At 62.1% G+C, this 57,671-nt stretch carries 51 protein-coding genes and 1 tRNA gene (2 of these 52 only partly in view); 32 read left to right on the forward strand and 20 right to left on the reverse strand.

What is annotated here, in order from left to right; all coding sequences use genetic code 11:
- Positions 1 to 235, reverse strand: the 5' portion of a protein-coding gene (locus tag MRK42_RS20500) for a protein adenylyltransferase SelO (protein WP_354688619.1). Its footprint begins 1,193 nt before the window's first position; the window shows 235 of its 1,428 coding nt (coding positions 1-235); it begins with the start codon at positions 233 to 235; its stop codon lies beyond the left edge, outside the window.
- A 103-nt stretch (positions 236 to 338) separates the two neighbouring features.
- Here MRK42_RS20500 and MRK42_RS20505 point away from each other — a divergent pair, with 103 nt between their 5' ends.
- Positions 339 to 641, forward strand: coding sequence for a c-type cytochrome (locus MRK42_RS20505; RefSeq protein ID WP_026456858.1), 303 nt, complete (start codon positions 339 to 341; stop codon positions 639 to 641).
- Between the two features lie 91 nt (positions 642 to 732).
- On the opposite strand, the gene recQ is transcribed toward MRK42_RS20505, so the two are convergent.
- On the reverse strand, positions 733 to 2,568 hold the full coding sequence (gene recQ / locus MRK42_RS20510; protein ID WP_201982617.1) for an ATP-dependent DNA helicase RecQ: 1,836 nt from the start codon (positions 2,566 to 2,568) through the stop codon (positions 733 to 735).
- Between the two features lie 132 nt (positions 2,569 to 2,700).
- Between recQ and MRK42_RS20515 the strand changes: the two genes are divergently transcribed.
- Entirely contained in the window at positions 2,701 to 3,165 is a 465-nt protein-coding gene (locus tag MRK42_RS20515; RefSeq protein ID WP_354688620.1) for a thioesterase family protein, read from the forward strand.
- A 124-nt stretch (positions 3,166 to 3,289) separates the two neighbouring features.
- Positions 3,290 to 3,817 (forward strand): hypothetical protein, encoded by a 528-nt coding sequence (locus MRK42_RS20520; RefSeq protein ID WP_026457638.1) that lies wholly within the window; start codon positions 3,290 to 3,292, stop codon positions 3,815 to 3,817.
- A 358-nt stretch (positions 3,818 to 4,175) separates the two neighbouring features.
- Here the strand turns inward: MRK42_RS20520 and MRK42_RS20525 are convergent.
- The 9 genes from MRK42_RS20525 to MRK42_RS20565 all read right to left on the reverse strand — a co-directional run bounded on the left by MRK42_RS20525 (position 4,176) and on the right by MRK42_RS20565 (position 13,318).
- Positions 4,176 to 4,252, reverse strand: a tRNA-Pro gene (locus MRK42_RS20525).
- Positions 4,253 to 4,406: 154 nt separating this feature from the next.
- Positions 4,407 to 5,111: an MOSC domain-containing protein gene (locus MRK42_RS20530; RefSeq protein ID WP_354688621.1), complete on the reverse strand. Its 705-nt coding sequence runs from the start codon at positions 5,109 to 5,111 to the stop codon at positions 4,407 to 4,409.
- A gap of 45 nt (positions 5,112 to 5,156) precedes the next feature.
- Positions 5,157 to 5,999 (reverse strand): ABC transporter permease subunit, encoded by an 843-nt coding sequence (locus tag MRK42_RS20535; RefSeq protein WP_026457636.1) that lies wholly within the window; start codon positions 5,997 to 5,999, stop codon positions 5,157 to 5,159.
- On the reverse strand, positions 5,996 to 6,901 hold the full coding sequence (locus MRK42_RS20540) for an ABC transporter permease subunit (RefSeq protein WP_042027291.1): 906 nt from the start codon (positions 6,899 to 6,901) through the stop codon (positions 5,996 to 5,998). Before MRK42_RS20540 ends, MRK42_RS20535 begins: the two co-directional genes overlap by 4 nt.
- Positions 6,898 to 8,052 (reverse strand): polyamine ABC transporter ATP-binding protein, encoded by a 1,155-nt coding sequence (gene potA, locus MRK42_RS20545; RefSeq protein ID WP_354688622.1) that lies wholly within the window; start codon positions 8,050 to 8,052, stop codon positions 6,898 to 6,900. Before potA ends, MRK42_RS20540 begins: the two co-directional genes overlap by 4 nt.
- A gap of 78 nt (positions 8,053 to 8,130) precedes the next feature.
- Positions 8,131 to 9,216 (reverse strand): polyamine ABC transporter substrate-binding protein, encoded by a 1,086-nt coding sequence (locus MRK42_RS20550; protein WP_026457328.1) that lies wholly within the window; start codon positions 9,214 to 9,216, stop codon positions 8,131 to 8,133.
- A 119-nt stretch (positions 9,217 to 9,335) separates the two neighbouring features.
- Complete coding sequence (locus MRK42_RS20555; protein ID WP_082043388.1) at positions 9,336 to 10,433, reverse strand: polyamine ABC transporter substrate-binding protein; 1,098 nt, start codon at positions 10,431 to 10,433, stop codon at positions 9,336 to 9,338.
- A 53-nt stretch (positions 10,434 to 10,486) separates the two neighbouring features.
- Positions 10,487 to 11,848, reverse strand: coding sequence for an aspartate aminotransferase family protein (locus tag MRK42_RS20560; protein WP_061477058.1), 1,362 nt, complete (start codon positions 11,846 to 11,848; stop codon positions 10,487 to 10,489).
- Positions 11,849 to 11,986: 138 nt separating this feature from the next.
- Positions 11,987 to 13,318, reverse strand: coding sequence for a glutamine synthetase family protein (locus MRK42_RS20565; protein WP_042027284.1), 1,332 nt, complete (start codon positions 13,316 to 13,318; stop codon positions 11,987 to 11,989).
- A 465-nt stretch (positions 13,319 to 13,783) separates the two neighbouring features.
- Here MRK42_RS20565 and MRK42_RS20570 point away from each other — a divergent pair, with 465 nt between their 5' ends.
- From MRK42_RS20570 to yegD, 6 genes are all read left to right on the forward strand, one after another.
- Entirely contained in the window at positions 13,784 to 14,170 is a 387-nt protein-coding gene (locus MRK42_RS20570; RefSeq protein ID WP_026457164.1) for a TraR/DksA C4-type zinc finger protein, read from the forward strand.
- 182 nt (positions 14,171 to 14,352) lie between these two features.
- On the forward strand, positions 14,353 to 15,207 hold the full coding sequence (locus MRK42_RS20575) for a hypothetical protein (RefSeq protein ID WP_354688623.1): 855 nt from the start codon (positions 14,353 to 14,355) through the stop codon (positions 15,205 to 15,207).
- A gap of 69 nt (positions 15,208 to 15,276) precedes the next feature.
- Entirely contained in the window at positions 15,277 to 15,744 is a 468-nt protein-coding gene (locus MRK42_RS20580; RefSeq protein ID WP_026457162.1) for a CreA family protein, read from the forward strand.
- A 19-nt stretch (positions 15,745 to 15,763) separates the two neighbouring features.
- Positions 15,764 to 16,444 carry an SDR family oxidoreductase gene (locus MRK42_RS20585; protein WP_354688624.1) on the forward strand — a complete coding sequence of 227 codons (681 nt, stop codon included), beginning with the start codon at positions 15,764 to 15,766 and terminating at the stop codon, positions 16,442 to 16,444.
- 76 nt (positions 16,445 to 16,520) lie between these two features.
- Positions 16,521 to 17,510 (forward strand): 2-hydroxyacid dehydrogenase, encoded by a 990-nt coding sequence (locus MRK42_RS20590; protein WP_124239655.1) that lies wholly within the window; start codon positions 16,521 to 16,523, stop codon positions 17,508 to 17,510.
- Between the two features lie 94 nt (positions 17,511 to 17,604).
- The gene (gene yegD, locus MRK42_RS20595; protein WP_354688625.1) at positions 17,605 to 18,981 is read left to right on the forward strand and encodes a molecular chaperone; all 1,377 of its coding nucleotides are present in this window, start codon (positions 17,605 to 17,607) and stop codon (positions 18,979 to 18,981) included.
- A 72-nt stretch (positions 18,982 to 19,053) separates the two neighbouring features.
- Here the strand turns inward: yegD and MRK42_RS20600 are convergent, their stop codons facing one another.
- Together MRK42_RS20600 and MRK42_RS20605 are read right to left on the reverse strand one after the other, a co-directional pair.
- Entirely contained in the window at positions 19,054 to 19,875 is an 822-nt protein-coding gene (locus MRK42_RS20600; RefSeq protein WP_354688626.1) for a formyl transferase, read from the reverse strand.
- An 11-nt stretch (positions 19,876 to 19,886) separates the two neighbouring features.
- Positions 19,887 to 21,215, reverse strand: coding sequence for a DUF4910 domain-containing protein (locus MRK42_RS20605; RefSeq protein ID WP_354688627.1), 1,329 nt, complete (start codon positions 21,213 to 21,215; stop codon positions 19,887 to 19,889).
- A gap of 326 nt (positions 21,216 to 21,541) precedes the next feature.
- Between MRK42_RS20605 and MRK42_RS20610 the strand changes: the two genes are divergently transcribed.
- From MRK42_RS20610 to malZ, 3 genes are all read left to right on the forward strand, one after another.
- Complete coding sequence (locus tag MRK42_RS20610) at positions 21,542 to 21,958, forward strand: META domain-containing protein (protein WP_354688628.1); 417 nt, start codon at positions 21,542 to 21,544, stop codon at positions 21,956 to 21,958.
- 69 nt (positions 21,959 to 22,027) lie between these two features.
- Complete coding sequence (locus tag MRK42_RS20615) at positions 22,028 to 22,876, forward strand: HDOD domain-containing protein (protein ID WP_042027271.1); 849 nt, start codon at positions 22,028 to 22,030, stop codon at positions 22,874 to 22,876.
- A 6-nt stretch (positions 22,877 to 22,882) separates the two neighbouring features.
- Positions 22,883 to 24,712, forward strand: coding sequence for a maltodextrin glucosidase (gene malZ / locus MRK42_RS20620; RefSeq protein WP_354688629.1), 1,830 nt, complete (start codon positions 22,883 to 22,885; stop codon positions 24,710 to 24,712).
- A 126-nt stretch (positions 24,713 to 24,838) separates the two neighbouring features.
- On the opposite strand, the gene MRK42_RS20625 is transcribed toward malZ, so the two are convergent.
- Positions 24,839 to 25,372, reverse strand: a complete 534-nt coding sequence (locus MRK42_RS20625) for an ATP--cob(I)alamin adenosyltransferase (RefSeq protein WP_042027269.1) — start codon at positions 25,370 to 25,372, stop codon at positions 24,839 to 24,841.
- Between the two features lie 86 nt (positions 25,373 to 25,458).
- The gene (locus MRK42_RS20630; protein WP_354689069.1) at positions 25,459 to 26,601 is read right to left on the reverse strand and encodes a DUF5610 domain-containing protein; all 1,143 of its coding nucleotides are present in this window, start codon (positions 26,599 to 26,601) and stop codon (positions 25,459 to 25,461) included.
- A gap of 170 nt (positions 26,602 to 26,771) precedes the next feature.
- Between MRK42_RS20630 and trmA the strand changes: the two genes are divergently transcribed.
- A complete protein-coding gene (gene trmA, locus MRK42_RS20635) occupies positions 26,772 to 27,905 on the forward strand; it encodes a tRNA (uridine(54)-C5)-methyltransferase TrmA (protein ID WP_224210630.1) in 1,134 nt (377 codons plus the stop codon).
- Between the two features lie 77 nt (positions 27,906 to 27,982).
- Here trmA and mglC read toward each other — a convergent pair whose 3' ends face one another.
- The 5 genes from mglC to MRK42_RS20660 all read right to left on the reverse strand — a co-directional run bounded on the left by mglC (position 27,983) and on the right by MRK42_RS20660 (position 36,073).
- On the reverse strand, positions 27,983 to 28,993 hold the full coding sequence (mglC, locus tag MRK42_RS20640; RefSeq protein ID WP_026456961.1) for a galactose/methyl galactoside ABC transporter permease MglC: 1,011 nt from the start codon (positions 28,991 to 28,993) through the stop codon (positions 27,983 to 27,985).
- 16 nt (positions 28,994 to 29,009) lie between these two features.
- Positions 29,010 to 30,530 carry a galactose/methyl galactoside ABC transporter ATP-binding protein MglA gene (mglA, locus tag MRK42_RS20645; protein WP_201942424.1) on the reverse strand — a complete coding sequence of 507 codons (1,521 nt, stop codon included), beginning with the start codon at positions 30,528 to 30,530 and terminating at the stop codon, positions 29,010 to 29,012.
- Between the two features lie 54 nt (positions 30,531 to 30,584).
- Positions 30,585 to 31,571 carry a galactose/glucose ABC transporter substrate-binding protein MglB gene (gene mglB, locus MRK42_RS20650; protein ID WP_042070620.1) on the reverse strand — a complete coding sequence of 329 codons (987 nt, stop codon included), beginning with the start codon at positions 31,569 to 31,571 and terminating at the stop codon, positions 30,585 to 30,587.
- 244 nt (positions 31,572 to 31,815) lie between these two features.
- Positions 31,816 to 34,875 (reverse strand): beta-galactosidase, encoded by a 3,060-nt coding sequence (locus tag MRK42_RS20655; RefSeq protein ID WP_354688630.1) that lies wholly within the window; start codon positions 34,873 to 34,875, stop codon positions 31,816 to 31,818.
- A gap of 190 nt (positions 34,876 to 35,065) precedes the next feature.
- Positions 35,066 to 36,073, reverse strand: coding sequence for a substrate-binding domain-containing protein (locus tag MRK42_RS20660; protein ID WP_223379526.1), 1,008 nt, complete (start codon positions 36,071 to 36,073; stop codon positions 35,066 to 35,068).
- A gap of 202 nt (positions 36,074 to 36,275) precedes the next feature.
- Between MRK42_RS20660 and galE the strand changes: the two genes are divergently transcribed.
- The 19 genes from galE to cysG all read left to right on the forward strand — a co-directional run.
- A complete protein-coding gene (gene galE / locus MRK42_RS20665) occupies positions 36,276 to 37,289 on the forward strand; it encodes a UDP-glucose 4-epimerase GalE (RefSeq protein WP_354688631.1) in 1,014 nt (337 codons plus the stop codon).
- Positions 37,290 to 37,346: 57 nt separating this feature from the next.
- Positions 37,347 to 38,405: a UDP-glucose--hexose-1-phosphate uridylyltransferase gene (locus MRK42_RS20670; protein WP_354688632.1), complete on the forward strand. Its 1,059-nt coding sequence runs from the start codon at positions 37,347 to 37,349 to the stop codon at positions 38,403 to 38,405.
- A complete protein-coding gene (gene galK, locus MRK42_RS20675) occupies positions 38,402 to 39,550 on the forward strand; it encodes a galactokinase (RefSeq protein WP_342013736.1) in 1,149 nt (382 codons plus the stop codon). Before MRK42_RS20670 ends, galK begins: the two co-directional genes overlap by 4 nt.
- Positions 39,547 to 40,527, forward strand: a complete 981-nt coding sequence (gene galM, locus MRK42_RS20680) for a galactose-1-epimerase (protein ID WP_061477042.1) — start codon at positions 39,547 to 39,549, stop codon at positions 40,525 to 40,527. Before galK ends, galM begins: the two co-directional genes overlap by 4 nt.
- Before the next feature lie 132 nt (positions 40,528 to 40,659).
- Positions 40,660 to 41,475, forward strand: a complete 816-nt coding sequence (gene bacA, locus MRK42_RS20685) for an undecaprenyl-diphosphate phosphatase (RefSeq protein WP_026457483.1) — start codon at positions 40,660 to 40,662, stop codon at positions 41,473 to 41,475.
- A gap of 417 nt (positions 41,476 to 41,892) precedes the next feature.
- The gene (gene argS / locus MRK42_RS20690) at positions 41,893 to 43,638 is read left to right on the forward strand and encodes an arginine--tRNA ligase (protein WP_026457482.1); all 1,746 of its coding nucleotides are present in this window, start codon (positions 41,893 to 41,895) and stop codon (positions 43,636 to 43,638) included.
- A 3-nt stretch (positions 43,639 to 43,641) separates the two neighbouring features.
- Complete coding sequence (locus tag MRK42_RS20695; RefSeq protein ID WP_042027257.1) at positions 43,642 to 44,454, forward strand: SPOR domain-containing protein; 813 nt, start codon at positions 43,642 to 43,644, stop codon at positions 44,452 to 44,454.
- Positions 44,455 to 44,630: 176 nt separating this feature from the next.
- The gene (gene hslV, locus MRK42_RS20700) at positions 44,631 to 45,164 is read left to right on the forward strand and encodes an ATP-dependent protease subunit HslV (protein WP_026458393.1); all 534 of its coding nucleotides are present in this window, start codon (positions 44,631 to 44,633) and stop codon (positions 45,162 to 45,164) included.
- A gap of 60 nt (positions 45,165 to 45,224) precedes the next feature.
- A complete protein-coding gene (hslU, locus tag MRK42_RS20705; RefSeq protein ID WP_042070635.1) occupies positions 45,225 to 46,553 on the forward strand; it encodes an HslU--HslV peptidase ATPase subunit in 1,329 nt (442 codons plus the stop codon).
- Positions 46,554 to 46,699: 146 nt separating this feature from the next.
- Positions 46,700 to 47,044 (forward strand): hypothetical protein, encoded by a 345-nt coding sequence (locus tag MRK42_RS20710; RefSeq protein ID WP_342013734.1) that lies wholly within the window; start codon positions 46,700 to 46,702, stop codon positions 47,042 to 47,044.
- A 151-nt stretch (positions 47,045 to 47,195) separates the two neighbouring features.
- Positions 47,196 to 47,828, forward strand: coding sequence for a TetR/AcrR family transcriptional regulator (locus MRK42_RS20715; RefSeq protein WP_342013733.1), 633 nt, complete (start codon positions 47,196 to 47,198; stop codon positions 47,826 to 47,828).
- On the forward strand, positions 47,825 to 48,793 hold the full coding sequence (hlyD, locus tag MRK42_RS20720; protein ID WP_354688633.1) for a secretion protein HlyD: 969 nt from the start codon (positions 47,825 to 47,827) through the stop codon (positions 48,791 to 48,793). The genes MRK42_RS20715 and hlyD overlap by 4 nt, the downstream gene beginning before the upstream one ends.
- Positions 48,790 to 50,562, forward strand: coding sequence for an ATP-binding cassette domain-containing protein (locus tag MRK42_RS20725; protein WP_342013731.1), 1,773 nt, complete (start codon positions 48,790 to 48,792; stop codon positions 50,560 to 50,562). Before hlyD ends, MRK42_RS20725 begins: the two co-directional genes overlap by 4 nt.
- Entirely contained in the window at positions 50,559 to 51,674 is a 1,116-nt protein-coding gene (locus tag MRK42_RS20730; RefSeq protein ID WP_342013730.1) for an ABC transporter permease, read from the forward strand. Before MRK42_RS20725 ends, MRK42_RS20730 begins: the two co-directional genes overlap by 4 nt.
- 2 nt (positions 51,675 to 51,676) lie before the next feature.
- Positions 51,677 to 52,765 carry an ABC transporter permease gene (locus MRK42_RS20735; protein ID WP_354688634.1) on the forward strand — a complete coding sequence of 363 codons (1,089 nt, stop codon included), beginning with the start codon at positions 51,677 to 51,679 and terminating at the stop codon, positions 52,763 to 52,765.
- A gap of 301 nt (positions 52,766 to 53,066) precedes the next feature.
- Entirely contained in the window at positions 53,067 to 55,613 is a 2,547-nt protein-coding gene (gene nirB / locus MRK42_RS20740) for a nitrite reductase large subunit NirB (RefSeq protein WP_354688635.1), read from the forward strand.
- A gap of 100 nt (positions 55,614 to 55,713) precedes the next feature.
- Positions 55,714 to 56,031 (forward strand): nitrite reductase small subunit NirD, encoded by a 318-nt coding sequence (gene nirD / locus MRK42_RS20745; protein ID WP_042070672.1) that lies wholly within the window; start codon positions 55,714 to 55,716, stop codon positions 56,029 to 56,031.
- A 57-nt stretch (positions 56,032 to 56,088) separates the two neighbouring features.
- Positions 56,089 to 56,901: a nitrite transporter NirC gene (gene nirC, locus MRK42_RS20750; RefSeq protein ID WP_354688636.1), complete on the forward strand. Its 813-nt coding sequence runs from the start codon at positions 56,089 to 56,091 to the stop codon at positions 56,899 to 56,901.
- 12 nt (positions 56,902 to 56,913) lie between these two features.
- Positions 56,914 to 57,671 carry the 5' portion of a siroheme synthase CysG gene (gene cysG, locus MRK42_RS20755; protein ID WP_354688637.1) on the forward strand. Its footprint extends 649 nt past the window's final position, so only the first 758 of its 1,407 coding nucleotides appear in the window; the start codon lies at positions 56,914 to 56,916; its stop codon lies off the right edge, out of view.

Below are 57,671 nucleotides of genomic sequence, written 5' to 3' on the forward strand. Positions count from 1 at the left end.
GGCTGTAACCGCCGAACTGGTGGCCGGCATAGACCTGGGCGACCGGCTGCATACCGGGCTGGGGCTGACCCAGGCCGCAGCAAGCCAGCCAGTCTGCCTCGCTCACCTCGTCCAGTCCCAGTTCACCAAGCAGCGAACGGTTGAGGTGCAGCAGTCTTGCATCCTGCAGTGGCTGGGGCGCCACGGGCTCGCAGGCCCAGGGCAGTTCGGTGGCAAAAGTGTTGATCAACTTCATGGTGATGCGGGTCGTCCCTGCGTATGCTCGTGTCACTCTTTATACCGCCCCCGGCCATTTCCGGCTAACAGGCGATCGCGTATTTCATATCAAGGAGAAGAAGATGCAGAAATGGGTGTATGCCCTGCCTTTGCTGGCTCTGGCCTGGGGACACAACGCCAGGGCGGCGGATATCGAGGCTGGCAAGGCCAAGGCTGCGGTGTGCGCCGCCTGCCACGGCGTCGCAGGCAAGGCGAGCGTGCCGGTTTATCCTCACCTGGCGGGCCAACAGGAGGCCTATCTGTTGAAACAGCTGAAAGCCTTCAAGGATGGCAGTCGCAAGGAGCCACTGATGGTTCCCTTCATGGCCCCGCTCAGCGAGGCGGACATGGAAAACCTGGCGGCCTATTACGCCAGCCTGAAATAATTCACGGCGTCCGGATAATGGGCGCCTTCCCCCTGATGTGCCCCCTCCCGGCCTGAGTCTGCCGCAGTCGATGATGCTTCGCTAATCAACCCTAGCGCCGGCAGTAGTCGATTATCAGGTCCATAAAGGCTTCACCGAAGCGCTCCAGCTTACGATGGCCGACGCCGTTGATCGCCAGCATTTCGTCTTCCGTCATCGGCATGAGCTGTGCCATCTCCACCAGGGTCGCATCGTTGAACACCACGTAGGGCGGCACCTCTTCATCCTCGGCGATCTGTTTGCGCAGGGCGCGCAGCTCCTTGAACAGCCGCTTGTCGTAGTTGGCGTTGTCGAGCAGGCCGTTGCGCTTCTCCTTGCGACTGGAGATGGGCTGCAGGCGGGGTACCGCCAGTTCCAGCTTCACCTCGCCGCGCAGCACGGGGCGGGCCGCCTCGGTCAGCTGCAACACCAGGTTGCGGGTGATGTTCTGGGTCAGCAGGCCTTTGTGGATCAGCTGGCGGATCACGCTCATCCAGTACTCGTGGCTCTGATCCTTGCCGATGCCGTAGGTCGAGAGCTTGTCGTGGCCGTGATCCTTGATGCGCTGATTGAGCGAGCCGCGAAGCACCTCCACCACATAGCCTACCCCGAAGTTCTGGCCCACCCGCCAGACGCAGGAGAGTGCCTTCTGGGCGTCTTCGGTGCCGTCATAGCTCTTGGGCGGATCGAGGCAGATGTCGCAGTTGCCGCACGGCTTGTCGTTGTACTCACCGAAGTAGTTGAGCAGCACCTGGCGCCGGCAGGTCTGCGCCTCGGCAAAGGCCGCCATCACGTTGAGCTTGTACTGCTCCACCTGCAGCTGCTGGGGGTTTTCGATGTTGTCGAGCAGGCGGCGCACCCGGCCGATGTCGGCGGGATCGTAGAGCAGCAGCGCCTCGGCGGGGGTGCCATCGCGGCCGGCACGGCCGGTCTCCTGATAGTAGGATTCGATGTTCTTGGGGATGTCGTAGTGCACCACGAAGCGCACGTTTGGCTTGTCAATGCCCATGCCGAACGCCACTGTCGCCACCACTATCTCGATGTCATCCTTGAGGAAGGCCTCCTGGGTCTGCTGGCGCAGCTCGAGTGGCAGGCCGGCATGATAGGGAGCTGCCTTGCAGCCGTGACGGGAGAGCCGCTCGGCCACCTCCTCCACCCGGTTGCGGCTGGAGCAGTAGACTATGCCGCAGTTGCCCTTCTGGCTCTGCACGTAGCGCAGCAGCTGCTCGGCCGCCTTGAACTTCTCCACCAGACTGTAGCGGATGTTGGGCCGGTCGAAGCTGGCGGTGTGGATAAAGGGATCGTTGAGCTCCAGCCGGTGCAACATGTCGCTACGGGTCGCCTCGTCGGCAGTGGCGGTCAGCGCCACCACGGGCACCTGGGGAAACCACTGCTTGAGCCGCCCGAGCGCCGCATATTCCGGCCGAAAATCGTGCCCCCACTGGGAGACGCAATGGGCCTCGTCGATGGCGAACAGACCGAGCGGCAGTTCGGCCAGCCGGTCCATGAACTCGTGCTGCAGCAAGCGCTCTGGGGAAACATAAACCAGTTTGATCTCGCCGCGGCGCATGGCGGCAAAGTTCTGGATCATCTCCTCCCGGCTCAGGGCCGAGTTGATGTAGGCCGCCGCCACGCCGTTGGCACGCAGGGTGTCGACCTGATCCTTCATCAACGAGATGAGGGGTGAGACCACCACCCCGAGCCCCGGTCGCAGCAGCGCCGGGATCTGGTAGCAGAGCGATTTGCCGCCGCCGGTGGGCTTGAGCACCAGGGCATCGCGCCCCGCCACTATCTGCTCGATGATCTCGAGCTGGCCCGGCCGAAATTGCTGATAGCCGAAGACCGCTTGCAGCAGGGCTAGCGGTGTCTCTGGCTGAGGGTCAGGCAGGGTTTCGGCAATCGCGGTCATGGGCTCTCCTTTGGGGTCGCCATTCTAAAGCAGCCGCCGCCCACAATAAACCTGCCATTGCGACTGTTAAGGAAGTGTTGCAGACTGGCTGGAGTTTTTACTCGGCTTTGCTGACAGGGATCGGGATCAAGGATGAAACAGATGCTCAAGAAGATGGCGCTCAGTGGCATTGCCAACCTGTTTGCCGAGAAGATGCCGTTCAACAAGCTGATCGGCATGCAGGTGACCCACTACGACTTCAACAAGGTGGAGCTGCGCATCAAGATGGAGGAGAAGCTCATCGGCAACCCCTTCCACAACATCCTGCACGGCGGCGTCACCGCCAGCCTGCTCGACGTGGCCGGCGGCATGATAGTCGCCGCCTCCTGCATCGACGAGCTGGAGGATTTCTCCCCCAGCTACCTCAAGGAGCGCTTCTCCCGCCTCGGCACCATCGATCTGCGGGTGGACTATCTGCGCCCGGGCCGGGGCAACGAGTTCATCGCCACCGCCCACATCATCCGCGCTGGCAGCAAGGTCGCCGTTGCCCGCATGGAGCTGCACAACGAGGAGGGGACCCATATCGCCTTCGGAACCGGTACCTATCTGGTTGGATGAGCCCGCTTAATGCATAAAAACCACTCTGTTAATCCACTTTTAATCATTAGATTCCTTACCCCCTCCGCCCGATAAAGAGCCATACTGAGATTCGGGATTGTTTGCAGAGGGAGGATTGCAGGCGATGAGTGCGAAACTGGCGACCACACCATCCAGAGCCTTGTTGATGCGTATCGAGTCCATGCTCGACGAGGTACAGACACCCGAGTGTCGTCACTGGCTGGAACAGGAGCTTGAGGGCTATGCGCTCTCCTCGCCCCTGCCCTGGTATCGCATCGTTCCCTGCCGGCAACGCGGTCACTTTTTGGATCTGAAGACGGGAAAATATTTGACCTGTCATATCAACAGTCAAACGCTATGCCAACGCGATCTGGCCCAAATTCAGTTCATCTATGCCCGTGAACCCGCCGCCCACTATTTGCTGCAACGCAATTCCGGTATTGAGCCCTGGCCAGAACAGCTGCTGGAAGATTATCAGGAGCAGCTGATCCCCGGCCATCTATGCCTGCAAGCCTGGCATGAGCCCGTGATTTCATTACGTGCACAACTGATGGAGGGAATCGAACATTTCATTAGTGAGTACCCCAAGCACGCGGCCTTGCAACCTCAGCACAGCTTCAAGGCATTGCGGCATCAGCACTGGCATATCTGAGTAAGCGCCTGGCGCGCAAGGAGGGCACTATAGACAAGACCCATAGCGAGATTACCACAATCTGAGAGTGCCGGAGTCAGGATCAGACTCCACCCATGGGCCACCGGGTGGTGGCCCTTTTCATGCCTGCAGCAATCCCCCCTGCCACTCAGCACTCGCCCACTTCTTGTGATCACAAAATACTGTCACGACTCAGCCATCATCGGCAGTGCTCGGCCCGGAAATGCCTCAGATATTCCGGATGCGGAACTAGATGGCCCAAGCTACGTCAGGAAAGAGAAGTGCCGGCTGGCAGAGAGAAGAAAAGGGGGAGAGTAGAAATGCGAAAAGGCCGCTCATTGAGCGGCCTTTTCAAATGTGGTCGGTGTGAGAGGATTCGAACCTCCGACCCCTTCGTCCCGAACGAAGTGCGCTACCAAGCTGCGCTACACACCGATGTCTGCGGGACGGGAATTTACCGAAAGCCCCGACCCGACACAAGCCTTTTTTGCATTAAAAGGGAAAAAAAGTGCTGCTCGCTCAACTATTCAGCGTTTTACGCGCGTGTTTACCGGAATGCAGCCAAGTAGTGACATTCCGGCAACCGGGCTCAAGGCAACTGCAGCGATTCGGGCCCCAGTAAACGGAGTCGCCAGTCAGCCACCATCCCGTGCTCCAGCCAGCTGGCCGCATTCTGACGCCAGTTGGGCGACAGTGCCGGGTTCTCCAGCAACAGCAGTAGATCGGCTTCGTTGCGGACCTGATTGAGCAGGATATCGGCGGTGCGCTTCACCGTCAGCTCTGGATAGGGCCTGTCCACCAGCTCCAGAGTCTGATCCGGTGCGACCATGCCCTCCTCCAGCACCCGCAGCAACCAGCCACAGCGACCACTGAGCTGCATCACCTGGGACATCTGACCGTAACCAAAGCGCTGGTTGAGTTTGAAACAGGGCGATCTGGGCTGGCTTATCTGGATCAGCGCCTCGCCGAGTCGATAGACATCGCCGATGCAGGCCTGTGCTTCGGTCAGCCCGACACCGGAGAGGTTCTCGCCAAAGGCGGCGGGTTGCCATGGCGTTTTGGGTGCAGGCAAGCCCAGCGCGGTTTGCCAGGTCTGCCACCAGGGGTAGTGATCGGCGGGATAGTAGTGCAGCGCCCGATCCGGGCCGCCATGATGACGTTGATCGCTTTGCTCATCCCCCTCCAGTCCGAACTGACCGCAAAACAGCGGCGCCGTGGCGGGGTGTTTGTGGATGGCTGTCGTGAGACCGGGCACCAGTTCGGCGCCACGGCCAGTAAAGAGAGAGATCCGCATACTCATCCTCCGAATTGACGAGAGTAGGCGGATCTTAACACGAGGTCAGGCGACAGCCTGCATCTGGGCTGTCATGGCGATCTCGGCGCGGCGGCGTTTCTCCGCCTTGGCCATCAGATACCAGCTGCCAAAGGTGAACAGGGATACCGACAGCAGGATCAGGCTGGCCACCGCATTGATCTCGGGTTTCACGCCGAGACGCACCGCCGAGAAGACCTCCATCGGCAACGTGGTCGAGCCCGGGCCGGAGACAAAGCTCGCCAGCACCAGGTCATCCAGCGACAGGGCAAACGACATCATGCCGCCCGCCGCCAGCGAGGGGGCGATCATCGGGATGGTGATCAGGAAGAACACCTTCCAGGGCTTGGCCCCCAGATCCATGGCCGCCTCCTCGATGGAGAGATCCAGTTCCCGCAACCTGGCCGACACCACAATCGCCACATAGGCGGTACAGAAGGTGGTGTGGGCAATCCAGATGGTCACCATGCCCCGCTCGGCGGGCCAGCCCACCAGCTGGGCCATGGCCACGAACAACAGCAGCAGGGAGAGACCGGTGATCACCTCGGGCATCACCAACGGTGCCGTCACCATGCCGCCGAACATGGTCCGGCCGCGGAAGTGAGGGATCCGGGTCAGCACAAAGGCCGCCACCGTCCCCAGTGCCACCGCCGCAATCGCGGTGTAGAAGGCGATCTCCAGCGAGCGCAGCACTGAGCCTATCAGCTGCTTGTTGTCCAGCAGGCCGAAGTACCACTTGAGCGACCAGCCACCCCATACGGTCACCAGCTTGGAGGCGTTGAAGGAGTAGATCACCATGATGACCATGGGCAGGTAGATGAACAGCAGCCCCAGCCACAGCATCAATTTGGCAAAACCGAAGCGCTTCATGCTTTACCCTCCAGCTCTTTGGCCTGGTTGCGGTTGAACAGAATGATGGGGACGATCAGCACCGCCAGCATCACCACCGCCAGGGCAGAGGCCACCGGCCAGTCGCGGTTGTTGAAGAACTCCTGCCACAGCACTTTACCAATCATCAAAGTCTCGGGGCCGCCCAGCAGTTCCGGAATCACGAACTCGCCCACCACAGGGATGAACACCAGCATGCAGCCGGCGATGATGCCGTTCTTGGAGAGCGGTACCGTGATCTGCCAGAAACGGGTGAGGTTGCGGGCACCGAGATCGGAAGCCGCCTCCAGCAGGCTCTGGTCATGCTTGACCAGGTTGGCATAGAGCGGCAGCACCATGAACGGCAGGTAGGAGTAAACGATGCCGATGTAGACCGCCAGGTTGGTGTTGAGGATCTGCAGCGGCTCGTCGATGAGGCCTATCCCCATCAGCAGGCTGTTGAGCAGGCCATTGTTGCTGAGGATGCCCATCCAGGCGTAGACCCGGATCAGGATCGCGGTCCAGGTCGGCATCATGATGAGCAGCAGCAGAACGGTCTGGGTCTCCTTGTTGGCCCGGGCGATGGCATAGGCCATCGGGTAGCCGATGAGCAGACAGAGCAGGGTGCTGATGAAGGCCATCTTGAGGGAGCCGAGATAGGCCGCGATATAGAGCTCATCTTCCCGCAACAACAGGTAGTTGCCCATGTTGAGCAGTATGGTGAGCTGGTTGTCGGCCCAGCTCACCACATCGGTGTAAGGCGGGATCGCCACATCTGCTTCGGCGAAGCTTATCTTCACTACGATGATGAAGGGCAGCAGGAAGAACAGGAACAGCCAGAAGAACGGGATGCCGATCACCAACTGGCGCCCGCCCAATATCTTCAGTCGTTTCAATGCATTCATGATTGCAGCACCACGCCGCTGTCATCTTCCCAGTAGAGGAACACCTGGTCATCCCAGGTCGGCCGCTTGCCGTGGCGTTCGGCGTTGGCGATGAAAGCCTGAACGATCTTGCCCGAGGGCAGCTGAATGTAATAGACGGAGTGGCCGCCCAGATAGGCGATGTCATAGACCTCGCCCTTGGTCCAGTTGAAATCAGGGTGCTCGATCTCGACCGGTTTTTGCAGGCTCATCAGCAGCTTCTCCGGCCGCAGGGCATAGGTCACCTTCTTGTTTTCGGCGCGGGAGCTGATACCGTGGCCCACATAGATGGGCTGCTCCAGATCCGCACAGGCGATGGTGGCGTGGTCCTGCTCATCCTCCACCAGCATGCCGTCAAACAGGTTGACGTTGCCGATGAACTCGCACACCAGCCGGCTGGCCGGGGTCTCGTAGATGTCCATCGGGCTGCCGATCTGCTCGATGCAACCGAGATGCATGATGGCGATCCGCTCGGCCATGGTCATGGCCTCTTCCTGATCGTGGGTCACCATGACACAGGTCACGCCGACCCGTTCGATGATCTCAACCAGCTCCAGCTGCATCTGTGAACGCAGCTTCTTGTCCAGTGCCCCCATGGGTTCGTCCAGCAGCAGCAGCTTGGGGCGCTTGGCCAGGGAGCGAGCCAGGGCCACCCGCTGCCGCTGACCACCGGAGAGCTGGTGCGGCTTGCGGCGGGCATACTGGGTCATCTGCACCAGCTTGAGCATCTCCTCCACCCGGGCATCGATCTCGGCCTTGGGCAGGCCATCCTGCTTGAGGCCGAAGGCGATGTTCTGCGCCACCGTCATGTGGGGGAACAGGGCATAGGACTGGAACATCATGTTGATGGGGCGCTCGTAGGGCGGCATGTCGGTGATGTCGACCCCGTCGAGGAACAGGCGTCCCTCGGTGGGGCGCTCGAACCCGGCCAGCATCCGCAACAGGGTGGATTTACCCGAACCGGACCCACCGAGCAGGGCGAAGATTTCGCCCTTGTGGATGTTGAGCGACACATTGTCGACCGCCAGCGTTTCATCGAACTGCTTGCTGACCCGATCGATCTTGACCAGCACTTCTTTGCGCTGCTGACTGCCCTCGAGGGCTTTCTTGTAGGCACTGGAGGCTATCGCCATTACCAAACTCCCAAGCGTGACACCGACCAGAGGGTCGATTCATAAAAGCGATCTGGCGCCCCAGAGCGGGCACCAAGGTTAGGTTCCGGACTTGATCTTCGTCCAACTCCGGGTCATTTGGCGCTGTACCGCACGTGGATGTGCCTCCTGCACAAACAGATGCTCCAGCACCGCTTGAGGCGGGTAGACCCGCTCATCCTTGCGCACCTCCTCATCCATGAACTCTCCGGCCTTGGCGTTGGGGTTCGCATAGCCCACATAGTTGCTGATCTTGGCGATCACCTCGGGCCGCAGGACATAGTTGATGAGGGCGTGGGCTTCTTTGACATTGTGGGCATCCGCCGGGATGGCCATCATGTCGAACCAGAGGTTGGCTCCCTCCTTCGGAATGCTGTAGGCAATATTCACCCCTTTGCCCGCTTCCTCGGCTCTCGCCGCCGCCTGCAGGATGTCGCCGGAGAAACCGGCCGCCACGCAGATGTCGCCATTGGCCAGATCGCCGATGTACTTGGAGGAGTGGAAGTAGGCCACATAGGGTCGTACCTTCAACAGCTGGGCCTCGGCTTTCTTGATGTCGGCCGGTTCGTGACTGTTGGGATCGAGTCCGAGGTAGTTGAGGACGGCGGGGATCATCTCGTCGGCGGAGTCGAGAAAGGCGACGCCGCAACGGGAGAGTTTTGCCATGTTTTCCGGTTCAAAGATGGTGGCCCAGGAGTCAATCTTGTCGACCCCCAGTACCGCCTTGATCTTGTCGACGTTGTAGCCGATGCCATTGGTTCCCCACAGATAGGGCACCGCGTATTGCTGACCCGGATCCACCTTGTCGAGCTGGCTGAGCAGCACGGGGTCCAGGTTGGCCAGATTGGGCAGCTGGGATTTGTCCAGTTTCTGGAACGCCCCCGCCTGGATCTGCTTGGCCAGGAAATTGTTGGAGGGCACCACCAGGTCGTACCCGGTCCGTCCCGTCAGCAGTTTGCCCTCAAGGGTCTCGTTGGAGTCAAACACGTCATAGACGGTCTTGATCCCGGTCGCCTGCTGGAAATCGCTGAGGGTCGTCTCGCCGATATAATCGGACCAGTTGTAAAAGTGCACCACAGGGGCTGCCTGGGCCACATTCGCCAGCCCCATGGTCAGGGCAAGGGTGATCAACTTGGTAGTATGCACTGTGTCAGTTCTCCTGTTTTGTGGTATTCCGGCTGCACATCCCTTCGCGCGGCCCATCCCGAAGGGATGGCATCACAATCCTCCCGGCCGAACTGCGGACCGGGAGGAGCACTCGTCACTTACTTGCCGGACTTGATCTTGGTCCAGCTGCGGGTCATGGTCCGCTGCACCTTGGCCGGCAGATCCGGGAAGGTGTAGATCTTCTGCAGGGTCGCCGCATCGGGGTAGACACCCGGATCGGTGCGGATCGCCTCATCCACCAGCGGAGTGGCAGCCTTATTGCCGTTCGGGGCCTGGATCTGGTTGGTGATGTTGGCGATCACCTCCGGCTTCATCAGGTAGTTGATGAAGGTATGGGCAGATTCGACGTTCTTGGCATCGGCCGGAATGGCGATCATGTCAAAGAAGCTGCCAGCGCCTTCCTTCGGAATGATGTAGGTCAGCGCGACACCATTTTTGGCCTCGGCAGCACGTGCTTTGGACTGTTGCAGGTCCATGGAGTAACCGACCGCCACACACAGGTTGCCGTTGGCCAGATCCGAAATGTACTTGGAGGAGTGGAAATAAGCGGTATAGGGGCGAATGGAGAGGAACAGCTCCTCGGCCTTCTTCAGCTCGGCCGGCTTCTGGCTATCCGGCTTGAAGCCCAGATATTGCAGGGCCGCAGGCAGCATTTCGGTCGGCGAGTCGAGGAAGGAGACGCCGCACTCCTTGAGTTTGGCCATGTTTTCCGGCTTGAACACCAGATCCCAGGAATCCACCGGGGCCTTGTCACCCAGTACGGCCTTCACCTTCTCGGGGTTGTAGGCAAAGCCGATGGTGCCCCACAGATAGGGGATGGAGTACTGGTTGCCCGGATCGCTAGGCTCGAGCGCCTTGAGCAGGTTGTCATCCAGATTTTGCCAGTTGGGGAGCTTGGACTTGTCCAGCTTCTGGAACACGCCCGCCCTGATCTGCTTGGCCAGGAAGGGGTTGGACGGCACCACGATATCGTAGCCAGACTTGCCTGCCAGCAACTTGGCTTCCAATACCTCGTTGCTGTCGAACACGTCATAGACCACCTTGATGCCCGTCTCCTTCTGGAAGTTATCCAGGGTATCCGAGGCGATGTAGTCGCTCCAGTTGTAGACGTGCAACACCTTCTCTTCAGCCATTGCTCCGGCGCTTGCCATGACCAACGCCACAGAGGCAGCGATCACTCCCGTTTTGAAAGACATCATCCTTGTCTCCTAAGCAAATTGTATGCGCATGCCAACCTGCCTGGCACCAGCTATCCCTTCAGCTTCGCAGCAGTCAGATCCAGACTGAGCCTTGCCAGTTTGACCAATTCATCAACCTGTTCCTCGGTGATGACCAAGGGGGGCGATATAATCATGGTATCGCCGACCGCCCTCATCACCAAGCCATTGTTAAAGCAGAATTCCCGACACGTCATTCCGGCATTTGCCTCGGCCGGAAAACGCTGGTTGGTCTGCTTGTCCCGGACAATTTCCAGCGCGGCCACCAGGCCTTTGCCGCGAGTTTCGCCCACCAGAGGATGGTCGGCCAGCTCGCTCCAGCGACGCTGCAAATAGGGGCCGATAGTATCATGCACTCGCTTAACTATGCTCTCGTTTTGCATAAGCTGGATGTTGGCTACCGCCACAGCGCAGGCCACCGGGTGACCCGAGTAGGTGAAGCCGTGGTTGAACTCACCCCCCTCCTCCACCAGCACCTTGGCGACCCGATCGCTCACCATCACGGCACCCAGCGGCAGATAGCCGGAGGTGATCCCCTTGGCCAGGCACATCAGATCCGGTTTGATGCCAAACCCTTCGCTGGCAAACCAGTGGCCGGTGCGACCAAACCCGCAGATCACTTCATCGGCGATGAGCAGGATGCCGTACTGATCGCAGATGCGCTGGATCTCGGGCCAGTAGCTGTCGGGCGGAATGATGACGCCGCCGGCCCCCTGGATCGGTTCGCCGATGAAGGCGGCCACCTTGTCCACCCCCAGCTCCAGGATCTTCTTCTCCAGCTGGCGGGCACGCTCCAGGCCGAACTCGTGGGCACTCATCCCCTGTCCCTCGCCGAAGTGGTAGGGCTGATCGATGTGCACTATGCCGGGGATGGGCAAGCCACCCTGGGCATGCATGCCCTTCATGCCGCCAAGGCTCGCCCCCGCCACGGTGGAGCCGTGATAGGCGTTGTGGCGGCTGATGATCACCTGCTTGTCGGGCTGCCCCTTGCTGGCCCAGTAGTGACGTACCATACGCAGCACGGTGTCGTTGCATTCGGAGCCCGAGCCGGTGAAGAAGACGTGATTGAGATGGGCCGGCGTCACCTCGGTCAGCAGAGTGGCCAGCTCGATCACCGGCGGGTGTGCAGTCTGGAAGAAGAGGTTGTAGTAGGGCAGCTGCTGCATCTGGCGGGTAGCGGCATCCACCAGCTCCTGGCGGCCATAACCCATGTTGACGCACCACAAACCCGCCATGCCGTCGAGGATGCGCTTGCCGTCGGAGTCCTCCAGATAGACGCCATCGGCCTTGGTGATGATGCGACTGCCCTTCTTGTTCAGGGCCTGAAAATCGGTAAAGGGGTGCAGGTGGTGGCTGGCATCCAGTTGCTGCCACTCACGGGTGGTGTGCTGCATTTCTTGCTCCTCGGTTCCTTCGACTCAAGCGCTTTGTTTCGTGAATCGAGAGGCTGCTGGCGCGCTGCCAGCACTCTCGATATGAGCGGGAGGTTCAGCCTCCCCACAGGGGGGATGCGTGACGGGCACGCATCCGGGTCACACGTTCAGCAGCAGGAATTCCCGTTCCCAGCGACTGATCACCCCGAAGTAGGTCTCGTATTCCTTGCGCTTGACCGCCACGAAGGCGCGGGTGAAGCGCTCGCCCAGCATCTCCTTGATCGGCTCGCACTGCTCGAGATGGCTGAGCGCCTCCTCCAGCGAGCGGGGCAGGCTGTAGGGCAGCTCGTAGGCGCTCGACTTCATCTCGGGCAACGGGTCCAGCTTCTCCATCATGCCGAGATAGCCGCAGGCCAGGGTGGCGGCCAGCGCCAGATAGGGGTTGGCATCGGCACCGGCGAAGCGGTTTTCCACCCGGCGGGCATTGGGCTCGGAGAAGGGTACCCGCAACCCGCAGGTGCGGTTCTCCACCCCCCACTGCACGTTGCGCGGCGCGCTCTCGCCGAAGGTAAGGCGGCGGTAGGAGTTGACGTTCGGCGCCAGCAGGGCGGTCACCGCCGGGGTGTATTTCTGCAGCCCGGCGATGAAGTGCATGAACAGCTCGGAGTGGCCACCGCTCTCGGTGCCGAACAGGTTGCGGCCGTCCATGTCCTCCAGACTCTGGTGGATGTGCATGGCGGAGCCGGGCTCATTGCTCATCGGCTTGGCCATGAAGGTAGCGTAGATACCGTGGCGGTGAGCCGCTTCCCGCATGGTGCGCTTGAACAGGAACACCTGGTCGGCGAGATCGATGGCATCCCCGTGCAGGAAGTTGATCTCCATCTGGGCTGCGCCGGATTCGTGGATCAGGGTATCCACCTCCAGCTCCTGAGCCTCGCAGTAGTCGTACATGTCCTCGAAGATGGGGTCGAATTCGTTGACCGCATCGATGCTGAACGATTGGCGGGCGGTCTCCGGGCGACCGTTGCGTCCCACGGGAGGCACCAGGGGATAGTCGGGATCTTCGTTGCGGGTCACCAGGTAGAATTCCAGCTCGGGTGCCACCACCGGCTTCCAGCCCTGCTTCTCGTAGAATGACAGAACCCGGCGCAGTACCGAGCGGGGGGCGATGTCGATCAGCTTGCCATTGACGTCGAAGCAGTCGTGGATCACCTGGGCGGTCGGCTCCAGCGCCCAGGGCACGAAGCGGATGGTGTTGGGATCGGGATAGAGCTGCATGTCCCGCTCCAGTGGGTCGATCATGCTGTCATCGTCCGGGTATTCGCCGGTTACCGTCTGGGTGAAGATGACCTCGGGAAGGCGCATGCCCCCCTCGCGTAGAAACTTGTTGGCTGGGATGATCTTGCCCCGGGCGTTGCCGGTGAAATCCGGAAACAGGCACTCCACCTCCGTGATGCGATTGTTCTCCATCCAGCCTTTGATACTGTCCATGTTAAACCCCGACTTTCGATTGTCATTGGCAAGGGTGTCTAATATATGGAACACCCTTGTTATCAAATTGTAATCAACATCACCATAAAAGCCCGCCATCAAGGGCAATGTCAAGGTGAACTGTTTAAAAAAATATAAATATCGGTGCATATAATGACCAAGACGGCACCAAATACTAAACACTTCATCCCGGACTCAGCTCATTGCAAAGCCAGTGCCAACAGGGGGTTCAGGACGCGACAGAACCCGGCCGAACAGTGATCCGAATGGGCTTTTCTTTGCAAGGGCGCACAATCCTTGTCCCATTTGCTTTGCTTGGCTGCATTTTTTTGGTACAAGGCCCGCCCTGATTTGCACTCTCTTGCACGATTCGGGTGCAAATCAGACACAAGGGCTTGGTCTGCAGGCAGACAGCCCCCATAAACAGGGATAATTGGGTTAGTAAACTGACTGGTAGTAAATCGTATGTGTGATTTCATGACTGAAGACCAACTGGCCTTTTACAAGGGGCAGATCGAGCAACAGATCGTCGAGCTCGAGGAACGCCTCAACTCCCAGGCCAGCCAGGCCATCGCCACCGATACCAACGAGATGGCTGATGAAATTGACCGTGCCAGTATCGAGGAGGCCCGCCGTCTGGAGCTGAACCGCATCGAGCACGACAAACTGCACCTGCGCAAACTGCGTGGCGCGTTGAAGCGCATCAGCGAAGGAGACTTCGGCTACTGCGAATCCTGCGGTGACGAGATCTCTCTCAAGCGGTTGCAGGCCCGTCCAGAATCCCGTTTCTGCGTCGAGTGCCAGAGCACCAAGGAATTCAACGACACTCACGTATTCCGCCGCGTCGCCTGATCTCTGTAGACCGTCGCGATCCGCGGTGAATCGCGGGCAGGCTGCACGGCCCAAGGTATCCGGTTCATCTCGATGAACCGCGAGCCTGACGGCGAAACGCCTTGCTCATGACTTCACCACAAGATCGCGGAGAAGTTCTGATAGACTCCGGGCTAGCCCCGGATTCTAGAGGAGAACAGAGAGTGAAATGGCTCATCAAGCTGTGCTTGTGTCTGCCCCTGCTGGCACAAGCACAGGTTCTGCAGGTCAAGATCCCCAGCCGGCCCATCAACAGCCTGGATCAGGAGTACCAGATCAAGCTGCTGGAACTGGCCCTGACCCGCTCCGGACAACCCTTTCGCATCGACCCCGTCGAACTCGATCTCAACCAGTTCACCCTGCAGCAGCAGCTGGTCAAGGGCAAGAAGATCAATGTGTTCTGGATGGGTACCTCCAGCGCCCTCGAATCCGCCCTCATCGCCGTCCCGATCCCGCTGTTTCGCGGGCTGGAAGGGCTGCGCCTGTCGTTCATCCACCAAGATGCCCAGGAGAAGTTCAACCAGGTCAACACCCTGGCCGATCTCAAGCAGATGAAGGCATTGCAGGGTGTCGGCTGGGCCGACAACAGGATCCTGGAGAATGCCGGCATCCCTACCTATTCGGGTCGCTACAGCAACCTGTTCCGCCTCATCAATGACGGCGACAAGGTGGACTTCTTCCCCCGCAGCCTGGTGGAGATCTTCGCCGAGCATGGCGAACTGGCCGAGCAATATCCCCGCCTCGCCATCGAGCAACACCTGCTGCTGCGCTACCCCTTCGCCCAGTTCTTCTTCGTCAGTCCCTACAATCCCAAGCTGGCCAAGGCGATCCAGACCGGGTTGGAGCGGGCCTACGCCGACGGCAGCTTCATGAAGTTCTTCAATGAGAACCCCAGGATCCGCGAGGCGCTGGCCAGCGCCAACCTGGATCGGCGGGTCACCATCAAGCTGGATAATCCGGACATGACCCCCTTGCTCCAACGCATTCCGGCCCAATATTGGCAATATCCGCCCCGCTAAAGGGGCGTTTGTCGCAAGCGGCCGCTCCAACGCCGGGTTGGCCACTCTCCACCGCGCCCAGGAGTTGATATGCAAAAGACCAAGATGAGCCTGCTGCTGGCGGGTTGCCTGCTGGCCATGCCGGCCCTCGCCGACAAGGCCGATCCCGTCGGCGAGGTAAGCACCTCGTTCAAGCTGCTCGGCCCCAACCACAAGATCCTGGTGGAGGCGTTCGATGACCCCAGAATCGACGGCGTCGCCTGCTATCTGGCGCGTCCCAAGACCGGCGGCGTCAAGGGCGGGCTGGGACTGGCGGAAGATCCGTCCCACGCCTCCCTCTCCTGCCACCAGATCGGCCCCATCACCCTGCCCGAGAAACTGAAGGCGGGGGAAGAGGTATTCGACGTCAGCACCTCCCTGGTGTTCAAGGAGCAGAAGGTGGTGCGCTTTTACGACCAGAAGCGCAATGCGCTGGTCTATCTCACCTACAGCACCAAGCTGGTGGACGGCTCCTACAAGAGCGCCGTCAGCGCTGTGCCCATCATGCCCTGGGGCTGATCCCCGCAAGGAGGCAAGCATGTACGAAACCGTTCTGATCACCGGCGCCACCAGCGGCATCGGCCACGCCCTGGTGCACGACCTGTGCGCACGCGGCTACCGGGTCTATGCCACCGGCCGCAATGAGGCAGCCCTGGCCGAGCTGATGGCCGCCACCGGCTGTCTCGGCAGCACCGCCGATCTCACCGATCCCCCGCAGGCCATGGCCCTCTATCAGCGGGCTCGCGAAACGCTGGGGCGGGTCGATGTGCTGATCAACAACGCCGGCGCCAACCCGCGCAAGGCGCCGATCACCGACACCACGCTGGAAGAGTTCGAGCTGCAGTACGCCCTCAACCTGCGCGCCCCCTATCTGCTCGGACGCGAGGCCCTGCGCGAGATGATCCCGCGCGGCAGCGGTTACATCATCAACGTGGTGAGCACCTGCGCCCTGCGCCACCCCACCCCCATGGGCATCTACAGCACTATGAAGAGCGGCCTGGCGAGCCTGAGCCAGGTGATGATGAAGGAGGCCCAGCCCCACGGTATCAAGGTCTCGACCCTCTACCCGGGCGGCGTCGATACCCCGTTTCGGGTCGAGGCCAAGCCTCACTACATGCAACCCGCCAGCGTGGCCACCACCATCACCACCCTGCTTGACCTGCCGGCGGACGTGATCGTCCACGAGATGACCTTCCGGCCGCCGTTCGAGCTGGAGTGAGTACGCCATGCGGGCATGGTGATCAGGATCACGGTTTGTAGTAACGTGACGCCATCAACCGATACGGAGTTCCAACATGAAAGTCGCCGTTTTCAGCAGCAAGAGCTATGACAAAGAGCATTTCAACCAGGCCAACAGCCAGTACGGCTTCAACCTGGAGTTTTTCGATGTTCGTCTGGAGGCCAAGACGGCCCGACTGGCTCACGGCTTCCCGGTCGTCTGCCTGTTCGTCAACGACGATGCGGATCGCGAGGTTCTGACCGAGCTGGCCGCCAACGGCACCAAGGTCATCGCCCTGCGCTGCGCCGGTTACAACAATGTGGATCTGGCTGCCGCCAGGGAGCTGGGGATGAAGGTAGTGCGGGTACCGGCCTACTCGCCGGAGGCCGTCGCCGAGCACGCGGTGGGGCTGATGATGACCCTCAACCGCCGTATCCATAAGGCCTATCAGCGCACCCGCGACGCCAACTTCTCGCTGGAGGGGCTGGTCGGCTTCAACATGCATGGCCGCACCGCCGGCATCATAGGCACCGGCAAGATTGGCATCGCCACCCTGCGCATTCTCAAGGGCTTCGGCATGCGGCTGCTGGTAAGCGATCCGTACCAGAACCAGGCGGCGCTCGATCTGGGGGCCGAGTACGTGGATCTCGACACCCTGTTCCGCCAGTCCGACGTCATCAGCCTGCACTGCCCGTTGTTCAAGGAGAACTACCACCTGCTGAACAAGGAGGCGTTCGACAAGATGAAGGACGGGGTGATGATCATCAACACCAGCCGGGGCGGCCTGCTCGACTCCAACGCCGCCATCGAGGCACTCAAGACCGCCCGCATCGGCGCCCTGGGGCTGGACGTCTACGAGGAAGAGGAAGATCTCTTCTTCGCCGACAAGTCCAACGAGGTGATCACCGATGACGTGTTCCGCCGTCTGTCGGCCTGCCACAACGTGTTGTTCACCGGCCACCAGGCCTTCCTGACCCGCGAGGCGCTGCACGCCATCGCCGATACCACCCTCAGCAACATCCGGGCGCTCGACGGCCAGGGTCGCTGCGACAACGAGGTGGAGTAAGGGATAACCCCTTTGTTCACCCTGCGCCGGGTTGTGAGACCCGGCGCCATCGGGTAGGCTAGCCCCCCTTTTTTATTCAGGAGTCTGGCTGCCCATGTTTATCGGATTTGATTACGGTACCTCCAACTGTGCCGTTGCCGTGATGGAGCAAGGCAGCCCCAGGCTGCTCAATCTCGGCGCCTCTCGCTATCTCCCCTCCACCCTGCACGCCCCCCATCGGGATGCCATCGCGGGCCTGCTGGCCGAAGGACTGGCCCCGACCCGCCAGGCGGAATACCTCAAGCTGCGCGGCCCCGTGGTTACCCGGGCCCAGAGCGTGCGCCGCCAGATGCGGGAAGAGGGGCTGATCGACGAGCTCAGCTTTGGCACCGCGGCGCTGGAGCGCTATCTGGAAGAGCCGGACGAGGGCTATTACATCAAGTCGCCGAAATCCTTCCTCGGCGCCTATGGCCTCAAGGCCCCCCAGATTGCCCTGTTCGAAGACATCGTCTGCGCCATGATGCTGCACGTTCGCCAGCAGGCTGAGCAGCAGACCGGAGCCCCCATCCGCCAGGCGGTGATCGGCCGCCCGGTCAACTTCCAGGGGCTGGCGGGGGAGGAGAGCAACCGCCAGGCCATCGCCATCCTGACCGAGGCGGCCCGCCTCGCCGGGTTCGAGCAGGTGGAATTTCTCTACGAGCCGGTGGCGGCCGGTTTTGAATTCGAGGCGCGCCTCACCGAAGATGCCGTGGTACTGGTGGTGGATATCGGCGGCGGTACCACAGACTGTTCCATGCTGCGCATGGGCCCGAGTTATCGTGACCAGCTGGATCGCAGCGGCGATCTCCTCGGCCACAGCGGCCAGCGCATCGGCGGCAACGACTTCGACATCCGCCTGACGGTGGAAGGCATGATGCCACTGCTCGGCATGCACGAGACCCTCAAGACCGGCAAGCCGCTGCCCCACCCCCTGTTCTGGGATGCGGCCGCCATCAACGACGTCAGCGCCCAGAGCCGCTTCTACAGCCTGGATACCGCCCGCCAGCTGCAAGATCTGCAGCTCGACAGCCAGCCCGGCAGCAAGCTATCGCGCCTTGCCAACCTGCGGGCCCACAAGCTGAGCCACCAGCTGGTGTGGCGCGCCGAGCAGGGCAAGATCGCCCTCTCGGAGCAGGATCTGAACCGCCAATCCCTGGACGAGCTGGAGAAAGGGCTGGCAGCAGAACTCAATCGCGAGCAGCTGGCCTGCGCCTCGGCGCCGCTGCTGGAGAAGATCGGCGAGCTGATGGATGAGGCCATCGCCGCCGCCGGCGTACAGCCGGATCGCATCTTCGTCACCGGCGGCAGCGCCCGCTCGCCGCTGATCGCCAGCTTTATCCGCCAGAAGCTCCCGGCTATTCCGCTGGAAGGGGGCGATGACTTCGGCTCGGTTGCCGCCGGCCTGGCCCGTTACGCGGAGCGGCTGTTCGCTTCGGCGAACCAGGGGGAATAACCGCTCCGGCTCAGGAGTGCCACAAAACAACAGGGAGGCCAATGGCCTCCCTGTTGTTCATCATGCAGACCCTCATTGCTGAGGGCTGGTCATGTCGAGGCCGTCGACGCAAAGCAACCTGGCCGGCGGCATGGCGATGCCGGAATCGAGGCAGTAGTCGACTATCTTGTCCTCGAACTGGCCGTATACCACCTCCAGATGCTGGGGTTGCCACATGCGGGCCGTCCAGATGCGCCCCGTGCTGGTGGCGGCGATGCCTGACACGGGTTGCTCCCGGGCCAGCAGGGTTCCGAGCACGGAGGGCAGCGTATCGCAAAACTCCCTGACAGCCCGGCAGGCCAGATCATGCAGCCGATCGCCACGTCGAGGCGTGACGGCCGTCTGGTAGAGGATATTGCCACCATCGATGGCCTCGGTCGTCTCGTGCAACGTCATCCCCGTCATCTGGGGCTCCAACATATAGCTGGGCCAGAAGTGGGTGATGCAGCCACGGTACCAGGGCGAGAGGCCGCCGTGTACGTTCCACGCCATGCCGTTAAAGCAGTTCAGCAACTCGGGGGAGAGTTTGTGGCAACCGTAGGAGAGCAGCAGTATCGGCTGCAACTGGCTGATCCTGCGGATCATCTCGGGCCCGTTCAGCTCGTCATGCCCGATGCTGATGGCCACATCCAGCGGTGCCCCCTGGGCGGCAAAATAGTGCTGCTCGCACTCGTCACGCAAGCGGAAGTGGTGTTGCCACAGTGCGGCCAGGCGCCCGTTCAGATGAGCCGGTGGCACCGGGGTGAAGTGTTCCCGCCGTTCGGCGAACCAGGTCACCGGCAGGCCGCTGGCCATCACCTGGCGCGCCAGGTAGCGGTGACGGGGGTGATCTCCGGTAATCAGGACTATCGACATGTTTTCTCCCATCAGCGGCACTGCGGGGCAGTAAACCGGATAAGCTCAGCCTCTTCCAGCAAGGGTACTACGGCCAGCAGGGTGGCCAGCGGCATCCTGGCACGACGCGCCATCTGCAGCAGCGTGTGCCGGCCGTCGGCCAGATTCAGGATCCACTGCATCGCCATCAGCTGGGTACGGCCATCCAGCAGCTGATCGCTCGACTTGCTGTAGCTCGCAGGCGAATTCAGGTTGGGGTAGAGCCCCCGCTTGCCGAGCTGGGGTTCGCCGTAGGGGTTGGTGCGCTCGAATACTCCGGCATTCTCGTGCTGCAACAGCAGTTGTTCGAGCTGATCGATGGCCTCGATCAGGCGGGAGATCTGCATGAACTCCTTGGTATCACCGCTGGTATGGTATTCGGCAAAGTTGCCGTAGACGGTGCGGGCCGCCTGCGCCACCGGCAGGTCAAAGCCCGGCGAGCAGTACTGGCGCTCGTCCGACCCGTGGCAGGGGGTAAACTCGCGAACCGCCCAGCGCTCGGGCTGTTCGCTGGCCAGCTGGCGTACCAGCTGGTTGAGCAGGCACTCCTCCTGCCTGGCCAGCTTGACGGAGAGGGCGCTGGCCGGCCCTCCCAGACAGGTCAGCACCAGACCACCGATGCAGTGGGACTTCAGGTGCTCGCCATAACGATGCAGGTAGCAGAGGCTCCCTATGGTCTCGGGCGCCAGCACGAAGCGGTAGCTGAACCGCCGCTTCGGCCAGCGGGCCAGCCTGTGGTACAAGCCGAGCAGCACCAGGGGGCCGCTCAGCTCGTTGTTCGCCATGCTGGGGTGACACAGATAGCTCGACAGCAGAAACTCCTGCCGGCTCTCGCCGCCCAGCAGGGCCGTGCCGTAATTGATCTCGCCGGCCTGGAACCGGCTGTCGATGCGCACCTGATAGTCACCGGGAGCCAGCTGCGCCAGCTCGTTGTGGGTAAGGCAAAACCCCCAGTTGGGCTGGTAATAGGAGGTGACGTAGGGGATCAGATCCGGCAGATGCGGCAGGGTATGAAGCCGGGGGCGCAACTCCTCGAGCGAATAGCGCCCCTCAACCGGCGCCGAATAATTGACCACCCTCAGGTTGTGATCGGCAAAATCGGCCACCACGCGGCCATCTGGCGCAGTCAGTGTCGCCGAATCGATATGCCATTCGTGCGGGACAGTCCAATCGAAGACCTGGGTGCCGGAAGGCGTGCTCTCCAGCTGCAATGGCATCTGCTCGGCGAAGATGGCCAGACTCTCGCGCAGCCCCGCCCCCGAGATGCTGCGACAGATGGGAAACAGGCGGTCAAACAGTGAGTCCAGCTGCTCGGTGGTCATTTTATATGTTTCATCAAGGCGTTAATCGTTGCGGCACTTTATCACACCCGGCATTGATGGCACCAAATGACCGACGGGAGCACGTTCCCAAACGCCCCTGATCATCTGTTGTCTGCATGGGGAGCTGGCATTCTGTTGTCTGTTGCCCGACCGGTTGTTTACCCAGCAGATCGGGCACATTGCCGGCAACAAGCAGATAGATGTCGCCATTTAACGACACGGGAGCGAAATGGCGGCGACAGAAGCGGTCGGCTTGCTCTCCTCTGCCCCTGCTGCAAGCGGCCCCGACAGGATATGCTTGTCGCTCCCCCCAACGGAGCCTTGATATGTCCAGATTGCCCGCCCTGCTGATCCCCCTTTTCATGCTCGCCGGATGCAGCTCGACTGCCTTTGTCCAGCTGGATCTGCAACATCATCACTGGGTGCTGAGCAAGCTGGATGGCCAACCGGTCGCGTCGGTGCGCGACAATCCCCCCGACCTCGAGATCGGCGAACACTTCACCGTCAACGGCATCGCAGGTTGCAACCGTTACTTCGGCCAGGGCCATCTGAAAAAAGACAAGTTGTGGGTCACCAGCCTCGGCAGCACGGTCAGGGCCTGCACGCCCCCCCTCGATGCCATCGAACAGGCGGTGCTCACCACCCTGACCGAGGGGGCGCGTCTGAGCGGCGACAGCCAGACCCTGATCCTGCAGGGCAAGCAGCACCGTTTGGAATACCAATTGCGCGACTGGGTGTTTTGACGCTCAAAAGCCGCATCACAAACAGGAACATGTTGCCCGGCTGTGGCACAATATGAGGCAGAATTCGCAATGGAGGCTGCCTCAGCCATGTCGATGGACCGTCTGTTTGACAAGATCAAGCAACTCCCCACCATACCCAAGCTGCTGCACGAGTTGATGCAGAGTTTCAACGATGACAACGCCCGCATCGACCTGATTGCGGCCAAGATCGCCATGGATCAGGTGATCAGTGTCAAGGTGTTGAGGATGGCCAACTCGGCCGCCCTGCGCCGTGGCAATGAAGTGACCTCGGTCGAGCAGGCGGTGATCCGCCTTGGCTTCAACCGCTTGCGCTCCATCGTGGTTGCCTCCGGCATCATAGGCAGCTTCAAGACGCCCCCCAGTTTTGACAAGAACAAGTTCTGGACCGAGACCTTCCAAGTGGCCACCATCGCCAGGACGCTGGCCAAAGAGGCCAATGTGCTGGATCCCGAAACCGCCTTCACCTGCGCGCTGATCCACAACATTGGCGAGTTGCTCATCCAGAGCACCCTGCCGGAAGAGGCCGAACTCATCAATCTGGCGATCCAGAAGGGGAGCAGCCGGGTCGAGGCCCAGCGGGAGATGCTTGGATTTGACTACGCCCAGCTCGGAGCCGAGCTGGCACGGCGCTGGAACCTGTCGGAGAGCTTCGTCGAGGCCATCTCCCAGCAGCTGGATCCCCTCTCCCACGATCCGATCAGCAAGGAGGCGGTGCTGATCCGCCTCGCCGTGTTTATCTCCTTCGCCTGGAATGCGGGGGTGCCTGCCCAGGCCATCATAGCCCGCTTCCCCAAACCGTTGGCCGACCAGCTTGGGCTGGACCCCAAGTCGTTGGCAAACCAGCTCGAAACGCTGCACGAACAGGGCAACGCCCTTGCCGAGCTTCTGACTCAATAAGTGATCATGACCCATCCGTTTCTGTTTCATCCCCAGGTGGCGCCCTGGTTCAAAGAGAGCGCCGATGCCCTGCAACTCACCCTGTTCAGCGAACTGGACGCCCCGATCCGCGAGGTGTGGCTGCGCCACGAGCCGGACAACGAGGAGTATCTGGTGCCGATGACGGCGGTCTCCACCCGCGATCGGCTGCAGGTATGGCAGGGCACCCTGCCGCTTCACAAGGGGCAGGACATCCACCTCTACTGCTTCAAGTGCCTCACCGACGAGGAGCAGTGGTGGCTGCACGGCGCCGGCGTCAGCGCGGCCATGCCGCCGCGGGAACAGCATTTTCGCTTCAACAGCCTGCACCAGCCGCCAGCCTGGGTGCAGGATCAGGTGTTCTACCAGATCTTCCCCGACCGCTTCTGCAACGGCGACCCGTCGCTTAGCGTCAAGCATCACGAGTACGAATATCGTGGCAAGGTGGTCATCAGCAAGGCGTGGGGCGAGCCGGTCAGTCGCCACGACGAGGGGCACGGCGCCTGCGAATTCTATGGCGGCGATCTGGCGGGCATCGATGCCAAGCTGCACTACCTGCAGTCCCTCGGGGTGACGGCGCTCTACCTCAACCCCATCTTCGATTCACCGAGCAACCACAAGTACGACACCCAGGACTATTTCAAAGTCGACCCGCATCTGGGCACCAACGCCCAGTTCGCCGAGCTGACCCGCAACCTGCACCAGCGCGGCATGAAGATCATCCTGGATGCGGTGGTCAACCACACCTCCACCGAGCACCCCTGGTTCTGCCCGCCGCAGGGGGCCCAGAGCAACCCGGATTCGCCATGGCGCAGCTTTTATACCTTTGATGGCGATGGGGATTACGTCAGCTGGAAGGGCATTCGCAGCCTGCCCAAGCTCGATTTCTCCAGCGAGCAGGTACAGGACGCCGTCTACCGGGCCGATGATGCCATCCTGCGCTACTGGATGCGTGCGCCCTACCAGATCGACGGCTGGCGCTTCGACGTCATTCACATGCTGGGTGAGCGGGGCACCGCCGAGGGCAACAGCGGCCATGTGCGCGCCATTCGCGGCGCGGTGAAGCAGGAGAACCCGGACGCCTACGTGCTCGGCGAACACTTCTTCGAGGCAAGCCAGTGGCTGCAGGGAGATCAGGAAGACGGCGCCATGAACTACTATGGCTTCGCCCACCCGATCCGCGCCTTCCTGGCCGGGCAGGATATCGCCTATCACCCCATCAAGATCAGCGCCGAGGAGCTGGATCGCTGGCTCAGGCTGGCGCGGGCCCACATCCCGTTCAAGAACCAGCTGGCCCAGTTCAACCTGCTGGACAGTCACGACACCGCCCGCTTCCTCCACCTGCTGGGAGAGGACAAACAGCGGATGCGCCTCGCCGCCACCCTGCTGCTCACCTATATCGGCGTGCCCTCCATCTACTACGGTGACGAGGTGGGGCTCTCTGGCGGCAACGACCCGGATTGCCGTCGCTGCTTCCCGTGGGAAACCACCGCCTGGGATCACGTGCTGCACGACCACTACCGCCGCCTGATCCAGATCCGCCGCCAGCGCCCCTCCCTGCGCCGTGGCGATATCCAGACCCTCTACGCCGGCCCCCACAGCTATGTGTTCGCCCGCACCCTGCAAAGCGATCAGGTGGTGGTGGCCTGCAACCGTCATCCCAGCGAGCCGCGCACCATCAGCCTGCCCCTGTGGCAGACCGCCAGCCCGGCCAGCCGCTTCACCGATGCCTTCAACGGCGACAAGTTCGAAGTGGTGCAGGGAGAGCTGCAACTGACCGTCCCCGCCAATTCGGCCAGGGTGCTGCTGTCCAGCTGAGAGTGACGCTCGCCAGTTGAGAATAAAAACCGGAGCCCAGTGCTCCGGTTTTTCGTTTGTGCAATCGGCGCTGGCTGGCAACCCCGCACATGGCGGCGGGCAGCGCCCTATGACGGCCCGATCGTATCAGTAGTTGATGCTGACGTAGGGCACTTCCGGCACCTGCCACAGCTGCTTGAGGTAGACGGTGAGCACGAAGAAGAAGTTGGCCAACAGGTTGGCAAAACGATAGAGGATGGGGTCGAATGCGACGCCACTCTCCTCCAGCCGCACCAGCAGTCGCACCACCTTCTTGCTGCCACAGCGGCACAGATGCAGGGTCGGGATGGGTTGCGGCCCCTGGGGCAACACGAAACCGGTGACCCGGCCACGGCTCGCCTCGTTGTAGTGATCGTAACGCCCCTTGAGCCAGTCCAGATCCTCCTCGAAGATGCCGAGCTTGCCGCGCACCGAACCGTTGAGGTTGTAGATAAGCCGTTGCAACGCTGCGAGATCCGCCAGCATGGGCCGAATATCGGCATCCGGTGCAAGGTGTGACAACACGGCGCCCACCTGACAGCAGAGCTCGTCGGTGGCGATTTCAAAATCACATTTGAGCGACGTTTCGAAAATAAAGGGGTAGCAGAGCTCGCGCTTGTCTCTGGGCTTCTTGGGGTTCATGGGACGACCGGATTGAAGAAAAGGCCAGTTTGCCAGCCCCCGGCGGGCGTGGCAAACGGCTGATTATTAAGGAGTGAGGCCGGCTATCAGCCGTACTGGCTGTCGGTCCCGGTCGCGGGCTGGAACTGGCCAATCATCCGCAACGCCTCCAGCATGCGCTGGTTGAAACTGGTGAAGCTGCTGACCTGGGCCGAGTCCTCCTCCCCTCTGGCGGCCAGCACGGCGGGCACCAGCGCCTGTTGCTGGGAGGCGGGCAACAGGGTATCCGCCTGCTGCTGCACCTGATCAAGTTTGGGCAGGTAGTCGGCCAGCGGTTTGAGCATCTCCTGCAGGGAGTGGGCCCCCTGATAGGTCTGGCTCAGCTTGACGCTCTGCTTGAGCTTGAGCGAGTAGGAGGCCAGCTGGCTGTCATCCAGTTGCAGCTCGCCCGCTTTCTTGAGCAGATCGTCGAAGTTGCCTGAGAAGAAGCTCCCCGCCAGATCGTCGATCCCCTTGACCAGCTTGCCGATAGAGTCCATCTCTTCGCTGCTGAGATCCCCTTCCAGGGAGAAGCTGAAGCTCTGGCTCGACTTGAGGCTGAACTGGCTGCCCCCCTCACCCTGCCTGGACTTCATCTGCCAGCTGTCATTGAAACGCAGCAGCACCTTGTCGCCATCCTTGGTTTCGATCTCCAGAATGCCCTGCTGGCGGCTGGCCATCTCGATAGCGGCCCGCTCGGTGGGGGAGACCTTGCCGAAAAACTCCCGTTCAAACTCCTCGAGCCCGTCCTGGATCAGCTTGTAGCTCTGCTCGATGCCGGTCTTGATGTCCTCGTTGTCGGTAGCCAGATCCCCCAGCTGCTGCTTGGCTGACTTAAAGCCCATATCGACCCCCTTGCGGGCCTGCTCCATCATCTTGGTCAGCTCGTCGTCGGACTTGCCATCGGCACGAGCGGCCCCCAGCCGGCCGGTGACGAACTGCAGCACGTTGTCGGCCACCGACTGGAAGTCGAACAGGGTCTCTGGGGTGATCTCCTCCGGCGCCTTCGTCTTGGGCGCCTGATAATGCTGGCCGTTGATCTCCAGGGAGAATTGCAGCGCCTGCTGGATCAGCACCTGAGCCCACTTCGGCGGCTGGTGCAGGGAGACCTCCTCCCCGCCCTGATTCTGCTTTGCCTGTGCCTGTTGGGGCGATTTGGGAGAAACACCCACTCCCTTGGGTTGGGCTGCGCCCACGCCATCGATTTGCATCATGTGTCCTCCCATCATGCCTGTAGATCGGATATCGGCCCGATTGCACACTTCTTGACCACAAAATACTGGACAATCCAGAGCGGCCTTTTAAAATCGGGCCCCTTTGGGTGGCCTGTTGCCTTCCCCCGTTTTCGTTCCGGCCCGGCCGGTGTGCATATGAGGTATCTATGACCCAATCCCAACGGGCTTCCGCTGACTCCCAGCCCCTGCGGACTCCTGCCGACTACCAGGCCCAGCTCGACGAAAAATGCGAGCGACTCACCCGACTGTTCGCCGGCTACCCGCTCCCAAAGCTGGAGGTACACGCCTCGCCCGCCGAATATTACCGGATGCGCGCCGAATTTCGCATCTGGCACGAAGGGGATGACCTCTTCCACTGCATGTATGCGCCTGCCACCAGAGAGATCATCCGGGTCGACCAGTTCCCCACCGCCAGCCGCCTCATCAACCAGCTGATGCCTGTGTTGCTGGAGGGGCTGCGTCCGCAGCCGGTGCTGCGCCGCAAACTGTTCCAGATCGACTATCTCTCGACCCAGTCCGGCCAGATCGTTGTCAGCCTGCTCTACCATCGCAAGCTCGAGACCGAGTGGCAACAGGCCGCCGAGGCATTGCAGGCCGACCTGCGTGCCAAGGGGTTCGATCTGCAGCTGATTGGCCGCGCTCACAAGCAGAAGATTTGCCTGGGCAACGATTTCGTCGTCGAGCAGCTGAACGTCGCCGGTCGCCAGTTCACCTACAAGCAGGTGGAAAACAGCTTCACCCAGCCCAACGCCGCCATCAACGAACAGATGCTGGGTTGGGCGCTGGACGTGACCCGAGGCAGCGAGGGCGACCTGCTGGAGCTCTACTGCGGCAACGGCAACTTCTCCATCGCCCTGGCCCAGAATTTCCGCAAGGTGCTGGCCACCGAGATCGCCAAGCCGAGCGTCGATTCAGCCCAGTACAACATCGCCGCCAACGGGGTCGACAACCTGATCATCCTGCGCATGTCCGCCGAGGAGTTCACCATGGCGATGCGCGGTGAGCGGGAGTTCAACCGCCTCAAGGGGGTCGACCTCTCTGCTTACCAGTGCAACACCATCTTCGTCGACCCGCCCCGTGCCGGTCTCGACGATGCCACCGTCAAGCTGGTGCAGGATTACGACAACATCCTCTACATCTCCTGCAACCCGGAGACCCTGCAGGCCAACATGCAGGTACTCGGCGAGACCCACGAGATCGCCCGCTTCGCCCTGTTCGACCAGTTCCCCTGGACCCACCATATGGAAGCCGGGGTCTATTTGAAGCGCAAGGCCGGTTAAACCGTAAGAAACACATAAAAAAACAGGGCCGGAAGGCCCTGTTTTTTTATTGCCGTACTGCCCGCAGGCAGTTGCCATTACTTCTTCTTGGCGTACTTCATGGAGTCCAGCGCGACCGCCAGAATGATGATGCCGCCCTTGATGATGAACTGCCAGTAGGGGCTGACGCCGATATAGGTCAGACCGTAGTTGATCAGGGTGAAGATGAGTACCCCGGTGATCACCCCGGCCACGGTACCCACGCCACCGGCAAACGACACCCCACCCACTACGCAGGCAGCGATGGCGTCCAGCTCGTACATGAAGCCCAGGTTGTTGGTGGCACTGCCGATCCGCCCCGCTTCCAGCATGCCGCCGAAGGCGTAGAAGACACCGGCCAGGGCATAGATCATCACCAGGTTGACCGCCACGTTGACACCGGAGACCTTGGCCGCTTCCGGGTTGCCACCGATGGCGAAGATGTTCTTGCCAAAGCGGGTCTTGTTCCACAACACCCAGACGAACACGCTGGCGATGGCCGCGTAGAAGGTCAGATACGACAGCTTGAATCCGCCTATCCGGATAAAGCCCTGGGCAAAGCTGGAGAAGCGGGGATCGAAGCCGGCTACCGGTGAAGCGCCCACCGAATCGAAATAGAGGGAGTTGATACCGTAGACGATGATCATGGTCCCCAGGGTGGTAATGAAGGGGGTCACGTTCAGGTAGGCCACGATCAGGCCGTTGATGAGGCCAATCAGAGCCCCGACGGCGCACACCAGCAGGATCACCACCGGGATGGGCACCTCGCCCAGGGTCGGGAAGACCTTGTTGACGTTGGTCAGCGCCTGCAGCATGGTCGCCGCGATGAGCGCCGCCAGGCCCACCTGGCGACCGGCCGACAGGTCAGTCCCCTGGGTGATGATGATGCCCGCCACCCCGAGGGCAATGATGACCCGCACCGAGGACTGGGTCAGGATGTTGCTGAGGTTGGTGAGGCTCAGGAACGAGGGTTCCTTGATGACGATGATCATCAGCAGCACCAGCAGCACCACATAGATGCCGTTCTCCTTGAGCGCCTGCATCAGGTTGAAATTTTTTGCCGACTCCATAAATGTCTTCCTGTCTCTAGAGGTACAGAGATGCCAGACGCAATATCTCGCTCTGGTCAGTTTCTTTGGTATTGACGATCCCGGCGACCCGGCCATTGCTCATCACCAGGATGCGGTCGGTGATCCCGAGCAATTCCGGCATCTCGGACGAGATGATGATGATGCCCTTGTCCTTCTTCGCCAGCTCCAGAATGAGCTGGTAGATCTCGAACTTGGCCCCTACATCGATGCCGCGGGTCGGCTCGTCCAGCATCAGGATCTCCGGCTGGGTCAGCAGCCAGCGACCGATGATCACCTTCTGCTGGTTGCCTCCCGAGAGGGAGCCGATCTGGGTCTGCTGGGTCGGTGTCTTGACCCGCATGGAGTCGATGACCCACTGGGTGTCGCTCTTCATCTTCTGGTCGCTGAGCAGCCCCATGGAGCCCTTGTAGTTGTCCATGTTGGCGATCAGGGAGTTGAAGGCGATGTCGAGACGGGAATAAATGCCGGTGGAACGACGCTCTTCCGTAACCAGGGCGAAACCGTTGCGAATCGCCTCGTGGGCGTTGTGGTTCGCGATCTCCTTGCCATGAAGCCGGATGCAACCCTCCACATGCTCACGGATGCCGAACAGGGTTTCGACGATGTCGGTACGCTTGGCCCCCACCAGACCGGCGATGCCAAGGATCTCCCCCTTGTGCAGGTTGAAGGTGATGTCCTGGATGGAGGGCTGGTTCTTCGCCGTCAGGTGCTCGACCTCGAGGATCACCTCTTTCGGCTGGTTGGTTTTCTCCGGGAAGCGCTGGGTGAGCTCGCGACCGACCATCATGCCGATGATCTGATCCATGGTCATCCCCTTGAGGGGCTGGGTCGCCACCCACTGGCCATCCCGCAATATGGTGATCTCGTCACAGAGCTGGAAGATCTCTTCCATCTTGTGGGAGATGTAGACGATGCCGCACCCCTTCTCCTTGAGCTTGTTGATGATCTTGAAGAGGTGGTTGACCTCTTTCTCGGTCAGGGAGGAGGTGGGTTCGTCCATGATGACGATCTTGGCATCGTAGGAGAACGCCTTGGCGATCTCGATCATCTGCATCTGGGAGACCGACAGGGTCGCCACCTTGACCCTGGGGTCGATGTCGATATCCAGCTCGTCGAAGATCTGCTTGGTGTCGTCATACATCTTGTCATGGTCGATGAACCACCCCCTGGTGGGGTAGCGACCGAGCCACATGTTGTCCATCACGGAGCGTTGCAGCACCAGGTTCAGCTCCTGATGCACCATGGAGACACCGTTCTCCAGCGCCTCCTTGGAGGAGGTGAAGTTGATCTCCTGCCCCTTGAAGAAGATCTTGCCCTGATCCTTCTCGTAGATGCCGAACAGGCACTTGAGCAGCGTAGATTTCCCCGCCCCGTTCTCGCCCATCAACGCATGCACAGAATGAGGACGGACCCGTAAATTGACATTATCGAGTGCCTTGACGCCAGGAAAGCTCTTACTGACGTCAATCATCTCCAACAGCCATTCTGATTGTTGCTGTGTTGTCATATCAGCCATCACATCTGGTTGAAACAGAGGGCAAGGGGATCTCCCTTGCCCTGAAGGGGAGGATTACTGGAACTGGGACAGGTTGTCTTTATCGACACCGACGTAGGGAACACGGACGACCTTGTCGACAATGTTCCAGCTGGTGCCTTCACCGGCGGGTTTGCCTTCGGCCAGGTTCTTGGTCAGATCGAAGGTGGCCTTGGCCTGGTTGGTCGCATCGTTCAGCACGGTACCGGCCATGGCACCGCTCTTGACCAGCGCCAGGGCCTCCGGCAACGCATCGACACCGAACACCGGAATGGCGGTCTTGCCCTGAGCCTTGAGGGATTCAACAGCGCCCATTGCCATGCCGTCGTTGTTGGCAATGACCACTTCGATCTTGTCGGCGTTGGGGCCGGAGATCCAGGCATCCATCTTGTCTTTCGCCATGGCGGTATCCCACATACCGGTATCCATGTGCAGCTGCTGGGTCTTGATGCCACCCTCGTTCAGGGTCTTGACCACGTAGGTGGTGCGGGCTTCCGCATCCGGGTGGCCCGGTTCGCCTTTCAGCAGCACGAACTGGATGACGCCATCCTTGTTTAGATCCCAGGCCGGATTGGCTTGCCAGTGCTTGGCAATCAGCTGACCCTGGATAATGCCGGACTCTTTGGAGTCGGTACCTACGTAATAAGCCTTGTCATAGCTGGCCAGGTCGGTGGCGTTCGGTTCCTTGTTGTAGAACACCACAGGCACGTCTTCACCACGGGCCTTCTCGATCACCACAGGGGCCGCCGCCGGGTCAACAAGGTTGATGGCCAGGGCCTTCACCCCCTTGGCCAGCAGCACGTCGATCTGATCGTTCTGCTTGGACTGATCGTTCTGGGAGTCATTCATCAACAGCTCCACGTCCGGATTGGCTGCAGCCTCCTTCTCGATGGCCTTGCGTACGACCGACATGAAGTTGTCGTCGTATTTGTAAACGGTGACCCCGATCCGGGTTTCGGCATGGGCAGTGGCACCGGCCATCAGGCCCATCAACAGGGTGGCAACTGTGGTGAGTTTTTTCATTATGTGTGCTCCGATGTATCTATCTGTGTTGTAGGGTGGCGAGCAATTGAGCAAGCGCCAGTAAATGTAATCGGTTTGTTGTGATTCCTTCTGTGATCCTCACAACGAAATGGAAACGATTACACTTTGTTACATTGAAATCTTTTTGTTATTTTTCAAATACATAAATTCAAGAACAATCTTTGAGACTCAATCAATCCTGGTCTGTTGAGGCTAGTCGTTGTGGCCAGGTTGTCAAAACGGCTTACATCAGGGTGCAACGCCAGTGGTAGCGGCGTGCCGTCAACTGGTACTCGGGCCGCACGCTCTGGCTCCAGGAATCATCCCCGCCGACCCCCATGTGGGCGCCATCGAGGCAGACATGGATCCCCTCTTCTGTCACCAGATCGCTCTGGTGACGCGCGGCGGCGAGCTGCTGCTGGCTGAAGCGGCTGACGCTGAAATGGAAGGTCCCCGTCACCCTCACCTCCCCCAGCTGTAACCAGCGGCTGTCGCAACGCAACCCGTTGTCGGAGGGGAAGATGTAAGGGGTGTGCATGGCGGCCAGCGGCGCACTCCAGTGCCCCAGATCTGCCCCCAGCAGACGATCCGGATAGTTCTCGTGGGGGCCGCGTCCCAACCAATCGACCCGCTCCGGCACACCGGCCAGCTGCAGCAGCAGGCCGATACGGGGCAGGGAGGGGAGTGAAGGCGCCAGCTCTGTCTCTATCTCGAGGGTCATGGCCCCCTCGCTGGTGAAGCCGTGTCGCCACTGGCTGACCACCAGTAATTGCCCATTGTGGAAATAACCGTGGCACACCCGGATCTCGCCCTCTGATGCCACTATGCCGAGGCAGCGATGCAGCCAGTTGATAAGGCCGCAGGCCTGCCAGCGGGCGATCCAGGAGTCGGGATCCGCGTGATCCGCCTCGCTGGTGCCGATATCGTTGTCGAGCGGCGCCCGGTAGAAGTGATCCTCGATCGGCGCCAGCAACTGCTCCTGCCCCCCCTTCAGCCAGCTGATGATGCGGCCGCTCGCTCTGTCCAGCCGCCACTGGTTGTCACCACCGCAGGCAAGCCATCCCTCGGAAGATTCGGTCAGGGTTGCCGGGGTGACTGGAGCCGGTAACGCCAAGGGGGCAGGCAACATAAATTGCTGACGGGCCACCTCATGGCCCGCCCCGGACCAAGGAGTGACGGCAGGCTGAACGATGGCCAGATCGAGCCAGATCAGAGCGCCAGGCGCGAATTCCGGCAAGGTATCGACCAGCGTCAGCTCGCACCGGCCCAGGGGCGCCAACGCGAGGGAAATCTCTCCCCCATGCATCACGCGCCCGTTTTCGCACAGTTGCCAGTGCAGCTGCTCGTTGTCGGTTGCACGGAACAGATATTCACTCTCAATCTGCACCCGCAGCGGCGCATGCCCCACCAGCTCAAACCGGAATGGCTGCTGGGCCCGTTTTGCCTCGAACAGACCAGGATGAGGCGTGCGATCGGGAAACAGCAGGCCGTTGCAGCAGAACTGGCGATCGTTTTGCCGATCGCCAAAGTCACCACCGTAGCCCCAGTAGTGGCGACCGTCGGTCGTGTATTTGTCGAGCCCCTGATCGACCCAGTCCCAGACAAAGCCTCCCTGCAGTCTCGGATGATCACGAAACGCCTGCCAGTAGTGGGCAAAGCCCCCCAAGCTGTTGCCCATGGCGTGGGCGTATTCGCACAGGATCAGCGGCCTGGTCTCGCCGGGCAGGCCAATCCACTTGCCCAGTGCCCACTTGGGCACCGCCGGGAAGGGTTGATCCTGATGGGTTCGGGCATACATGGGGCAGATGATGTCGGTGGCCTGGGTATCGGCTCCGCCCCCCTCATACTGCACCGGACGGCTCGGATCGCTGCGCTTGATCCAGCCATACATGGCATCGTGGGCCGGGCCATAGCCGGACTCGTTGCCGAGGGACCAGATGATGATGCAGGGGTGATTGAAATCACGGGCCACCATGCGGGTGGCACGCTCCAGGAAGGCGTTGCTCCAGGCGGGATCTCGCGCCAGCCGCCCCATGGGGGTCATGCCGTGGGTCTCCAGATTCGCCTCGTCCACTACATAGAGCCCCAGCCTGTCGCACAACCGGTAGAGCACCGGATGATTGGGGTAGTGGGAGCAACGCAGGGCATTGAAGTTGTGCTGCTTCATCAGCCGCAGATCCTGCTCCATGGTGGCAAGATCGATGGCATAGCCCCTGGCGGGATGGTGCTCGTGACGGTTGGCGCCGCGAATGAGCAGCGGCTGACCGTTGACCCGCATCAAGCCGTCACGGATCTCCACCACCCGAAAGCCCACGTCGCAGGCCTCGCTCTCGATGGCCTCACCCTGCTCATCCAGCAGAGTCAGGGTCAGGCGATAAAGGTGAGGGGTCTCGGCGCTCCACTTGCGCGGCGCCGCCAGCGCCAGCCACAACTCGGCGCGATCGTCATAAGCCCCTTTCTCGTCAATGGCTTGAGTGCCGATCGGCTGGCGCAGAGTTGCAACCCGCTCGCTGCCGTCATAGAGATTGGCCACTACCGACAGCCCGGCGGCATTGGCCGCCTGCAGTTCAATCTTGAGGCGACCATCCCGATAGCAAGCATCGAGCACGGGTGTGACCCGCATGTCCATCAGATGACGGACCGGCTTATGAAGCAGGCTGACGGAGCGGAAGATCCCCGACAGCCACCACATGTCCTGATCTTCCAGATAGGCACCGTCCGACCAGCGCAGCACCAGCACCGCCAGCCGGTTTTTGCCCGCTCGCAGACAGGGGGTCAGATCGAATTCGGCGGGCAGTCGGCTGTCCTGGGAGTAGCCGACCCAGTGTTCATTGCAGAAGAGATGAAAAGCGCTGCTTACCCCGTCGAGGATGATGCGGCTCTGACCGCTGGCCAGCCAGTCGGCGGGCAACTCGAACTCACGGGAGTAACAGCCGGTCGGATTGTCGGCCGGTACCCTGGGGGGATCGCAGGGAAACGGATACTTGATGTTGGTGTAGATGGGACCGTCGGTCAGCGGGCGCTTCCCAGGGTAGGCTGCATCCAGCTGCCAGTTGCCGGGCACCAGGATGGGGCAGGCATCCGCCAGATCGCCCTTTAGCCAAGCCTCCGGCACCAGTTCGGGGGCCGCGAAGAAGGAGAAACGCCACTCACCATCCAGTGACAATCTGGAGAGCGAGGCCCTGTCGAGCCGGGCATCCTCCTCGTTGCGCCAGCTGAACAAGGGGGTGTGGGCAGGCAAGCGATTCACCGAGGTAATCGCCTGGCTCTGCCAATCCTGACGCGCCACTATCTCCCTGAGCATTCAGATACTCTCCACCGATACGAAAACGTATTCAGTTTAGAGAAGTCCGACGCAGGGAACGGCGATCTCGCTCACAGCAATGTAAACGATTACACTGATTCTGTTAAGTAAAACGGAGTAAAAACAATTAAAATCGGTAAAACTACAGCGCCATCAGCCGGGATGGTTAACCATGGCTCACCCATTCCCCCTATCCGGCCCGCACCGGCGCGACCGAATGGCGGTTGATAAGGGTAGGGGTATAGATGCGGTTCTGCTGCGCTTCACCCTCCCCCGCGGCCAGCTGCAACGCCAGCTTGGCTGCCTGGGATGCCATCAGTTCAATGGGATAGCGCATGGTCGAGAGCTTGGGCCGCAAGTATCTCGCGTAGATGATGTCATCGAACCCCACCACAGAGACCTCCTCCGGCACCCGCAGGCCATTGTCAGCCAGCACAGAGATGGCCCCCGCCGCCATGGCGTCGTTGTAAGCCACCACGGCTGTCACCCGAACCCCTTTTGCCAGCAGATTGAGCATGGCCTGCTCGCCCCCTTCCTCGTTGGGAGGCCCGCTCTCGACAAGCTCCGGATCGGCGACCAGACCCGCTTCCCGCAAGCCATCCTGATATCCCTGTTGCCGCAAGGTGGCATCCTCGATGGCATGATCCGAACTGATGAAGGCGATATGGCGATGCCCCAGCTCGATCAGATGACGGGTGGCCGTGGCCGCTCCCAGACGGTTGTTGAGGGCGATGCAGCGCCCGCGAAGGGCCGGGATATCTCGGTTGATCAGCACCATGCCGGGCACCCGCATGGCGTAATCGCAGAGTTCCTCATCGCTGAGAGCCTTGCTGTGCACCACCAGCGCCTCGCAGCGCTTGCCGATCAGCAGCTCGATCGCCTCGCGCTCCTGGCGTGCCTTGTGAAAACCGTTGCCCATCAGCAGATGCAGATTTTGCTCGACAGCCACGGCAGATACCCCCTTTACCAGGGCGCCGAAGAAGGGATCGGCCACGTCGCCCACCACCACACCCATGGTGTCGCAGGTCTGGTTCACCAGTGCCCGTGCGTTGGCATTAGGGGTATAACCCAGCTCCGCCATGGCCTGTTGTACCGCAGCACGGGATGCCGCACTGGCCTTGGGCGAGTTGTTCATCACCCGTGAAACCGTTGCCACCGACACATTCGCCAAACGGGCGACATCCTTGATAGTACTCATGCTGTTTTCACTTATTTCACAGTCCACAATGGCGCCATTATACCCAGCAAACTCATTGAAAATAGTGACGAAAGGAATATCTGTCATCATTGGGATCATAAAAACAGTGTAATCGTTTACACTGTTTTGCAAGCAAGCTCACAGTTTGCTCGCCGTCCCCTCGGCTAGACTCCTTCCAGACACGTTTTCAGTGGAGAGCAAGATGAAGGTTCTGGTCACCGGCGGCTGCGGATATATCGGCAGCCATACCTGTCTGGCCTTGCAGGCAGCAGACATGATCCCCGTGGTTGTCGACAACCTCTGCAACAGCAAGCCCGGCGTATTGACTCGGGTAGCTGCGATCAGCGGTCAATTACCCGTTTTTTATCAAGGGGATATTCGCGACCAGGCCCTGCTTGATCGCATCTTTGCCGAACACAGTATCGATGCGGTGATCCACTTCGCCGCGCTGAAGGCCGTGGGCGAATCGACCCGCATCCCCCTCGACTACTACGAGAACAACCTGAGCGGCACCCTCACCCTGCTGCAGGCGATGAAGCGGGCCGACGTCCACAACCTTGTGTTCAGCTCCTCGGCCACCGTCTATGGCGATCCCACCAGCCTGCCCATCCGGGAGGATTTCCCCCGCAGCGCCACCAATCCCTACGGGCGATCCAAGCTGATCATCGAGGAGATCCTGGAAGATCTGCAAGCCGCCGAGTCCCACTGGAGCATGACGCTGCTGCGCTACTTCAATCCGGTCGGCGCCCACGAGTCGGGCACCATGGGAGAAGATCCCCAGGGGATCCCCAACAACCTGATGCCCTACATCACCCAGGTAGCCATCGGCCGTCGCGACTGCCTCTCTGTCTTTGGTAACGATTACCCTACCCCGGATGGCACAGGGGTACGCGACTATATCCACGTGATGGATCTCGCCGAGGGACACGTCAAGGCGTTGCAGCGCTGCGCCGGTCATGGCGGCGTACATGCCTACAATCTGGGCACGGGCCAGGGCCAGAGCGTGCTGCAACTGGTCACTGCTTTTTCTGCCGCCTGCGGCAAGCCGCTCCCCTACCGCATCGAGCCAAGACGCCCGGGCGACATCGCCGCCTGCTGGGCCGATCCGTCCAAGGCGATGTGCGAGCTGGGCTGGAAGGCCACCCGGGATGTCGCCGCCATGTGTGCCGACAGCTGGCGCTGGCAAGCCAACAACCCCAATGGCTACGAGGAGTAGGCATGCCGACTCCCGCGAAACAATGACCTTATTTTCAATACCTTATCAGGAGAGATGATGTTCAACCCCGTCGATCATCCCCATCGCCGCTTCAACCCGTTGACCGGCCAGTATGTGCTGGTCTCTCCCCACAGGGCCAAGCGCCCCTGGCAGGGACAGGTGGAGAAGGTGAGCCAGGCCCCCCAACAAGCCCACGATCCCGACTGTTTCCTCTGTGCAGGCAACAAGCGGGTCACTGGTGACATCAACCCCGACTATCAGGGCACCTTCGTCTTTACCAACGACTTCGCCGCCCTGATGCAGGACACCCCGGCCGCCGACACTGCCGGTGACCCCTTGCTGAAACTGGAGGCCGCCCGTGGCACCAGCCGGGTCATCTGTTTCTCGCCGGATCATGGCAAGACGCTGCCCGAGCTGCCCCTGCCTGCCATCGAGGGGGTGATCACCACCTGGATGGCGCAGGTCGCCGAGCTGTCAGAGCAGTGGGAATGGGTGCAGGTGTTTGAAAACAAAGGGGCCGTCATGGGCTGCTCCAACCCTCACCCCCATGGCCAGCTGTGGGGCAGTGACTTCCTGCCCAACGAGATCGCCCGCGAGGATCAACATCAACGCGACTGGCTGGCCGAGCACGGCCGCCCCATGCTGCTGGAGTATGTGGAGCGGGAGCTGGCCGACCGATCCCGCATCGTGGTGGAGACGGAACACTGGCTGGCGGTGGTTCCCTTCTGGGCCGCCTGGCCGTTCGAGACCCTGCTGCTGCCCAAGGCCCATATTCCTTCCATGCTGGATATGACCCCGGCCCAGCAGCAGGATCTGGCGGTAGCGCTCAAGGAGCTCACCAGCCGCTACGACAACCTGTTCGAATGCAGCTTCCCCTACTCCATGGGTTGGCACTTCGCGCCGCCCCGCTCGGATTGCCCCGAGGCCTGGCAGTTGCACGCCCACTTCTATCCGCCGCTTTTACGTTCAGCCAGCGTGCGCAAATTTATGGTGGGCTTCGAGATGCTGGCCGAGACCCAGCGCGACCTGACCCCGGAGCAGGCGGCCGAGCGACTGCGCGCCCTCTCTCCCGTTCATTACAACCAGATCACCCCAGCCAATGAGGAAACCCCATGACCCCGAGCCAACGCGTCAGCGCCGTCTTTGCCGAACAGTTTGCCAAAGCGCCCTCCTTGCTGGTACGCGCCCCCGGCCGCGTCAACCTCATCGGCGAACACACCGACTACAACGACGGCTTCGTGCTGCCCTGCGCCATCGACTATGAAACCTGTGTCGCCATCGGCCTGCGCGATGACAGCCTGGTGCAGGTGATCGCCGCCGACTACGACAACCAGCGCGATCAGTTCGACCTGAACCAGCCCATCGAGCACCACCCCGGCCAGCGCTGGAGCGACTACATCCGCGGCGTGGTGAAATACCTGCAAGAGCGTGGTCATGCCCTGCGCGGCCTCGATCTGGTGGTCTCCGGCAACGTGCCCCAGGGGGCCGGGCTCTCCTCTTCCGCCTCGCTGGAAGTGGCCATCGGCCAGGCCTTCAAGGAGGCCCAGAGTCTCGCCATCAGCCAGGCTGAGATCGCTCTCAACGGCCAGCAGGCAGAAAACCAGTTCGTCGGCTGCAACTGCGGCATCATGGATCAGATGATCTCCGCCAGTGGCAAGCAGGATCACGCCCTGCTGCTCGACTGCCGCTCGCTGGAAACCCGCCTCATCACCATGCCGGCCGATCTGGCGGTGCTGATCGTCAACTCCAACGTGCGCCGCGGCCTGGTGGACAGCGAATACAACACTCGCCGCGAGCAGTGTGAAACCGCCGCCCGTCACTACGGGGTCAAGGCGCTGCGCGATCTGGATCTGGCCGCCCTGGAGGCGGGCAAGGCCGGGCTGGATGAGGCCTGTTATCGCCGCGCCCGCCATGTGGTGGGCGAAAATGCGCGCACGCTGGCCGCCGCCGATGCGCTGGAGCGCGGCGATCTGGTGCGTCTCGGCGAGCTGATGGCCCAGTCCCATGCCGCCATGCGCGATGATTTCGAGATCACGGTTCCCCCCATCGACGGCCTGATGGAACTCATCAAGGCAAATATCGGCGACGAAGGTGGCGTGCGGATGACCGGAGGCGGCTTTGGCGGCTGCGTGGTCGCCCTGCTGCGCCCGGACAAGGTGGCCAGCGTGATCGCGGCGGTCGATGCCGAGTACCCGGCCCGCTTTGGCCTCAAGGCCGATTGCTATGTCTGCCGGGCCAGTGCCGGAGCAGGCAGGCTATGACGGCCTTCGAACTGGAAAACGAGGAGGGGCTGCACCTGCGCGGCCTCGACTTCGGAGCCACCCTCACCTCCCTCACCCTGCCGGTCGCGGGGGAGCGACGCGAGGTGTTGCTGGGCTGCGCCGATCAGGCTTACCCCGACCAACAGGTGTGGCTGGGGGCCGTGGCTGGGCGCTTTGCCAACCGCATCGGCGGAGCCGAGCTGGTACGAGGGGGCGAGCGCTGGCCCCTCGATGCCAACCAGCCGCCCCACTGCCTGCACGGCGGCAGGGAGGGCTTTCATCGCCGTACCTGGCAGATCAGGGAGCTTGAGGCGGATCGGGTCAGGCTGGCTTTGCTATCAAAGGCGGGGGATCAAGGCTTTCCCGGCAACCTGAGGGTGACCCTGGAGTACCGGCTGGAGCAAAGCGATCTGGTGGTGGAGTTTAGTGCCAGCACAGATGCGCCGACCCCGGTCAGCCTCACCAGCCACGCCTACTTCAATCTGGATGGCAACCGTCCGGACGGCGGCGACGTACTCGGTCACACCATCAGCCTCAATGCCGATCATTTCCTGCCCACCGACCCGAGCGGCCTGCCGCTCACGGTCACGCCGGTGGCAGGCCCCTTCGACCTGCGCCATGAGCGCCCCATCGGCCAGGATTGGCTGAGCCATCCCCAGCAGCGCCAGGCCAAAGGCTACGATCACGCCTTTGTGCTAAATGGCCCCGAGCAGGAGTGGGCGGTCCGGGTGGTTTCCGCAGATCGGCAACTGGCGATGGAGGTCTACACCAACCAGCCTTCGCTGCAGTTCTACACTGGCAACTGGCTGGCCGGCACAGCGGGTCGCGATGGCCAGATTTTGCGGGATCACGACGGCTTCTGTCTGGAGGCACAGCAGTTTCCGGACAGCCCGAATCGTCCCGAACTGGGGGATGTCTGGCTGCTGCCAGGCCAGCAATACCGCCATCAAACCCGCTACCGATTCATCCGCGACTGACTTAAAGGTTTCATCATTTTTACATAGCCACCTTACTGACAATCGAGCAAGATAAGCCGCCCCGGGAGCACTCTCGGGGATTTTTTGCATCAACCCGGCTTTTACATCAACGAAGTAAGGACTTTTTGTTCGATGACTGATACCTATAGCCTGCTGGTCGCCTTTATTCTGGGCGTCGTCGAGGGGCTGACCGAGTTCCTCCCCGTCTCCTCTACCGGCCACATGATCATCGTCGGCCATCTGCTGGGCTTTGAAGGGCCCAAGGCTGCCACCTTCGAAGTGGTGATCCAGCTGGGTTCCATCCTGGCGGTAGTCGCCGTCTTCTGGCGCCGTCTGTTTGGCCTCATCGGCATCCACTTCGGCCAAAAGCCGGCACCTGGCCATTCCACCCTGTCGCTGATCCACGTCATCCTCGGCATGCTGCCCGCCATCGTCATCGGTCTGGCTATCCACAGCTGGATCAAGGCCAACCTGTTTGGCCCGGTCACCGTCATGTACGCCCTGGTGGCAGGCGGCATCCTGCTGATCATCGCCGAGAAGTTCCGTCCCGCCGTCACCGCCGATACCCTGGACGACATCAGCTACAAGCAGGCGTTCGGCATCGGCCTGTTCCAGTGTCTGGCCCTCTGGCCAGGCTTCTCCCGCTCCGGCGCCACCATCAGTGGCGGCATGCTGATGGGGATCAGCCGCCACGCGGCGGCCGAGTTCTCCTTCATCATGGCGGTGCCCATGATGATGGCGGCCAGCACGCTGGATCTCTACAAGAGCCGCGACTTCCTCTCCATGGCGGATTTCCCCATGTTCGCGGTTGGCTTCATCACTGCTTTCGTGGTGGCCATGTTTGCCATCAAGACCTTCCTGGCGCTGATCCGTCGCCTCGACTTCATCCCGTTCGCCATCTACCGCTTCGTGGTGGCCTTCGCCGTCTATCTGGTGTTCGTGGCCTGACAACCTGCGCCAGCCAAACAAAAAAGGGACCATATCGGTCCCTTTTTTATGCTCTCTACACCCCCGATCTGCCAGCCCCAACCAAAAAGCCTCGAACAAATCCTTCATCTCCATTACGACCGGGCAGAAGAGCAGGCTGCGCTGATCCTGTCGCTGGAGCAGGGTTGCTCCGTCATGGCAAGGAAAAAACCCTTAACAATCAGGGGAAAATAGCCTGGACAAGCCGCTTCGATATGCAGTAGAAATGGATAAGCACCATATTGCGGTTAATTTTCCGGATATTGGCGCCAAAAACAGTGAATTATCCGCCCGACTGTGAGCGGCGGGTCATCCCTATAGTTTTCTCCGGCCGATGCGGGTAAAATTCACGCCCTTATATATCAGTCATTTTTCGACGCGCAACCTTGGTGGTCAGTTATGAAAGAGCATATTCATCATCTACTTGAACAAACGGTAGCCAATCTCAAGTCAGCGGGCATCCTGCCGGCGGACCTGGAAGCCCGCGTGCAAGTAGACCGATGCAAGGAAAAAGCTCACGGCGACCTGGCCACCAACCTGGCCATGCTGCTGGCCAAACAGGCCCGCAAGAATCCCCGTGAGCTGGCTGCCGCCATCATCGAGCACCTGCCCGCCTCCGATCTGATCGCCAAGGTCGAGATCGCCGGCCCCGGCTTCATCAACTTCTTCTTCGACCCCAGCTGGCTGGCCGGTCAGGTGGAAGCCGTGGTGGCCAGTGCCAATGCCAACGTGAAGCTGCCTGCGCCGCAGACCGTGGTGGTGGACTACTCAGCCCCGAACGTGGCGAAAGAGATGGCGGTGCACCACATCCGCTCCACCGTCCTCGGTGACGTGGCCGCTCGCGCCCTGGAGTTCCTCGGCCATAAAGTGGTTCGTGCCAACCACATCGGTGACTGGGGTACCCAGTTCGGCATGCTGATCGCCTATCTGGAGAAGATGGAGAACGAGCACGCCAGCGACATGCAGCTCAAGGATCTGGAAGCCTTCTATACCCAGGCCAAGCGCCTGTATGACGAAGACGAAGCCTTCGCCGAGCGTGCCCGTAACTACGTGGTCAAGCTGCAGGGCGGTGACGAGTACTGCCGCTCCATGTGGAAGAAGCTGGTCGACATGACCATGGAGCAGAACCAGCGCAACTATGACCGCCTGAACGTCTCCCTGACCGACAAGGACATCATGGGCGAGTCCATGTACAACGACATGCTGCCGGAAATCGTGGCCGACCTGAAAGCCCGCGGGCTGGCGGTCGAGAGCGAAGGGGCCACCGTCGTCTTCCTGGACGAGTTCAAGAACAAGGATGGCGAGCCCATGGGCGTCATCATCCAGAAGAGCGATGGCGGCTTCCTCTACACCACCACCGACATCGCCTGTGCCAAGTACCGTTATGAAACCCTGGGCGCCGACCGTGTCATGTACTTCATCGACTCCCGTCAGCACCAGCACCTGATGCAGGCCTGGACCATCACTCGCAAGGCGGGTTATGTGCCGGACTCCGTGCCCCTCGAGCACCACGCCTTCGGCATGATGCTGGGCAAGGATGGCCGTCCCTACAAGACCCGTTCCGGCGGTACTGTCAAGCTGGTCGACCTGCTGAACGAAGCCGAGGAGCGCGCCGCCGCCCTGCTGGAGAGCCGCAACAGCGATCTCTCCGCCGAGGAGAAGGCCGAGGTGGTGCACGCCATCGCCATGGGTGCGGTCAAGTATGCGGATCTCTCCAAGAACCGCACCACCGACTACATCTTCGACTGGGATCTGATGCTGTCGTTTGAAGGCAACACAGCCCCTTACCTTCAGTACGCCTACACCCGGATCCAGTCCATCTTCCGCAAGGCCGGCATCAATGCCGAGACTCTGACCGGCAAGGTGATCCTGAGCGAAGAGGCGGAAGAGGTGCTGGCCCAGAAGCTGATCCAGTTCTCCGACGCGGTCAACGGCGTGGCGGACAAGGGCATGCCGCACCTGCTCTGTACCTATCTGTACGAGCTGTCCGGCAACTTTATGACCTTCTACGAAGCCTGCCCGATCAACAAGGATGGCGTCGACGAGGCCACTCGCCAGAGCCGTCTGCTGCTGTGCGCCGCCACCGCCAAGGTGCTGAAACTGGGCCTCGGCGTACTGGGCATTCACACCCTGGAGCGCATGTAATAGATGGCAACCCGGGATTATGTCGGCAACCGCCCGCGACGTCGGGCGGGTGGTCGCAACACCAGGAAAGCGGCGCCTCGCCGCTTTCCTGTTATCCCGGCCCTGCTGGCCGGTGCACTGCTGGCGGGTTTTGGAGCCTTCCTCTACATGATCAATGGCAAGGGCAACGATGCCCCCACCATCGAAGAGCAGGTGAAGGCCAACAAGCCCAAGGCCCAGAACAACGGCCTGCCGCAGGAGAAGTGGAGCTACATCGAACGGCTGGAGAACAAGCAGGTCGATGTGATCGAACCGCCGCCCCAACCGGGTGTGCCACCACCTCCGGCACCGACCGTCACCCTGCAGCCGGATAAATTGCCACAACCGGTACCGACCAATATTCCCCAGCCGGGCACACCGCTCGGCCAGCAACCCTATCCGTCCAACCCGGCCACGGGTGCACCGGTCGCCAGCGCCCAGGAGCAGGTGATCGACCGCAAGGCCGAACGGGAACGAATGGAACGCGAGATCCGTGCCGAGCTGGAACGGGAACGTGCCGAAGCGGCCAAGGCCAAGGCGGCCCAGACTGCCGCCGCCGACAGCGGTCGCTACATGATGCAGTGTGCAGCCCTGCGCTCGCAGGATTCTGCCGAGTCGCTCAAGGCGCGCATCGCCTTCACCGCCGGGCTCTCCTCCAGCCTGCAGGTGATCAACGGTGCCAACGGCACCGTCTACAAGGTGATGGTGGGCCCCTTCAACGGCAAGGCGGCCGCCGATGCGGCCAACCGCAAGCTGCAAAGCTCGGGCATCAGCGGCTGCATTCCCAAGAAAGGGTAAGTGTCTCCTGACAGCGAGGGGCCGGGTTGCAAAACCCGGCCCCTCTTTTTCATGCCTGCCTTACCCCCAGCCAACTGGCGCCCTGCGACGGGCGGGGTTGAAAAGCCCGGATGCCGTCCCCATCTCTGCTCTCATGCACACTCAGGCCGTTATTCGGCTCAAGCGAGGTAAGTAAAGTGACTACCATAGTTTCAGTTCGCCGCAACGGTCAGGTCGTCATCGGTGGCGATGGCCAGGTTTCTCTTGGCAACACCGTCATGAAGGGCAATGCCCGCAAGGTTCACCGTCTCTATAACGGCAAGGTGCTGGCAGGTTTCGCCGGCGGTACTGCCGATGCCTTCACCCTGCTCGAGCGTTTCGAAGCCAAGCTGCAGGCCCACCAGGGCAACCTGGAACGCGCCGCCGTGGCACTGGCAAAAGACTGGCGTACCGATCGCGCCCTGCGCCGCCTCGAGGCCCTGCTGGCCGTCGCCGACGAGCACAAATCCTTCATCATCACCGGCAACGGTGACGTGGTGCAGCCGGAGCACGATCTCATCGCCATCGGCTCGGGCGGCAACTTCGCCCAGTCCGCGGCCATCGCCCTGCTGGAAAACACCGAGCTGGATGCCAAGACCATTGTCGAGAAGTCCCTCAAGATTGCGGGCGACATCTGCGTGTTCACCAACGGCAACCACACCATTGAAGTGCTGGACTATAGCGACAAGTAAGTCAGCCACCCCATTTTCCAAGGGGCGGGCCCTGCCTGTCCCGGATACAGGAACGCCATCATGTCCGAGATGACCCCGAGAGAAATCGTCCACGAACTGGATCGCCACATCATTGGCCAGGCCGACGCCAAGCGCGCGGTGGCCGTGGCCCTGCGCAACCGCTGGCGCCGCATGCAGCTCAATGAAGAGATGCGCCACGAGGTAACCCCGAAGAACATCCTGATGATCGGCCCGACCGGCGTCGGCAAGACCGAGATCGCCCGTCGCCTGGCCAAGCTGGCCAATGCCCCCTTCATCAAGGTCGAAGCGACCAAGTTCACCGAAGTGGGCTATGTGGGCAAGGAAGTGGACAGCATCATCCGCGATCTGACCGATGTCGCCATCAAGCTGGTGCGCGAGACCGAGATGGAGAAGATGAAATACCGCGCCGAAGAGGCCGCCGAAGAGCGCATCCTCGACGCCCTGCTGCCCAACCCGCGCAACACCTGGGGCGAGGAGGAGAAGGCCGACAACTCCAACACCCGCCAGATCTTCCGCAAGAAGCTGCGCGAAGGCCAGCTGGATGACAAGGAGATCGAGCTGGATCTGGCCGCCTCCCCGATGGGCGTCGAGATCATGACCCCGCCGGGCATGGAAGAGATGGCCAACCAGCTGCAGGGGCTGTTCCAGAACCTGGGCCAGAACCAGAAGAAGAAGCGCAAGATCAAGGTCAAAGAGGCCATGAAAGTGCTGATCGAAGAGGAAGCGGCCAAGCTGGTCAACCCGGAAGAGCTGAAGCAGAAGGCCATCGCCGCGGTCGAGAACAACGGCATCGTCTTCCTCGACGAGATCGACAAGATCTGCAAGCGAGGCGAGAGCTCGGGCCCGGACGTTTCCCGTGAAGGGGTACAGCGCGACCTGCTGCCGCTGGTCGAGGGTTGCACCGTCAACACCAAGCACGGCATGGTCAAGACCGACCATATCCTGTTTGTCGCCTCCGGCGCCTTCCAGATCGCCAAGCCGTCCGACCTGATCCCCGAGCTGCAGGGCCGTCTGCCGATCCGGGTCGAGCTGACTGCGCTGACCACCGAAGATTTCGAGCGGATCCTGACCGAGCCGAACGCCTCCCTGACCGATCAGTACCAGGCGCTGATGGCCACCGAAGGGGTCAAGATCGAGTTCACCAAAGATGGTATCCGCCGTCTGGCCGAAGCGGCCTGGCAGGTCAACGAGCGCACCGAGAATATCGGCGCCCGTCGTCTGCACACCGTGATGGAGCGACTGATGGAAGACATCTCCTACGACGCCTCCGAGAAGTCCGGTCAGACCTTCGTCATCGACACCGACTACGTCAATGCCCACCTCGGCAAGCTGATTGAAGACGAGGATCTGAGCCGCTTTATCCTGTAAACGTACGAAGTTCTGATTGCAACAAACGCCCCCAGAAATGGGGGCGTTTTGCATTTCAAGATAGCTGGTGAGCTCTTACACCCATTGACGGGACTGTCAACTAAAGCACTGATATTATTTATATTTCACTCTAGTGGAGACTACTCATGACTGAGCTTGGACCGGATGTTGTGATGCTGAATGGCCGTCAGATTGATTTCATGGATATCCATATAGAGGGACCCCTCATGCCCCTGAACTTACTAAAAGCACAAGGCGGTGGTGGGGTTAAACTCGGAGATACGGGACAAAAAATCCGCCTGAGCATCGATCCCGACAGCAGTGATTGGCAATGGCTTGAGTCACTATCTCGGCAAAAAGGATGCAGCCTGGATTTTGAATGTGCCCACATCGGCACACTTAGAAAGAAAATCGGCAAGCGTGGGCAGATCGACAAAATAGTTCACGATACTTGGTATCTCGAGTTTCCTGACTGGGAAATCAGCCAATAAGCCGCATCTTTATCGCCTCCCTTTGTGGAGGCGTTTTTATTTTCTTTCCTTCCCCATCCCTGCTCAAAAAAAGCGCTTTCCTCTTTTACCACCTTGATTTATACATACGTATAATAATCATGCAAAATCTGTATACCATGGAGAGGGCACCATGCACCCGACCCGCCAGAAACTGCTCGACACCGGCCTTGAGCTTGCCATCGACAAGGGGCTGCGCGGTCTCACGGTGCGCGAGCTGGCGGCCGCCGCCGGGGTAAACCTCGGCTCCTTCGTCTACCACTTTGGCAACCGCGACGCCTTCATCGACGAGCTGGTGGAGCTCTGGTACGCCCCCCTCTACGACGAACTCAAGGCTGTGGCCGCCCGCGGCGCCTACCCCGATGCCCTCACCCAGTTCGAGGCCACCATGCAGGCGCTGATCGCCCTGGTGGGGCGCCAGCGCGGCTTCATCAACCACCTGTTTGGCGATGCCCTGGCAGGGGAAGGCGCCGCCCAGCGCTTCCTGCTCAGCCTGCCGCGCCGCCACCCCCTGTTGCTGCTCGAGCAGGTACAGCGGGCCCAGGCCGAAGGATCGCTGGTGGCGGGCAACCCGGTGCAACTGATGATCTTCATCATGGGGGCGGTCGGCCTGCCCCTGGTGATCGCCGGTGGCGGACGCCAGCTCGGCTGGCTGCCCGAGCAGGCTGCCCCCTTCCTCGCCCACATCGACAACCCCGAGGCCGCCCAGCAGCGGCTGGTCTGGGCACTGCGCGGCCTGCGCCGTCCCCAAGGAGAACCCCTATGAAGCAACGCATCGCGCTTGTGGCCCTCGTACTGGCCCTGATCGGTGGCTATCTCTGGTGGCAGGGGCGGCCCGCCGACGGCTCCATCCTCTACGGCAACGTCGACATCCGCGACGTGAACCTGGCGTTTCGGGTCGGCGGCCGGGTCAGCGAGGTGCTGGTGGACGAGGGGGACGCGGTGCAGGCCGGCCAGTTGCTGGCGCGTCTCGACCCGGCGCCGCTCATCCATAACCGCGACAGCGCGCGGGCCAACCTGGCCGCGCTCACCGCGGCCAACGCCTTGATGCACAAGGGGTATCGCAGCGAGGAGACGGACAGAGCCCGGGCGTCCCTCAGCGCCGCCGAGGCCGCGGCTCTCGAGGCCGACAAGCAGTGGCGCCGCCAGAGCGCCCTGGCCGCCACCGGCGCCATCTCTCGCGGCCAGCTCGACAGCGCCCGCTCCCAGCGGGATCAGACCCGGGCCCAGGTGCGCGCCGCCCGCGAGCAGCTGGCCCAGCTCGAGACCGGCTACCGCCCCGAGGAGATCGCCCAGTCCGATGCCCAGCTGGAAGGGGCCAAGGCAACGCTTGCCAGCGCCGAGCTGGCCCTGGCGGACGCGGCCCTGACCGCCCCGAGCGACGGCATCATCCTCACCCGCGCCGTCGAGACGGGCAGCATGGTGCAGGCCGGCGCCACCGCCTTCAACCTGTCACTCACCACCCCGGTCTGGGTGCGCGCCTACGTCGAAGAGCCCTGGCTCGGCCACTTCCCGAGCGGTACCAGGGTGCAGCTCACCACCGACTCGCGACCGGACCAGCCCTATCAGGGGGTGGTGGGCTTCGTATCGCCCAGTGCCGAGTTCACGCCCAAATCGGTGGAGACGCCGGACCTGCGTACCCACCTGGTCTATCGGCTGCGCATCGTGGTACAGGATCCGGACCCGGCCCTGCGCCAGGGGATGCCGGTCACCGTCAGGCTGGCCCCATGAGCGCCGCCATCCGGCTCGACGGGCTGACCAAGCGCTTTGGCGAGCGCGTGGCGCTGGATGCCATCTCGGCCACCATACCGAGCGGCGGCATCACGGGGCTGGTGGGGCCGGACGGGGCGGGCAAGAGCACCCTGCTGCGCCTGCTCGCCGGCCTGCTGGTGCCGGAGACCGGGCAGAGCCGGGTGCTCGGGCTCGATCCGGTGCAGGAAGGCGATGCCTTGCGCCAGCGCCTCGGCTACATGCCCCAGCAGTTCGGCCTGTATGAAGATCTCAGCGTGCTGGAGAACCTCACCCTCTACGCCGACTTGCGCGGCGTGGTGGAGCCCGAGCGCAGCCCGACGTTTGCCCGGCTGCTCGCCTTCACCGATCTCGCCCGCTTCACCGCCCGCCCGGCGGGCAAGCTGTCGGGGGGGATGAAGCAGAAACTCGGGCTCGCCTGCGCCCTGCTCGGCCAGCCCGAGGTGCTGCTGCTCGACGAACCCGGGGTCGGGGTCGACCCCATCAGCCGCCGCGCCCTGTGGAAGATGGTGCGCGAACTCGCCCAGGGGGGCATGACGGTGCTCTGGAGCACCGCGTATCTGGATGAGGCGGAGCTGTGCGATCACGTGCTGCTGATGGCGGACGGTGCGGTGCGCACCAGCGGCACCCCGGCGGATCTGATGGGGGCCATGGCGAGCCGCTGCTGGCTGCTGGATGCGGGCAACCTGGACGGGCGGGCCCGGCGCGCCCTGCTGCGCCGGGCCCTAGCCCACCCGACCGTGATGGACGGCGCCGTGGCCGGGGAGCGGGTGCGCCTGCTGCTGCGCCCCGATGCAGCGCCGCCTCCCCTCGGCGAGCTGGGGCTCTCCGAGGGGGCCTTCGCACCGACCCCGGCCCGGCTGGAGGATGCCTTCATCGATCTGCTCGGCGGCGGGCCGGGCGGGGAGTCGAGCCTGGCCGCCACCATGGTCGAGGCCGAGCTGCCGCCGGGGGTCTCCCCCGAGGCGGTGATCGAGGCGCGCCACCTCACCAAGCGCTTCGGGGACTTTGCCGCCACCGACGACGTCAGCTTTGCGGTGCGCCGCGGCGAGATCTTCGGCCTGCTCGGCCCCAACGGGGCGGGCAAGTCCACCACCTTCAAGATGGAGTGCGGCCTGCTGCGCCCAAGCGGCGGCCAGGCCCTGGTGACCGGCATCGATCTCGCCCACAGCCCGTCGGCGGCACGCCAGCACCTCGGCTACATGGCCCAGAAGTTCTCCCTCTACAAGCAGCTCACCGTGGCCCAGAACCTGTCGTTCTTCGCCGGCATCTACGGCCTGTTCGGCCGCGCCCAGCAGGCGCGCATCGACGCCATGGTGGAGGCCTTCGCCCTCGGGCCCTGGCTCGGCCAGCAGGCCGAGGCCCTGCCGCTTGGGCTGCGCCAGCGCTTATCGCTGGCCTGCGCCCTGCTGCACGCGCCGCCGCTGCTGTTTCTCGACGAACCCACCTCGGGTGTCGATCCGGTCACCCGGCGCGAGTTCTGGTCCCACATCAACGCCCTGGCCGATCACGGGGTGACCGTGCTGGTCACCACCCATTTCATGGACGAGGCGGAGTATTGCGACCGCATCGCCCTCATCTATCGGGGCAAGCTCTTGGCCCTCGGCACCCCGGACGAGCTCAAGGGGCAGGCGGCGCAGGCCATGCCCGTCAATTCGTCACAAACCATGGCCTTACCCACCACCTCTTTGCCCACCATGGAAGAGGCCTTTATCACCCTGGTCGAGCGGGCCAGCGAGGAGGACGCATGAGCATCAGCCGCCGCCGTCTGCTGGCCCTGTGCCGCAAGGAGTCGCTGCAGATCGTGCGCGACCCGAGCAGCATACTGGTCGCCTTCATCATGCCGGTGGTGCTGCTGGTGGTGATGGGGTACGCCATCAACCTGGACGTGGACCACCTGCGCCTCGGAGTGTGGCGTGCCGACGGCGGGGCGCCGGCAATCCGCTTCGAGCAGGCCCTGCGCGGCTCGACCGCGCTGGAGGTGCACGGGGGCGCGAGCAAGGAAGCGCTGCTGGGGAGCCTGGAGCGCGGCGAGATCCGGGGGCTCCTGGTGATCGACGAGGGCTTCTCCCGCGCCCTGGCGGGCCAGGGGGGCAGCGCGCCGCGCATCGCCCTGCTCACCGACGGATCCGAGCCCAACACGGCGAACTTCGTCACCAACTATGTGCAGGGGATCTGGCAAGGCTGGCTTCTCAGTGAGGGCAAGCCCCGGAGCCAGCCGGTGGAGCTGCGCACCCGCGCCTGGTTCAACCCGGCACTGGTGAGCCGCAACTTCCTGGTGCCGGGCTCCATTGCCGTCGTGATGACCATCATCGGCGCCCTGCTCACCTCCCTGGTGGTGGCCCGGGAGTGGGAACGCGGCACCATGGAGGCCCTCCTCGCCACCCCGGTGACCAAGGCCGAGCTGCTGCTCTCCAAACTCATCCCCTACTACGGGCTCGGCATCGCCGCCATGTTCATCTGTTTGCTCTTCTCGGTGGTTGTGATGGGGGTGCCCTGGCGCGGCTCCCTGGCCGTCCTGTTCTTGGTCACCAGCCTGTTTCTCGGCAGCGCCCTGGGGCTCGGGTTGTTTCTCTCCACCGTGATGCGCAGCCAGTTCAACGCCGCCCAGGCGGCCCTGACGGCGGCCTTCCTGCCGGCCATGATGCTCTCGGGCTTCGTGTTCGAGATCGCCAGCATGCCACCCCTGCTGCGGGCCATCACCCACCTCATTCCGGCCCGCTACTTCGCGAGCTCCCTGCAGACCCTCTATCAGGCGGGCAACGTGATCTCGATCCTGCTGGTCAACGCCCTCTGCCTGTTGCTGCTGGCCGCGTTCTGGCTGGCCCTCACCGCCCGCAAGACGCGGCGAACCCTGGAGTAACCATGCTGACTCGACTCTGGTGGCTGGTGCGAAAAGAGCTCTCGATCCTGCTGGGCAACACCCAGGGGCGCTTCCTGCTGATCATGCCGGTGCTGCTGCAGACCGCCCTGTTCCCGTTCGCCGCCACCCTGGAGGTGACCGGCAACACGCTGGCCGTCTACAACCAGGACGGCGGCGCCGAGAGCCACGAGCTGCTGGAGCGCCTGACCCATATGCCCGCCTTCACCACAGTGCTGCCGGTAGCGGGCGATGCCGGCGTGACGGCGGCGATCACCGAGCAGCAGGCCCTGCTGGCGCTGGTCATCCCCCCCGACTTCTCGCGCCGGCTGGCACGTGGGCAGAGCGCGCCGCTGCAGCTCATCGTCGACGGGCGCCGCTCCAACGGCGGCCAGGTGGCGGCGGGCTACATCAGCCAGGTGATCGCCCGCTGGCAGAGCGAGGGGCGCGGCGCACCCGAGCTGCTGGTGCGCCACCTCTACAACCCCAACATCGAGTTTCGCTGGCACGTGCTCCCCTCTCTGGTGGCCATCATCACCACCATCGGCTGTCTCATCGTCACCGCCCTGTCGGTGGCGCGCGAGCGGGAAGAGGGCACCTTCGACCAGCTGCTGGTCTCCCCCCTCACCCCGGGCTGGATCATGGCGGGCAAGGCGGTGCCCGGCATCCTGGTGGCGGTGGGGCAGGGCACAATCGTCGCGCTGGCGGCCCGCTTCATCTACGCGGTGCCGTTTTCCGGCAGCCTGACCCTGCTGCTGGCCGGCATGATCTGCTACGGCCTGGCACTGGCCGGCATCGGGCTCTTCATCTCGTCCCTCTGCTCGACCCAGCAGCAGGCGTTTCTCGGGGTCTTCTGCTTCATGGTGCCGGCGGTGATCCTCTCGGGCTATGTCTCGCCGGTGGAGAACATGCCGCAAGTGTTCCAGTGGCTCGCCGCCATCGATCCCCTGACCCACTTCATCGTGCTGCTCAAGGGGGTCTTCCTGAAGGGGCTCGGCTGGTCGGCGGCCTGGCCGCTCTTGTGGCCGCTCATCGCCATCGGCGGCGTCAGCCTCTCCTTGGCACTCGCCCTGTTTCGCCGCCATATCGCGTGAACAGGTCCCACAATCCCTCACTCAAGGGGTCCTGACGCAAAGCGCCGCCCCTGCCCGCCAATCACAGAATTTTTTATCTTTTTCGTCAGATAGATATTCCCAACAAGCCCCTTTCAGGTTGTGCCGAAGCATGGTCTGAATACTCCATCCATATACCTATTTATGTATATGATTGAATTTTCTCCAATTACCCCTGACGAGATATATAAATGGACACTTGATTTGCATCAATTGTCCGCTCCCTCCGACTGGGTAGCCTAACCTCAGAATGTCGTTTTATTACTCCAAGCTAGAGGCAATTATGAGCAAAGTCAGACTGGTCGTTGTCGGCAACGGCATGGTGGGGCACCGCTTCATCGAAGAGCTGATCGAACGGGCCGACCCGGGCCGGTACGAGATCACCGTCTTCGGTGCAGAACCCCGTCCCGCCTACGATCGCGTCCATCTCTCCTCCTACTTTTCCCACCACACCAGCGAAGATCTCTCCCTCGTCAAACCCGGTTTCTACGACAAGCACGGCATCCGCCTGCTGCTCGGCGAAGCGGTGAAAAAAATCGACAAAACGGCCCGCGAAGTGCACTCCAACAAGGGCACTGTGGTCGGTTACGACAAACTGGTACTGGCCACCGGCTCCTACCCCTGGGTGCCGCCCATTCAGGGCAGCCAGCACCACGAGTGCTTCGTCTACCGCACCATCGAGGATCTGAAAGCCATTCGCAGCGCCGCCAAGAGCGGCAAGAGCGGGGTGGTGATCGGGGGCGGCCTGCTTGGCCTCGAAGCCGCCGGTGCCCTCAAGGCATTGGGTCTCGAGACCCATGTGGTGGAGTTTGCCCCGGTACTGATGGCCGAACAGCTCGACGGTCAGGGCGGCCAGCTGCTGCGCCGCAAGATCGAATCCATGGGCGTGCAGGTGCACACCAGCAAGAGCACCAGCGAGATCCTGATGCATGGCGGTGAGCAGGCGAAACACCGCCTCGCCTTTGCCGACGGCAGCCAGCTGGAAGTGGACGTGGTGGTCTTCTCTACCGGCATCCGCCCACAAGACACCCTCGGTCGCTACGGCGATCTGGCCATCGCCGAGCGCGGTGGTATCGTCATCGACGATCACTGCCTCACCTCCGACCCCGACATCTATGCCATCGGCGAGTGTGCCGCCTGGCAGGGCCGCTTCTTCGGCCTGGTGGCGCCGGGCTACAAGATGGCCCAGATCACCGTCGACCATCTGCTTGGCGGCGACAGCCGCTTCGAAGGGGCGGACATGAGCGCCAAGCTCAAGCTGCTCGGCGTCTCCGTCGGCTCCATCGGCGATGCCCACGGCCGCACCCCGGGCAGCCACAGCTATGTGTTCCAGGACGACCAGGCCGGCGTCTACAAGAAGATAGTGGTGAGCGAGGACAACAGCCGATTGCTCGGCGCCGTGCTGGTAGGTGACGTGGAGGATTACGGCAACCTGCTGCAGATGATGCTCAACGCCCTGCCGCTGCCGAGCCATCCGGACACCCTGATCCTGCCCGCCTACGCCGGTGCCAAGCCGACCCTGGGGGTGGATGCCCTGCCGGAAAGCGCCCAGATCTGCTCCTGCTTCGACGTCACCAAGGGGGACATCGCCCAGGCCGTCGCCGAGGGTCACACCACACTCGCCGCCATCAAGCAGCACACCAAGGCCGGTACTGGCTGCGGCGGCTGCGTGCCCCTCATCAGCCAGGTGCTCAACGCCGAGCTGGTGAAGCAGGGCATCGAGGTCAACAACCACCTCTGCGCCCACTTCCCCCACTCCCGCCAGGAGCTGTTCCACCTGGTCAAGGTGGAGGGGATCAAGAGCTTCGACGAGCTGCTGGCCAAACACGGTCAGGGCCATGGCTGCGAGGTGTGCAAACCGACGGTCGGCTCCATCCTCGCCTCCTGCTGGAACGAGTACGTGCTGAGCCCGCTCAACACACCTCTGCAGGACACCAACGACATCTTCCTCGGCAACATGCAAAAGGACGGCACCTACTCCGTCATCCCGCGCATGGCCGGTGGCGAGGTGACCCCGGAGGGGCTGCTGGCGGTGGCCGAAGTGGCCCGCGACTACAAGCTCTACACCAAGATCACCGGCGCCCAGCGCATCGGCCTGTTCGGGGCCCAGAAGGATGATCTGCCCGCCATCTGGCGCAAGCTGCTGGCGGCCGGCTTCGAGACCGGTCAGGCCTACGCCAAGGCGCTGCGCATGGCCAAGACCTGTGTCGGCAGCACCTGGTGCCGCTTCGGCGTGCAGGACAGCGTCGGCCTCGGGGTCTTCCTCGAGAACCGCTACAAGGGCATTCGCACCCCCCACAAGATGAAGTTCGGCGTCTCCGGCTGCACCCGTGAATGTGCGGAAGCCCAGGGCAAGGACGTCGGCATCATCGCCACTGACGCGGGCTGGAATCTCTACGTGGGCGGCAACGGCGGCATGAAGCCGCGTCACGCCGACCTGCTGGCATCGGACCTCGATCGCGAGACCCTGATCAAGCTGATCGATCGCTTTATGATGTTCTACGTCACCAGCGCCGACAAACTGCAGCGCACCTCGGTCTGGCTCGGCAACCTGGAAGGGGGCATCGACTACCTGCGCGAGGTGATCGTCGACGACAAGCTGGGGCTGGCCGAGACCCTGGAGCGCGATATCCAGCGCCTCATCGACAGCTACGAGTGCGAATGGTCGCGCACCCTCAATGAAGAGCAGGCGTTGCGGCGCTTCAGCCACTTCATCAACAGCGACAAGCGCGATCCGGACGTTCAGTTCGTTGCCGAGCGTGACCAGCACCGACCGGCCACCCCGGCCGAGCGCATCCCCGTCTACCAGATCGAGATGGAGACCAAATGATGAAACTTGCCTGTCAACTCAACGACATCCTGCCGGGCTGCATGGACGTTTGCGCCCTGCTCGATAGCCAGTCCATCCAACTCGAGGTGGAGATTAAGCGATGAAACTTGCCTGCCAACTCAACGACATCCTGCCGGGCACCGGCGTCTGCGCACTTATTGAAGGTCGCCAGATCGCCCTGTTCCGCCCAAGTGCTGCGGCCGAGGTGTTCGCCATCGACAACCGGGATCCCTTCTTCGCCGCCAACGTGCTGTCGCGGGGCCTTATCTGTGAACACGACGACGAGCTCTGGGTGGCCAGCCCGCTCAAGAAGCAGCGCTTTCGCCTGAGCGATGGCCACTGTTTCGACAACCCGGCGATGTCGGTACAGAGCTATCCCGTCGAAGTGCGCGACCAGCAGGTCTGGGTCGCCGTCTAAACCCGATTTCACTCTCTTTCGGGCTGCCTGAGGGCAGCCCTTTCAAGGACTCAAAAGATGTACACGGAAACGATCAACAAGTGCGCCGCCAACGCGGCCCGCATCAACCGCTTCGAGCGCAGCGACAAACTCGGCTTCTGGCTCAGCTCCGCCATGGCGGGGGCCTATGTGGGCCTCGGCATCATCCTGATCTTCACCCTCGGCAATCTGGTGGATCCCGCTATCCGGCCGCTGGTGATGGGGGCCACCTTCGGCATCGCCCTGACCCTGGTGATCATCGCCGGCTCCGAGCTCTACACCGGTCACACCATGTTCCTCACCTTCGGGGTGAAGACGGGCAAGATCACCATGGGTGACCTGCTGCGCATCCTGCCCCAGACCTGGGCCGGCAACCTGCTCGGTTCCGTGGTCGTGGCGCTGATCTACTCCTACGGCGGCAGCCTGCTGCCGGATGCGGGCAGCCTGGCCCACAAGGTGGCGCTGGCCAAGACCCAGGCACCGGCCCTGACCCTGTTCATGAAAGGGATCCTCTGCAACTGGCTGGTCTGCCTCGCCATCTGGATGGCGCTGCGCACCGAAGGGGCTGCCCGCTTCATCGCCATCTGGTGGTGCCTGCTGGCCTTTATCGCCTCCGGCTACGAGCACTCCATCGCCAACATGACTCTGTTCGCCCTCTCCTGGTTCGGCGCCCACTCCGAGGCCTATACCCTGGGCGGCATCGGCCACAACCTGCTGTGGGTAACCCTGGGCAACACCGTCTCCGGCGCCCTCTTCATGGGTCTGGGCTACTGGTATGCCACCCCCAAGGCTGAGCGCCCGGTCACGATGACCGACGCTGCCACTAACTCCAGCCAGACCCAAACCGCCTGATCAGGAGGCCCCATGGACTACTTGCCCATCTTTTGCCGACTCGACAACAAACCTGTGCTGCTGGTCGGCGGCGGCGAGGTAGCGGAGCGCAAGGCGCGCCTGCTGCTGGATGCCGGTGCCCACCTCACGGTCGTGGCCCCCGAGCTCGACCCCGAGCTGGCGGAACTGGCTGCCAACGGGAGCATCGAGTGGCTGGCCGGTGAATTCGCACCGGAACAACTGGCGGGCAAGTGGCTGGTGGTGGCCGCCACCGATCGGCGCGAGGTGAATGCCCTGGTCTACCAGAGCGCGAACCAGGCCGGGATCTTTGCCAACGTGGTGGATGATCCCAAGCGCTCCAGCTTCATCATGCCGTCCATCATCGACCGCTCGCCGCTGATGGTTGCCATCTCCTCCGGCGGCAAGGCGCCGGTGCTGGCCCGCTTGCTGCGGGAGAAGCTCGAAGCCATGCTGCCCCAGCACCTGGGGGCCGTGGCGGCCTTTGCCGGCAGCCTGCGGGATCGGGTCAAGGCGCGTTTCGCCAGCATGGGGGAGCGACGCCGCTTCTGGGAGCGGCTGCTCGGGGCCGATCGCCTCGGGCAGGCGCTGGCACGCGGCGATGGCGCCTGCGCCAATCAGCTGGCCGATACCCTGTTTGCCGAGGAGAGCAAGGCTCACGGCGAGGTGGTGCTGGTCGGTGCCGGCCCCGGCGATCCGGGTCTGCTCACCCTGCACGCCCTGCGTCAGATGCAGCAGGCGGACGTGGTGGTCTATGACCGCCTGGTCTCCGA

Origin of the sequence: Aeromonas sp. 19NY04SH05-1, assembly GCF_040581895.1 — a bacterium.
Lineage (GTDB): Bacteria > Pseudomonadota > Gammaproteobacteria > Enterobacterales > Aeromonadaceae > Aeromonas > Aeromonas enteropelogenes.

Bases quoted from the DNA above. Each gene is read 5' to 3' on its own strand.
- MRK42_RS20535 (WP_026457636.1), bottom strand. From the start codon at position 5,999: ATGAAGCGCTTCGGTTTTGCCAAATTGATGCTGTGGCTGGGGCTGCTG.
- hlyD (WP_354688633.1), top strand. From the start codon at position 47,825: ATGAAGCAACGCATCGCGCTTGTGGCCCTCGTACTGGCCCTGATCGGT.
- argS (WP_026457482.1), top strand. From the start codon at position 41,893: ATGAAAGAGCATATTCATCATCTACTTGAACAAACGGTAGCCAATCTC.
- MRK42_RS20660 (WP_223379526.1), bottom strand. From the start codon at position 36,073: ATGAGTACTATCAAGGATGTCGCCCGTTTGGCGAATGTGTCGGTGGCA.
- MRK42_RS20530 (WP_354688621.1), bottom strand. From the start codon at position 5,111: ATGCGGATCTCTCTCTTTACTGGCCGTGGCGCCGAACTGGTGCCCGGT.
- MRK42_RS20590 (WP_124239655.1), top strand. From the start codon at position 16,521: ATGAAAGTCGCCGTTTTCAGCAGCAAGAGCTATGACAAAGAGCATTTC.
- trmA (WP_224210630.1), top strand. From the start codon at position 26,772: ATGACCCAATCCCAACGGGCTTCCGCTGACTCCCAGCCCCTGCGGACT.
- MRK42_RS20615 (WP_042027271.1), top strand. From the start codon at position 22,028: ATGGAGGCTGCCTCAGCCATGTCGATGGACCGTCTGTTTGACAAGATC.
- MRK42_RS20600 (WP_354688626.1), bottom strand. From the start codon at position 19,875: ATGTCGATAGTCCTGATTACCGGAGATCACCCCCGTCACCGCTACCTG.
- MRK42_RS20570 (WP_026457164.1), top strand. From the start codon at position 13,784: ATGTGTGATTTCATGACTGAAGACCAACTGGCCTTTTACAAGGGGCAG.
- MRK42_RS20630 (WP_354689069.1), bottom strand. From the start codon at position 26,601: ATGCAAATCGATGGCGTGGGCGCAGCCCAACCCAAGGGAGTGGGTGTT.
- MRK42_RS20515 (WP_354688620.1), top strand. From the start codon at position 2,701: ATGAAACAGATGCTCAAGAAGATGGCGCTCAGTGGCATTGCCAACCTG.
- galM (WP_061477042.1), top strand. From the start codon at position 39,547: ATGACGGCCTTCGAACTGGAAAACGAGGAGGGGCTGCACCTGCGCGGC.
- MRK42_RS20610 (WP_354688628.1), top strand. From the start codon at position 21,542: ATGTCCAGATTGCCCGCCCTGCTGATCCCCCTTTTCATGCTCGCCGGA.
- MRK42_RS20735 (WP_354688634.1), top strand. From the start codon at position 51,677: ATGCTGACTCGACTCTGGTGGCTGGTGCGAAAAGAGCTCTCGATCCTG.
- MRK42_RS20580 (WP_026457162.1), top strand. From the start codon at position 15,277: ATGCAAAAGACCAAGATGAGCCTGCTGCTGGCGGGTTGCCTGCTGGCC.
- malZ (WP_354688629.1), top strand. From the start codon at position 22,883: ATGACCCATCCGTTTCTGTTTCATCCCCAGGTGGCGCCCTGGTTCAAA.
- MRK42_RS20710 (WP_342013734.1), top strand. From the start codon at position 46,700: ATGACTGAGCTTGGACCGGATGTTGTGATGCTGAATGGCCGTCAGATT.
- MRK42_RS20695 (WP_042027257.1), top strand. From the start codon at position 43,642: ATGGCAACCCGGGATTATGTCGGCAACCGCCCGCGACGTCGGGCGGGT.
- mglA (WP_201942424.1), bottom strand. From the start codon at position 30,530: ATGGCTGATATGACAACACAGCAACAATCAGAATGGCTGTTGGAGATG.
- mglC (WP_026456961.1), bottom strand. From the start codon at position 28,993: ATGGAGTCGGCAAAAAATTTCAACCTGATGCAGGCGCTCAAGGAGAAC.
- nirD (WP_042070672.1), top strand. From the start codon at position 55,714: ATGAAACTTGCCTGCCAACTCAACGACATCCTGCCGGGCACCGGCGTC.
- MRK42_RS20585 (WP_354688624.1), top strand. From the start codon at position 15,764: ATGTACGAAACCGTTCTGATCACCGGCGCCACCAGCGGCATCGGCCAC.
- MRK42_RS20560 (WP_061477058.1), bottom strand. From the start codon at position 11,848: ATGCAGCACACCACCCGTGAGTGGCAGCAACTGGATGCCAGCCACCAC.
- MRK42_RS20605 (WP_354688627.1), bottom strand. From the start codon at position 21,215: ATGACCACCGAGCAGCTGGACTCACTGTTTGACCGCCTGTTTCCCATC.
- MRK42_RS20505 (WP_026456858.1), top strand. From the start codon at position 339: ATGCAGAAATGGGTGTATGCCCTGCCTTTGCTGGCTCTGGCCTGGGGA.
- hslU (WP_042070635.1), top strand. From the start codon at position 45,225: ATGTCCGAGATGACCCCGAGAGAAATCGTCCACGAACTGGATCGCCAC.
- MRK42_RS20565 (WP_042027284.1), bottom strand. From the start codon at position 13,318: ATGGACAGTATCAAAGGCTGGATGGAGAACAATCGCATCACGGAGGTG.
- MRK42_RS20715 (WP_342013733.1), top strand. From the start codon at position 47,196: ATGCACCCGACCCGCCAGAAACTGCTCGACACCGGCCTTGAGCTTGCC.
- galK (WP_342013736.1), top strand. From the start codon at position 38,402: ATGACCCCGAGCCAACGCGTCAGCGCCGTCTTTGCCGAACAGTTTGCC.
- recQ (WP_201982617.1), bottom strand. From the start codon at position 2,568: ATGACCGCGATTGCCGAAACCCTGCCTGACCCTCAGCCAGAGACACCG.
- MRK42_RS20520 (WP_026457638.1), top strand. From the start codon at position 3,290: ATGAGTGCGAAACTGGCGACCACACCATCCAGAGCCTTGTTGATGCGT.
- MRK42_RS20655 (WP_354688630.1), bottom strand. From the start codon at position 34,875: ATGCTCAGGGAGATAGTGGCGCGTCAGGATTGGCAGAGCCAGGCGATT.
- mglB (WP_042070620.1), bottom strand. From the start codon at position 31,571: ATGAAAAAACTCACCACAGTTGCCACCCTGTTGATGGGCCTGATGGCC.
- galE (WP_354688631.1), top strand. From the start codon at position 36,276: ATGAAGGTTCTGGTCACCGGCGGCTGCGGATATATCGGCAGCCATACC.
- MRK42_RS20730 (WP_342013730.1), top strand. From the start codon at position 50,559: ATGAGCATCAGCCGCCGCCGTCTGCTGGCCCTGTGCCGCAAGGAGTCG.
- bacA (WP_026457483.1), top strand. From the start codon at position 40,660: ATGACTGATACCTATAGCCTGCTGGTCGCCTTTATTCTGGGCGTCGTC.
- MRK42_RS20555 (WP_082043388.1), bottom strand. From the start codon at position 10,433: ATGTCTTTCAAAACGGGAGTGATCGCTGCCTCTGTGGCGTTGGTCATG.
- potA (WP_354688622.1), bottom strand. From the start codon at position 8,052: ATGGCGATAGCCTCCAGTGCCTACAAGAAAGCCCTCGAGGGCAGTCAG.
- yegD (WP_354688625.1), top strand. From the start codon at position 17,605: ATGTTTATCGGATTTGATTACGGTACCTCCAACTGTGCCGTTGCCGTG.
- MRK42_RS20625 (WP_042027269.1), bottom strand. From the start codon at position 25,372: ATGAACCCCAAGAAGCCCAGAGACAAGCGCGAGCTCTGCTACCCCTTT.
- MRK42_RS20725 (WP_342013731.1), top strand. From the start codon at position 48,790: ATGAGCGCCGCCATCCGGCTCGACGGGCTGACCAAGCGCTTTGGCGAG.
- nirC (WP_354688636.1), top strand. From the start codon at position 56,089: ATGTACACGGAAACGATCAACAAGTGCGCCGCCAACGCGGCCCGCATC.
- nirB (WP_354688635.1), top strand. From the start codon at position 53,067: ATGAGCAAAGTCAGACTGGTCGTTGTCGGCAACGGCATGGTGGGGCAC.
- MRK42_RS20670 (WP_354688632.1), top strand. From the start codon at position 37,347: ATGTTCAACCCCGTCGATCATCCCCATCGCCGCTTCAACCCGTTGACC.
- MRK42_RS20540 (WP_042027291.1), bottom strand. From the start codon at position 6,901: ATGAATGCATTGAAACGACTGAAGATATTGGGCGGGCGCCAGTTGGTG.